General features: G+C 57.1%; 43 protein-coding genes and 1 tRNA gene (1 of these 44 cut by a window edge). 1 reads left to right on the plus strand and 43 read right to left on the minus strand.

The window, feature by feature from the left end; translation table 11 throughout:
• The 34 genes from lysS to HMPREF1986_RS09650 all read right to left on the minus strand — a co-directional run.
• A protein-coding gene (lysS, locus tag HMPREF1986_RS09480) for a lysine--tRNA ligase (protein WP_021774620.1) crosses the window boundary here: on the minus strand, positions 1–772 show its start. Its footprint begins 1,199 nt before the window's first position; the window shows 772 of its 1,971 coding nt (coding positions 1–772); its start codon is at positions 770–772; the stop codon falls past the left edge of the window.
• 15 nt (positions 773–787) lie between these two features.
• A complete protein-coding gene (gene greA, locus HMPREF1986_RS09485) occupies positions 788–1,276 on the minus strand; it encodes a transcription elongation factor GreA (protein WP_009215908.1) in 489 nt (162 codons plus the stop codon).
• Positions 1,277–2,087: 811 nt separating this feature from the next.
• Positions 2,088–2,891, minus strand: coding sequence for a hypothetical protein (locus HMPREF1986_RS09495; RefSeq protein ID WP_021774623.1), 804 nt, complete (start codon positions 2,889–2,891; stop codon positions 2,088–2,090).
• A 29-nt stretch (positions 2,892–2,920) separates the two neighbouring features.
• Positions 2,921–3,739: a metal ABC transporter permease gene (locus HMPREF1986_RS09500; RefSeq protein WP_009215912.1), complete on the minus strand. Its 819-nt coding sequence runs from the start codon at positions 3,737–3,739 to the stop codon at positions 2,921–2,923.
• Positions 3,736–4,443 carry a metal ABC transporter ATP-binding protein gene (locus HMPREF1986_RS09505; protein WP_021774624.1) on the minus strand — a complete coding sequence of 236 codons (708 nt, stop codon included), beginning with the start codon at positions 4,441–4,443 and terminating at the stop codon, positions 3,736–3,738. The genes HMPREF1986_RS09500 and HMPREF1986_RS09505 overlap by 4 nt, the downstream gene beginning before the upstream one ends.
• Position 4,444: 1 nt before the next feature.
• Entirely contained in the window at positions 4,445–5,560 is a 1,116-nt protein-coding gene (locus tag HMPREF1986_RS09510) for a metal ABC transporter substrate-binding protein (protein ID WP_021774625.1), read from the minus strand.
• Positions 5,561–5,625: 65 nt separating this feature from the next.
• Positions 5,626–6,039: a Fur family transcriptional regulator gene (locus tag HMPREF1986_RS09515; protein ID WP_009215915.1), complete on the minus strand. Its 414-nt coding sequence runs from the start codon at positions 6,037–6,039 to the stop codon at positions 5,626–5,628.
• 214 nt (positions 6,040–6,253) lie between these two features.
• Positions 6,254–8,902, minus strand: coding sequence for an alanine--tRNA ligase (gene alaS / locus HMPREF1986_RS09520; RefSeq protein ID WP_021774627.1), 2,649 nt, complete (start codon positions 8,900–8,902; stop codon positions 6,254–6,256).
• Between the two features lie 67 nt (positions 8,903–8,969).
• Positions 8,970–9,515 carry a lysozyme inhibitor LprI family protein gene (locus tag HMPREF1986_RS09525; RefSeq protein WP_009215918.1) on the minus strand — a complete coding sequence of 182 codons (546 nt, stop codon included), beginning with the start codon at positions 9,513–9,515 and terminating at the stop codon, positions 8,970–8,972.
• Positions 9,516–9,655: 140 nt separating this feature from the next.
• The gene (locus tag HMPREF1986_RS09530) at positions 9,656–10,369 is read right to left on the minus strand and encodes an ABC transporter ATP-binding protein (RefSeq protein WP_021774629.1); all 714 of its coding nucleotides are present in this window, start codon (positions 10,367–10,369) and stop codon (positions 9,656–9,658) included.
• Positions 10,370–10,379: 10 nt separating this feature from the next.
• Entirely contained in the window at positions 10,380–11,138 is a 759-nt protein-coding gene (locus tag HMPREF1986_RS09535; RefSeq protein WP_021774630.1) for an ABC transporter ATP-binding protein, read from the minus strand.
• A gap of 1 nt (position 11,139) precedes the next feature.
• Positions 11,140–12,216, minus strand: a complete 1,077-nt coding sequence (locus HMPREF1986_RS09540; RefSeq protein WP_021774631.1) for a branched-chain amino acid ABC transporter permease — start codon at positions 12,214–12,216, stop codon at positions 11,140–11,142.
• Between the two features lie 9 nt (positions 12,217–12,225).
• Positions 12,226–13,107 (minus strand): branched-chain amino acid ABC transporter permease, encoded by an 882-nt coding sequence (locus HMPREF1986_RS09545; RefSeq protein WP_196794843.1) that lies wholly within the window; start codon positions 13,105–13,107, stop codon positions 12,226–12,228.
• 136 nt (positions 13,108–13,243) lie between these two features.
• A complete protein-coding gene (locus HMPREF1986_RS09550) occupies positions 13,244–14,425 on the minus strand; it encodes an ABC transporter substrate-binding protein (RefSeq protein WP_036600183.1) in 1,182 nt (393 codons plus the stop codon).
• 232 nt (positions 14,426–14,657) lie between these two features.
• The gene (locus HMPREF1986_RS09555; protein ID WP_036600185.1) at positions 14,658–15,683 is read right to left on the minus strand and encodes an NAD(P)H-dependent glycerol-3-phosphate dehydrogenase; all 1,026 of its coding nucleotides are present in this window, start codon (positions 15,681–15,683) and stop codon (positions 14,658–14,660) included.
• Between the two features lie 25 nt (positions 15,684–15,708).
• Positions 15,709–16,365, minus strand: coding sequence for a glycerol-3-phosphate 1-O-acyltransferase PlsY (plsY, locus tag HMPREF1986_RS09560; protein WP_021774634.1), 657 nt, complete (start codon positions 16,363–16,365; stop codon positions 15,709–15,711).
• Positions 16,362–17,687, minus strand: coding sequence for a ribosome biogenesis GTPase Der (gene der / locus HMPREF1986_RS09565; protein WP_021774635.1), 1,326 nt, complete (start codon positions 17,685–17,687; stop codon positions 16,362–16,364). The genes plsY and der overlap by 4 nt, the downstream gene beginning before the upstream one ends.
• A 288-nt stretch (positions 17,688–17,975) precedes the next feature.
• Complete coding sequence (gene nifJ, locus HMPREF1986_RS09570) at positions 17,976–21,509, minus strand: pyruvate:ferredoxin (flavodoxin) oxidoreductase (RefSeq protein ID WP_021774637.1); 3,534 nt, start codon at positions 21,507–21,509, stop codon at positions 17,976–17,978.
• A 208-nt stretch (positions 21,510–21,717) separates the two neighbouring features.
• Positions 21,718–23,781 (minus strand): VanW family protein, encoded by a 2,064-nt coding sequence (locus HMPREF1986_RS09575; RefSeq protein ID WP_242837372.1) that lies wholly within the window; start codon positions 23,779–23,781, stop codon positions 21,718–21,720.
• Between the two features lie 141 nt (positions 23,782–23,922).
• Entirely contained in the window at positions 23,923–26,343 is a 2,421-nt protein-coding gene (gene leuS, locus HMPREF1986_RS09580; protein ID WP_021774641.1) for a leucine--tRNA ligase, read from the minus strand.
• 85 nt (positions 26,344–26,428) lie between these two features.
• Positions 26,429–28,327: an excinuclease ABC subunit UvrC gene (gene uvrC, locus HMPREF1986_RS09585; RefSeq protein ID WP_021774642.1), complete on the minus strand. Its 1,899-nt coding sequence runs from the start codon at positions 28,325–28,327 to the stop codon at positions 26,429–26,431.
• A gap of 84 nt (positions 28,328–28,411) precedes the next feature.
• A complete protein-coding gene (locus HMPREF1986_RS09590; protein ID WP_242837373.1) occupies positions 28,412–29,776 on the minus strand; it encodes a putative glycoside hydrolase in 1,365 nt (454 codons plus the stop codon).
• Between the two features lie 250 nt (positions 29,777–30,026).
• On the minus strand, positions 30,027–31,247 hold the full coding sequence (locus tag HMPREF1986_RS09595; RefSeq protein ID WP_036600156.1) for an FprA family A-type flavoprotein: 1,221 nt from the start codon (positions 31,245–31,247) through the stop codon (positions 30,027–30,029).
• A 6-nt stretch (positions 31,248–31,253) separates the two neighbouring features.
• Positions 31,254–31,418: a rubredoxin gene (rd, locus tag HMPREF1986_RS09600; RefSeq protein WP_009215936.1), complete on the minus strand. Its 165-nt coding sequence runs from the start codon at positions 31,416–31,418 to the stop codon at positions 31,254–31,256.
• Between the two features lie 252 nt (positions 31,419–31,670).
• Complete coding sequence (rpmF, locus tag HMPREF1986_RS09605) at positions 31,671–31,853, minus strand: 50S ribosomal protein L32 (protein WP_009215937.1); 183 nt, start codon at positions 31,851–31,853, stop codon at positions 31,671–31,673.
• A gap of 146 nt (positions 31,854–31,999) precedes the next feature.
• The gene (locus HMPREF1986_RS09610) at positions 32,000–33,196 is read right to left on the minus strand and encodes an acetate/propionate family kinase (RefSeq protein ID WP_021774646.1); all 1,197 of its coding nucleotides are present in this window, start codon (positions 33,194–33,196) and stop codon (positions 32,000–32,002) included.
• Between the two features lie 29 nt (positions 33,197–33,225).
• Positions 33,226–34,230, minus strand: coding sequence for a phosphate acetyltransferase (pta, locus tag HMPREF1986_RS09615; RefSeq protein ID WP_036600188.1), 1,005 nt, complete (start codon positions 34,228–34,230; stop codon positions 33,226–33,228).
• A 34-nt stretch (positions 34,231–34,264) separates the two neighbouring features.
• On the minus strand, positions 34,265–34,597 hold the full coding sequence (locus HMPREF1986_RS09620; RefSeq protein WP_009215940.1) for a cyclic-di-AMP receptor: 333 nt from the start codon (positions 34,595–34,597) through the stop codon (positions 34,265–34,267).
• 371 nt (positions 34,598–34,968) lie between these two features.
• Positions 34,969–36,120 (minus strand): tRNA(Met) cytidine acetate ligase, encoded by a 1,152-nt coding sequence (locus HMPREF1986_RS09625; protein WP_021774648.1) that lies wholly within the window; start codon positions 36,118–36,120, stop codon positions 34,969–34,971.
• Between the two features lie 9 nt (positions 36,121–36,129).
• A complete protein-coding gene (locus HMPREF1986_RS09630) occupies positions 36,130–36,927 on the minus strand; it encodes an MBL fold metallo-hydrolase (protein ID WP_021774649.1) in 798 nt (265 codons plus the stop codon).
• Positions 36,869–37,477 (minus strand): dephospho-CoA kinase, encoded by a 609-nt coding sequence (coaE, locus tag HMPREF1986_RS09635; protein ID WP_021774650.1) that lies wholly within the window; start codon positions 37,475–37,477, stop codon positions 36,869–36,871. Before coaE ends, HMPREF1986_RS09630 begins: the two co-directional genes overlap by 59 nt.
• Positions 37,471–37,782 carry a hypothetical protein gene (locus tag HMPREF1986_RS09640; protein WP_021774651.1) on the minus strand — a complete coding sequence of 104 codons (312 nt, stop codon included), beginning with the start codon at positions 37,780–37,782 and terminating at the stop codon, positions 37,471–37,473. Before HMPREF1986_RS09640 ends, coaE begins: the two co-directional genes overlap by 7 nt.
• A gap of 16 nt (positions 37,783–37,798) precedes the next feature.
• Positions 37,799–40,402: a DNA polymerase I gene (polA, locus tag HMPREF1986_RS09645; RefSeq protein WP_021774652.1), complete on the minus strand. Its 2,604-nt coding sequence runs from the start codon at positions 40,400–40,402 to the stop codon at positions 37,799–37,801.
• A gap of 14 nt (positions 40,403–40,416) precedes the next feature.
• Entirely contained in the window at positions 40,417–40,806 is a 390-nt protein-coding gene (locus tag HMPREF1986_RS09650; RefSeq protein ID WP_009215947.1) for an anti-sigma factor family protein, read from the minus strand.
• Between the two features lie 69 nt (positions 40,807–40,875).
• Between HMPREF1986_RS09650 and HMPREF1986_RS09655 the strand changes: the two genes are divergently transcribed.
• Positions 40,876–40,954: transfer RNA gene (locus HMPREF1986_RS09655), tRNA-Leu, on the plus strand.
• A 50-nt stretch (positions 40,955–41,004) separates the two neighbouring features.
• Here HMPREF1986_RS09655 and upp read toward each other — a convergent pair.
• The 9 genes from upp to HMPREF1986_RS09700 all read right to left on the minus strand — a co-directional run bounded on the left by upp (position 41,005) and on the right by HMPREF1986_RS09700 (position 51,413).
• Positions 41,005–41,646 carry a uracil phosphoribosyltransferase gene (upp, locus tag HMPREF1986_RS09660; RefSeq protein ID WP_036600194.1) on the minus strand — a complete coding sequence of 214 codons (642 nt, stop codon included), beginning with the start codon at positions 41,644–41,646 and terminating at the stop codon, positions 41,005–41,007.
• Between the two features lie 76 nt (positions 41,647–41,722).
• Positions 41,723–42,553 (minus strand): hypothetical protein, encoded by an 831-nt coding sequence (locus HMPREF1986_RS09665; protein WP_021774654.1) that lies wholly within the window; start codon positions 42,551–42,553, stop codon positions 41,723–41,725.
• Complete coding sequence (locus HMPREF1986_RS09670) at positions 42,550–43,248, minus strand: hypothetical protein (protein ID WP_021774655.1); 699 nt, start codon at positions 43,246–43,248, stop codon at positions 42,550–42,552. The genes HMPREF1986_RS09665 and HMPREF1986_RS09670 overlap by 4 nt, the downstream gene beginning before the upstream one ends.
• A gap of 24 nt (positions 43,249–43,272) precedes the next feature.
• Positions 43,273–45,207 (minus strand): DNA topoisomerase, encoded by a 1,935-nt coding sequence (locus HMPREF1986_RS09675; protein WP_021774656.1) that lies wholly within the window; start codon positions 45,205–45,207, stop codon positions 43,273–43,275.
• Positions 45,204–46,268 carry an aldose epimerase family protein gene (locus HMPREF1986_RS09680; protein WP_021774657.1) on the minus strand — a complete coding sequence of 355 codons (1,065 nt, stop codon included), beginning with the start codon at positions 46,266–46,268 and terminating at the stop codon, positions 45,204–45,206. The genes HMPREF1986_RS09675 and HMPREF1986_RS09680 overlap by 4 nt, the downstream gene beginning before the upstream one ends.
• Positions 46,265–47,617 (minus strand): HlyD family secretion protein, encoded by a 1,353-nt coding sequence (locus HMPREF1986_RS09685; protein ID WP_021774658.1) that lies wholly within the window; start codon positions 47,615–47,617, stop codon positions 46,265–46,267. The genes HMPREF1986_RS09680 and HMPREF1986_RS09685 overlap by 4 nt, the downstream gene beginning before the upstream one ends.
• A 1-nt stretch (position 47,618) precedes the next feature.
• Entirely contained in the window at positions 47,619–49,970 is a 2,352-nt protein-coding gene (locus tag HMPREF1986_RS09690) for an ABC transporter permease (protein ID WP_021774659.1), read from the minus strand.
• A 3-nt stretch (positions 49,971–49,973) separates the two neighbouring features.
• Positions 49,974–50,708, minus strand: a complete 735-nt coding sequence (locus HMPREF1986_RS09695) for an ABC transporter ATP-binding protein (protein ID WP_155978802.1) — start codon at positions 50,706–50,708, stop codon at positions 49,974–49,976.
• Positions 50,709–50,888: 180 nt separating this feature from the next.
• The gene (locus tag HMPREF1986_RS09700; RefSeq protein WP_021774661.1) at positions 50,889–51,413 is read right to left on the minus strand and encodes an NUDIX hydrolase; all 525 of its coding nucleotides are present in this window, start codon (positions 51,411–51,413) and stop codon (positions 50,889–50,891) included.
• Positions 51,414–51,588 lie beyond the last annotated feature (175 nt).

Genomic DNA, 51,588 nt, shown 5'->3' on the forward strand with positions numbered 1-51,588 from the left:
CTCTGCCGATCTCGAAAACCCGCTCCAGCCCGCCGATAATGAGACGTTTCAGGTAGAGCTCAAGAGAGATCCGAAGCTTCACATCCTCGTCAAGCGCATTGTAATGCGTCTCAAAGGGTCTTGCGGCCGCTCCGCCCGCGTTATCCACAAGCATGGGAGTCTCGACCTCGATGAAATCCCGGTCCGCGAGAAAGCTTCGGATCTCATGGATGATCCGGGAGCGCTTCACGAATACCGCTCGGCTGTCCTCGTTCATGATGAGATCCACATAGCGCTGGCGGTAACGGACATCCGTGTCCTGCAGGCCGTGGAACTTCTCCGGCAGCGGATAGAGGGACTTGGAGAGAAGCGTGAGCTTTTCCGCATGGATGCTGATCTCCCCCATTTTCGTGGTGAAGACAAAGCCCTCCACGCCGATCAGATCACCGATGTCCAGCTTTTTAAAGCCGCGGTATCTGTCCTCTCCGAGGGAGTCCCTCGTGACATAGACCTGTATCTTCCCCTCCCGGTCCTGGAGATGCAAAAAGCTCGCCTTTCCCATGACTCTCTTCGAGAGGATGCGCCCCGCCACGGAGACCGTCTTCCCTTCAAAGGCTTCCGGGTGTTCCCGGATCTCCAGAGAATGCTCCCTCTGGTCGAATTTTGTGATCAAAAAGGGGTCCTCTCCCGCTCCCTGAAGCTCCGAAAGCTTGTCGCGGCGAGCTCTGAGGATATGATTCATGTCCACCGGCTCCGCGCCCTGCCCTTTTAATTCCTTCTGCTTCTCTCCCATCTCCCCCTCCTGTCTTCAGTCCTCCAGATTTGCCTTTTCCACGCTGAGGACAGTGAACTGAAGGACACCATTCTGCGTCTCCACCTCCACGGTATCCCCCTCCCTGTGATGGAGGAGCGCTTTCCCCACCGGGGATTCATTGGAAATCTTCCCCTGCAGCGAATTCGCCTCCGTGGAGCCGACAATGGTATATTCCACCTCCTCGTCGAATTCCTTATCGAGAAGCTTCACATGACAGCCGATATTGATGCTGCCCTCTTCCGTGTCGTCCACGACCTCCGCATTTTTCAAAAGCAGCTCGAGCTGCACGATGCGCTCCTCGATCTCCCGCTGCTCATCCTTTGCCGCATCATACTCTGCATTCTCCGAGAGATCCCCCTGTTCTCTTGCTTCCTTGATCTTTCCCGCGATCTCCTGCCGGCGGTTCACCTTTAAGTCATGGAGCTCCGCCTCATACTTGTTGAGACCGGCCCTCGTCAATAAATTTTTCTTCCCCTCAGCCACGTCGATTAGTCCTTTCGATCCTTTTCCCTGTTGAACTTTTTTCTGTTGATCTTTGATCTGCTTCCGAAATCCCCGGAAAAAGTCCGGTTCCGTTCTGTCCTTGTTCCTCGCTGATATCATAAAACAGACTTCAGCGCTCAAGATTCCCGCCCTGCCATTTTGTCCGTCTGCAGCCCCGGTATTCAGGGGCCCGGCTTCACCCCGGAGGCATCAGCCGACCTCCCTCCGGGAGGCACTTCTCTACAAGAAGACTCAAGTACGCTCCGAGTCTGCCTGATGGCAGACTTCTACGCTTATGTGCCGCCGGCTGCGGCAGCCGGAGCGAGAGCATACTCTGCCGGGCAGATAAAACGGCAGGCAAGGCTGTATCACTTTTGCCTCACAGCGCTTGTCCCGCCAGATGCCGGAACGGACGCTCGTGCAAACACGGCGTCCATTCTGTCGCCCGGCGGGGACTTATACAGTAAAAGCCCGGCTTCCAGGTTTCTGGAAGCCGAACGGAATCAGGAGCTTTTTACAGTAAAAGTATTCTACCCATCTCCGCAGGCTTTGTCAACTGCCGGGCGGGCGAAGAAGCCTGCTTTCAGGCAGATTCCAGCTGTCCGACGAAGAGGCCTGCTTTCAGACAAATTCCAGCTGTCCGGCGAAGAAGTCTGCTTTCAGGCAGATTCAAAGTGTCCATAAGTGCTTTTCCCGGAGAAGTGCCTCTTCCATGAAGCCGGATTTCGAACAGGGAAGTCTGCCTTCTGACAGACTCGGAGCGATCCTTCTGTGCCGGTGACATCAGGATCAGGCTGCGGAGAAGACTTTCTCAGTCTGTCACAGTATCCAGGCCGACCTCCGGGAGCTCTGTGAGCTCAATGGCCTCTATATAGTATATCTTCTGCGTCGCATTCTCCGTGAGATAAAAGGTTCCCTCCCGGAGGATCCCCTTCACCCGGATCCAGGATTTTTCGGAGCGGAGTTTCGAGAGATCCTGATCGGATTTAAATTCAAAATTCACATAGCCCCCGGTGCAGTAGGGACAGCTCGGGCCGCGGCGCCCCACCAGGGTATAGCCGCCAAAGTCCATGTAATAGCCCTCAATCTCCACCGTCTTTCCATCGTAGTCCTTGAAATTCGTATAGAAGTCGTTGATCTGTGTCGCATAGTGGTGATCGCCGATCCGGATATCGATCTTCTCCGGGTCAAAGCTTTTTCTGTCCTTTTCGATGTCATAGGGATACTCGTCCCGCGGATAAACCTCCCCGTTCGCCCCGATCGAGGTCTCGATCGTCGGGACCGGAGGAAGGCTCGCGCCGTCATTTCCCGCTGCCTTGGAGCTCTCGATCGACTCTCCGGATGCCGCCGCGCTCTCCGCCCGGGAGGCATCCAGGCTCGACTGCTCCTTCGCCTCCAGGGAATCCAGCTCTGCGGCCATCGATGCGGCCTCCTTTTCCGAGACAGCGCCCTCTGAGGAAGCCGCAGCCTCCGAGATCGACTTCCGGGAGGGAGCGGCTCCCGGTACCGTTCGGACGTCACTGCTCTTTTTGCAGCCGCTCAGCGCTAAAAGGGCGAAGACGGTCAAAAAAACAAGAAGGCAGCTGCGCCGAAACGGCGCTCCGCTTTTCTTCATTTCCACTTCTCCTTTCCGTCTCCCTCTGTCTACTTCCTCTCCCGCAGCATTTCCACCGCAGAGAAGAAAAAGAAGAGGAGGATGTCAATCACAACTATGGACGCCCCGGTCGGAATCGAGTAGAGGTAGGACAGGATAATTCCCACGAGAAAGCCCGAAAGCGAGAAGAGTGCCGACATCAAAACCGTCCAGCGAAAGGTCCTGCAGATCCTCATCGCCGTGAGAGAAGGAAAGACGATGAGGCTTGAGATCAGGAGAGTTCCCATCATCCGCATTCCGAGTACGATCGTCACCGCCGTGAGCAGCGCGATCACCATGTTGTAGAGCCGGGTATTGGTTCCGCTCGCTTTTGCAAAGCTTTCATCGAAGGTCACGGCGAAGATCCTGGGATAAAAAAGAAGGTAGAGGAGCAGTACGATAATGCTGAGCACCACGGAGAGCTCCACATCGGAGGGGCTCATGGCGAGGATGCTTCCGAACATGTAGTTGCACACATCGGTATTCATCCCCGTCGTGAGAGAGATCGTCATGACGCCGACAGCGAGCGCACCGCTGCAAAGAAGTGCCGTCGCGGCATCCCCCTTGATCTTTGCATTCTCTTCCAGCTGCAAAAGAAAAAAGGCGGCGATCACGCAGACCGGGATGGACAGCGACATCGGTGCGAGATTTAAGGCATAGGCGATGGCGAGAGCCGCAAATCCCACATGGGACAGTCCGTCCCCGATCATGGAATAGCGCTTCAGCACAAGGCTCGTCCCAAGGAGGGACGCGCAGAGCGAGACCAGGCAGCCCACGATGAGCGCCCGCACGAGAAAGGGGTAGGACAGCATCTCCAGCAGTGTTTTCATTGCTCTCCTCCCTTCAGAAATCCCTTCCCGAGCTCTGTCTCGAGATACTCCTCCCTGCCACCGAAGAAGAGCTGCTTATGGGCGAGGTGCAGGACCTTGTTCGCATAGGGAAGTGCCTGCCTTACGTCATGAGAGACCATGATGATCGTGATGTGGAGCTTTCGGTTCAGCTCCCGTACGAGCTCATAGAGCTCCAGCTGAGCCCTCGGGTCAAGTCCGGAAACCGGCTCATCCAGGATCAAAAGCTTGCTGGTCGCACAGAGCGCCCGCGCAAGAAGCGTCCTCTGCTGCTGTCCTCCCGAAAGATTCCGGTAGCAATGTTTCCGAAGTCCTGTGATCTTCAGATACTCCATCGCCTGCTCCGCCCTCTCTCTCTCCCTTCTTCGGTAGAAGGGGAAGAAGGAGAGACGGTTCAGGCAGCCGGAGAGGACGACCTCCCACACGCTCGCAGGAAAGTCCCGCTGGGTCTGCGTCTGCTGCGGGAGGCATCCGATCTCCGAATTCGAAAGTCCGTCCCCGAATAGGATCTGTCCGCCGGAAGGCTTTTTCAGGCCGAGAAGGCCCTTTAAAAGAGTGCTTTTTCCGGCTCCGTTTTCTCCGACGACGCAAAGGTAGTCGCCATCGGAAAGCTCGAAGCTCACACCCGAAAGAACTATTCTTCCCTCATAGGAAAAGCTCACATCTTTCAGGGAGATCAGACTCATCTTAGTTTAATGCCTCCTTCAGCGCTGGCACATTCTTCTCCATAAGATCCACATAGGTCACACCGGCCTTGAAGTCCTCGTCCGTGACATTGTGAATCGCGTTTAAAAGCTCCTTCTTCGCGCCGGTATCCTTGCAGATCGCGTCCGCCATCTGCTCATTGCTGAGCTCAATGTGGAAGACCACGGGGATCTGATCCTCCTTCACCTTGTCCTGGAGGAAGGCGATGGTCTTCGCGGAAGGCTGTGTATCCGTTGAGCAGCCCGGGAAAGCGGCGTAATAGCTGAGCCCGTATTCCTTACAGAAGTAGGTAAAGGGGAAGCGGTCTGCGACGATAATCTCCTTCCGCTTTCCGCTGTTCACAACGTCCCGGAACTCCTGATCCAGCTTCTTGAGCTTTCCGATGTAGTCCTCGGCGTTCTTCGAAAAGCTCTCCTTCTTCTCCGGATCCAGCTTCTCCATCGTCTCCGCGAGCTTCTCTACGATCTTTTCCGCATTCACAGGAGAGGTCCAGACATGCTCATCCATTTCGGGGCCCTCTTCCTCCTCGGATTCCGCCTCTTCGGAAGCGCTCTTCTCCGAAGCGGACTCTCCTTCCGAAGCGGCGCTCTTCTCCGCGGCGGGCTCCTCTTCCTCCTTCTCCGGCTCCATGCCCTCGGAGTGTCCCTCCTCGATCAGGTCCACCGCGTCCATGAGCTTAAAGATCGTCATATTCTTCGTATCCATGGACTTCAGCATGCCGGCGACCCACTCGTCGGAGTCTCCTCCGACATAGAGAAAGAGATCGCTCTTTTGAATCTTTATGATATCCTCCGGCGTCGGCTCATAGCTGTGGCTCTCCGCCCCCGGCTTTAAGAGCATCGTGATATCCGCCTGATCCTTTGCGATCGCCCGGACGAAATCATACTCCGGGAAATTGGTACAGACGATATTCAGGCGTTTTCCGCCCTCCGCCTTCTCCGTTTCCGCTTTTTCCGATTCCTTCGGGGCCTCCGTCTTCTCCGGGGAGCTCTCCTTCTTCGCCTCCGTACTTTGTGTTCCGCCCTGAGTGCAGGCTGAGAGCAGAGCCGCTCCGGAACATGCGATAACAAATGCAGACAGCAATTTCTTCAGCTTCATCTTGACCTCTTTCTTGAAAATATCAGCTGCTCCGATGCTCCCTCTAAAATCCCGGGAAAGGAAGCCTAATCCCGGCAGTCCCCGCAGATCCCGTAGAAGACCGTGCGCATCGGATTCCAGGAAAAGCCATGCCGACTGAGAAGATGCTCTTCGATCAGCTCCATCTCCCCGCAGTGAAGGTGGATCAGCTTCCCGCATTTCTCGCACTTACAGTGAAAGCAGCTGCCGCTCTCCCCCCTCCCGCCTCCGACGTACTCGAAGCAGGCCGGGCTATTCTGATCGATCACATACTTCTTTACAAGACCCGCATCGATCATGCGCTCGAGCTGCCTGTATATGGTGCTCGTCCCGATGGGCCTTCCCTGCTCCCGAAAATGGGCGCAGATATCCGCCGCCGTCATATGCTTTCCCGGGACTGACTCCAAATAGGCGTCGATCTCCGCTCTTTGCTGGGTCTTATATCTTGTCTTTTCGCTCATGGCTCACCTTTGGATTTGAAAACCATTTTCATATTCTAGCACGATTCCGTAAGAAGTCAAGGGAATCCGCAGAGCCGACTCCGGATCAATCCGGCAGCAGCTTTGGATCTGGTGCCGGATGCATAAAGGCACAGCCACGATCTCTCATGGCTGTGCCAAAATCAATATTAGCTTCGCTAAAATCAGTATCTCAGGGCCGGGCAAAAAACGGTCCCTACGCCTTCAGCTGCTCCCTCGCAATTTCCCGGGCCTTCTCCAGAGCCTCCGGGATCCTGCTCGTATCCTTTCCGCCGGCCTGCGCCATATTCGGGCGTCCTCCTCCGCCTCCGCCGAGGATCGGGGCCACAGCCCGGATCAGTGCTCCGGCATCCGCTCCCTTCTTCACAGCCGAGTCCGCGGCAGTCGCCATGAGGCAGGGCTTTCCCCCCTTGTCCGACGCCAGGACGATAAACGCATCCGGATAGCGCTCCTTCAGCTGATCTCCGAGCTCACGGAGAGAATTCCCGTCTGCGCCCTCCAGAGCCTTCGCGAGGAAGCTGACCCCGGAGATCTCTTCGACCGAAAGCTCTCCCATAGACTCCTTCGCAAGCTTCGCTCTGAGACTCTCCGCCTCGGCCCGGCTGTCCTTTAACTCCTTTTCCAGGGCCAGGATTCTCTCCGAAAGATGCTTCGGCTCGGTCTTCAGAAGCTTTGCCGCCTCCCGGAGAAGCTCCTCCTCCTCCGAAAAATATGCCATGAGGTTTTCCGAGGTGAGCGCTTCGATCCTCCGGACACCGGAGGCGATCCCCTGCTCGGAGAGGATCTTTAAGCCCTGGATCTCCGCGGTGTTTGCGACATGCGTCCCGCCGCAGAGCTCCTTTGAAAAGTCGCCGACGGAGACCACGCGCACCCTGTCTCCGTATTTCTCCCCGAAAAGCGCAACCGCACCGGATTTCTTCGCGTCCTCCAGGCTCATCTCCTCCGTCTTCACCGGGGTGAGCTTCGAAATCTCCCGGTTCACGATCTCCTCGACCTTCCGGATCTCCTCCTCTGTCAGAGCTTCAAAATGGGTAAAATCAAAGCGAAGGCGCTTGTCGTCGTAGTAAGCTCCGGCCTGCTCGACATGATTTCCCAGCACCTCCCGAAGCGCCTCATGGAGAAGGTGGGTAGCCGTGTGATTTCTCGCGGTCCTCTCCCGGCGGATCGGATCGACCCGGAGCTCCGCTTCCTCTCCCGCCTTGAGCATTCCGGAGCGCATGGTGCCGATCTCGGCGATCTTCCCCCCCTGGAGATGAATCGTCTCCTCGACGGCGAAGTCCCCCTCTCCTCCCAAAATCGATCCTGTGTCTCCCACCTGTCCGCCCATCGTCGCGTAGAAGGGGGTCCTCTCCGTGAGAACCGCTCCTCTCTCCCCGTCCGTCAGGGCATCTACGATCTCATCCTCTCCCTCCTCCGGGGCGAGGCGCACGAGCGCGGTGATTTTCGATCGCTCCGTGAGGCTGTGATAGCCCGTAAACTCTGTCCGGAGCTTCGGGTCAAGCCTTTGATAGATGTCGTCTCTCCCCATATAATTCGTGGATTTCCGGGCGGCCCTTGCGGTCTCCCGCTGCAGCCGCATCGCCTTCTGGAAGCCCTCCTCGTCGATGCTCTGCCCCTTGTCCGAGAGAATCTCCCTCGTAAGATCCGGCGGAAAGCCGAAGGTATCGTAGAGGCGGAAGGCGTCCTCACCGGACAGAACCTTCTCCCCCCTCTTCTTCATCTCTTCCTGAAGCTCTGAGAGAATCTCCAGCCCCTTGTCGATCGTATTCTGGAATCTCTCCTCCTCCTGCTCGATGACGCGGAGAATCATCTCCCTCTTCTCCTCGAGCTCCGGATAACCGTCCTTTGAGAGCTCGATCACCTTCTGAGAGAGCGCGGCCATGAAGCTGCCCTTGAGTCCGAGGATCTTTCCGTGTCGGGCGGCCCGCCGAAGCAGTCTCCGAAAGACATAGCCCCGTCCCTCATTGGAGGGCAGGATCCCGTCGGAGGCCATGAAGGTACAGCTCTTCACATGGTCCGCGATGATGCGGAAGGAGACATCCTTTTCCGGATCCTCCTCGTAGCGGCAGTGCGCGAGCGCTCCGATCTCCTCCATCATCGCCCGGTTCGTGTCGACATCAAAGAGGGAGAGCACATCCTGACAGACGACCGCAAGCCGCTCCAGTCCCATGCCTGTATCGATGTTTTTATGCTCAAGCTCGGTATAGACGCCGTGTCCGTCATTATTGAACTGAGAAAAGACGATGTTCCAGACCTCCATAAAGCGGTCTCCCTCGCCTCCCATGACATCCTCCGGTCCCGTGCCGTATTTTTCCCCGCGGTCATAGTAGATCTCCGAGCAGGGGCCGCAGGGGCCCGCTCCGTGCTCCCAGAAATTATCCTCTTTTCCGAAGCGGTAGATGCGCTCCGGGGCGATGCCGATCTCCTCCTTCCAGATCCGGAAGGCCTCGTCGTCATCCAGATAGACGGAAGGATAGAGCCGGTCCGCCGGTATCCCCACCCTCTCCGTCAGAAACTCCCAGGCCCAGTGAATCGCTTCCTCCTTAAAGTAATCTCCAAAGGAGAAATTGCCCAGCATCTCAAAGAAGGTGCCATGCCTCGCGGTTTTCCCGATATTCTCGATATCCCCTGTGCGGATGCATTTCTGACAGGTAGTGACCCGCTTCCTGGGCGGGATCTCCTGCCCCGTGAAGTAGGGCTTCAGGGGGGCCATGCCGGAATTGATCAGAAGGAGGCTCTTATCATTGTGGGGGACCAGAGAAAAGCTCTTCATCCTGAGGTGCTGCTTCTCCTCAAAAAATTCAAGAAACATCCGCCTCAGCTCATTGACGCCGTATTTTTGCATTTCCCAATCTTCCTTTCCATAGACATTCCATGGGGATTATACTTTTCCGGGAGATCCTGCGCAAGCCCTAGTCTGAAAGCTTGTCCAAAATCTCATAGCAGCGCTCCCGCGTGAGCTCCGTGTACTTCTTCAGGTAGTCGATATTCTCGGTGCTCCCGCTCTTTTTCTCGCTGAGCTCCTTCTTTGCATCCTGCGCGCGCTCGAGGAGGAAGCGGCTCTGCTCGATCTGGAAGTCCTCCCTCTCCTTGCCGTAGAGCTCTCCGGAGACATCGGAGGCAATCTGCCGCATCTTGGCGTCCCAGATTTCGGAGATCCTCTGCCTCCTCTCCCGGAGGGATGTCCCTCCCTTTTGGGAGAGAAGCTCCTCCGTCTCCCGATCCAGCTCAAAGAGCTCCCGCTGAAAGCGCTTCTTCGGGCTCTCGCGGGGATCGGACTCCCTCGTCTCCTCCCCCGAAAGCATCAGCGGTGCCGTCCCCTCCTCGCCCTGCCTCCCCTGTGCCCCTCTCTCATCGTAGCGGCGGAGCTGCTCTCTGAGATAAAGGCGGAAGAAAAGACTCGACAGCACGCAGAATATCATTAAAAGCACGATTCCGACCGCCGCTTTCCTGTTCAAGCATCCTCCCTTCCGCTCCCCGGGAACAGCATCCGAAAAACCGATCCGGAAAATTCTCTTTGAGGAAGCGCCGATTCCATCGAAAACCGTCCCGTCGGAAGATCCATCGGGCCTTCCCTGAGAGCTTCTCTCCGGGAAAATCACTCCGAGAGATAAGCTGCCTTTACCCTCTCATCCCGGAGAAGCTCCGACGCCTTCCCCTCGATCGTGATCCTACCCGTCTCGAGAACATAGGCGCGGTCTGCGATCGAGAGCGCCTTTGCGGCATTTTGCTCGACGAGAAGCACCGTCACCCCGGAAGCGTGGATCTTCTCTATGATCGAAAAGATCTCATTGACATAGATCGGGGAAAGGCCCATCGAGGGCTCGTCCATAACGAGCATCTCCGGCTTTGACATGAGTGCCCTTCCCATCGCGAGCATCTGCTGCTCCCCGCCGGAGAGCGTCCCCGCCATCTGCTGCTTTCGCTCGAGAAGCCTCGGAAAATGCTGATAGATCATCGAAAGGCTCTCCTCGATCTCGGATTTCTTCTTCCTCGTATAGGCGCCAAGCATCAGATTCTGATAGACGCTTAGGCTCGAAAAGACGCGCCTCCCCTCGGGGACGTGGGCAAGTCCCTGCCGAACGAGCGTATAGCCCGGAGCCCTCGTGATCTCCCTTCCCTTGTAGAGCACCCTTCCTCCCCGGGACGGGATCAGTCCCGTAATGGTCTGAAGCGTGCTCGTCTTTCCCGCGCCGTTTGCGCCAATCAGGCTGACGATCTCGCCCCTGTTCACATGGAAGGAAATCCCCTTCAGAGCCTGAATCACGCCGTAGCAAAGCTCCAGATTCTCCACCACCAAAATCGCGCTCATCTCTCCTCCTTCATTCCCCAAGATATGCCTTCACAACCTCGGGGTCGTGGAGAACCTCCGCGGTCTCTCCCTGCTTCAGAACCTGCCCGAAATTCAGGACGGTCAGACGATCGCAGATGCCGCTCACGAGCTTCATGTCGTGCTCGATCAAAAGGATGGTCATATCGAAGCGGTCCCGCACGAGGCGGATCGTCCCCATAAGCTCCTCCGTCTCATTGGGATTCATGCCCGCGGCGGGCTCATCCAGAAGCAGAAGCTTCGGCCCCGTCGCAAGCGCCCTCGCGATCTCGAGCTTTCTCTGCTTCCCGTAGGGGAGATTTCCCGCACGGCAGTCCGAGACCTCCGAGAGCTCAAAGACGGAGAGAAGCTCCTCCGCTCTTTTGTCCATCTCCTTCTCCTGCCTGAAGTAGCGCGGCGTATGAAGGACCGCGTCTAGGAGGGAATAGGGAAAATGATGGTAAAAGCCCGCCTTGACATTATCGAGCACGCTGAGCTGATGGAAGAGCCGGATATTCTGGAAGGTCCTCGCGATGCCCCTTTGATTGATCTCGACACAGCTCTTTCCGGCGATATTCTCGCCGTCTAGGAGGATTCTGCCGCTCTCCGGACGGTAGACACCGGTCAGAAGGTTGAAAATCGTGGTTTTCCCCGCGCCGTTCGGCCCGATCAGGCCATAGAGCTCCTTTTTCTCGATCTCGATATGAAAATCATCCACGGCCTTCAGTCCCCCGAAGGAGATGCTGAGCGCCTCTGCCTTTAAAACCGCCATATCAGGAGACCTCCCTTCCGTCCTTCCCCCTCCCGCGAAGCCGGAGAAGAAGCTCCCTCCGGAAGGAAAGAAAGCTTGGAGAAGAGGTGAAAAGCATCATGAGAATCAGGACAACCGCATAGATCAGCATGCGGTAGTCGTTCAGGGAGCGGAGGAGCTCCGGAAGCAGGGTCAGAAGTACGGCGGCAATGACAGAGCCCCGCATGTTCCCGATCCCGCCGAGGACCACAAAGACGAGAATCATGATGGACTGATTGTAGCCGAAGTTCTTCGGAAGGGCCTGCAGGGAGCTCAGATTGTGGGCATAGAGCACCCCCGCCGCGCCGGCAATGGCCGCGGAGATCGTAAAGGCAAGAAGCTTAAGGCGCGCAGCATCGAGGCCGATGGATTCCGCGGCGATCCGGTTGTCCCGGACCGCCGCAATGGCCCGGCCGGTCCTGGAATTCATGAGACGTAGCACAAGAAAAAGCGAGAGGAGGAGCAGGATGATCCCGACCGTAAAATTCGAAAGCTTCGGGGTTCCGGTGATCCCCTGCGCCCCTTTAATGATGATCCTCCCGCCGCCTGCAAGCTTAAGCGCAGCTCCATCCTTCAGGGAAAAGTGTGCACCCCTCTCGTCCACGCCGAAGTAGAGGGCATTGATCAGGTTTTTGATGATCTCCCCGAAGGCGAGCGTCACGATCGCAAGGTAGTCTCCCTTCAGGCGGAGCACCGGAATTCCGATCAGAAAGCCGAATACCGCCGCAGAAAGCGCGCCGATCACGATCGCAAGGAAAAGGCAGAGCCCGTTCGGAAGCCCCTGTCCCTTCATCAGCATCGAAAAGCTCGCCGAGCTGAAGGCCCCGATGCACATGAAACCCGCGTGCCCGAGGGAGAGCTCCCCGGAGATCCCGACCACAAGATTCAGGCTCAGCGCCATGATGGAATAGATGCAAAGGGGCACCAAAAGTCCCTTAAAGAGGGAGCCCGCCGCGCCGCTTCTCAAAAAAAGCTCCGCCGCGAGATAGGCAGCGAGAATCATGGCATAGCTCGCCATATCGCTCTGAAAGATCTTTTTTCTTCGACTGTTTCCGTTCATCGCTGCACCCTACACCTTCTCCGTGATCTTCTTCCCCAGGATTCCGCTGGGCTTCACAAGAAGCACCAGGATGAGGACGGAAAACACAATCGCATCGGAAAGCTTGGAGGAAATATAGGCCTTCGAGAGATTCTCCAAAATCCCCAGAATCACTCCGCCGAGAAAGGCCCCGGGTATGGAACCGATCCCTCCCAGCACCGCGGCGACAAAGGCCTTGATTCCGGGCATCGCCCCTGTCGTCGGTGTCAGGCTGGGATAGGCGGAGCAAAGGAGGATGCCCGCCACTGCGGCGAGGGCCGAACCGATCGCAAAGGTCATCGCGATCGTCGCATTGACATTGACGCCCATGAGCGTGGCTGCCCCCTTGTCCTCGGAGACCGCGAGCATCGCCTGCCCCGCCTTCGTGCGGTGGACAAAGAGGAGCAGTCCCGCCGCGACGATAAGTCCCGTCAGTATCGTCGCTATGGTCTCTCCCGGAATCGTGAGCGCGCCTCCGGCAAGATGCAGGGGCTTAATCGGGATAAAGGACTGGAAGCTCTTCGGATTCGCGCCAAAGATAAGGAGGGCGAGATTTTGCAGGAGGTAGGAGACGCCGATCGCCGTGATCAAAACGGCGAGGGAATTCGCCCCGCGAAGCGGCTTATAGGCGATCCGCTCCGTCAGAATACCCGTGAGCGTACAGACGATGACGGCGAGAAGCGCCGAGGCCGGAATCGGAAGGCCGAGGCTGTTGAACGCGATAAATGCGGTATAGGCTCCCAGCATAAGGATGTCGCCGTGCGCAAAATTCAGCATCTTCGCGATGCCGTACACCATCGTATAGCCGAGTGCGATGATGGCATAGACCGCTCCCAGGCTGATGCCGTTCAGCAAATAAGAAAAAAAACTCATCATGGATACTTCCCCCTCCGATGCACTCTGCCGCGCCCCCGGAGCGGGGCAGAGTCTGAAAAAAAGGGCAGCCACTTAGCAGCCCTTTTTTCCTTTTCATAAATCCGCAAAAACTATGCCTTTTCTTATGCCTTTTTTATTCCGCAGAGACATAGCTTCCGTTTTCGACCCGCACAGCCTTCGGCTCCTTATCCACATCCCCTTCCGCGCTCCAGCGCATTCCGGATCCCGTGAGCCCGTCGAGCTGGATCTCCGTCATCCCCTTCTCCAGCCCGTCGCCGATCTCGGAGACAGACAGGGAGGGCTTTAAATCCTCCTTCTCCGCCGCCGCCTTGATGGCATAGACCGCGTCATAGGCGTCTGCCGCAAACTGAATCGGCGTATCTCCGTACTGCTCCTCGTAGCTTTTCACGAAATTCTTTGTCCGCTCGTCCCCCGCGTCCGCCGAATACGGAGTGAGGAGCATCAGTCCCTCCGCGAGGGAGCTGTCAAAATTCTCGACATCCAAAAGTCCGTCCATCCCGTCGCAGCCGAAGAAAATCGGCTTGTAGCCCATGGTATTCGCCTGCTTCAGCACGAGAGCCGCCTCGGTATAGTAGAAGGGCAGGAAGACGAGATCCGCACCGGCATCCCTCAATTTCTGGAGCTGCGTGGAAAAATCCTTGTTGGAGTCCGCCGTGAACTGCTGATCCTCCGTGAGCTCTATCCCCTGCTTTTTGGCCTCCTCCACAAAGGCATCGCGGATGCCGGAGGAGTAGACATCAGAGGAATCATAGAGGACGCCGACCTTCTTCCCCAGCTTATGCTCTCCGATATACTGCGCGGACTTCGTGCCCTGCGCCGGATCCGAAAAGCAGACCCGGAAGACATTCTTCGGCGCCGTGCATTCCACCGCGGAACCGGTCGGAGTCAGAATAAAAAGATTATCGGCCTCCGCCTCACTGCCGACCGCGATCGTGGGGGCAGAGGTCGTCGGTCCCACCAGGACCTGCATCCCCCAGTCCTTTAAGCTGTTGAAAGCATTGACCGCCTTCTCCTGATCATGCTCATCATCGGCCTTCTTGAATTCAATCTGATAGCCGTTGATCCCGCCCTTTTCATTGATCTCCTTCACCGCGAGCTCCGCACCGTTTGCGACGGCATTGCCGTAGACGGCCGCCCCGCCGCTGAGAGGTCCCTCTGCACCGATCTTCCACTTCGCGCTGCCGTCCGCCGCCTTCTCCGAAGCTGTGCTCTCGGACTTTGCGCCGGAAGAAGCGCAGGCCGTGAGCGACAGAAGCATCGCCGCCGCAAGAAGCATACTGATCTGCTTTTTCATACTCTCTATCCCTCCGCTTATCTCCCGCATCCCTCCCCGGGATGCCGCTTCTCCGCCGGGGCATAAAGAGCCGCCCCGCTTAAGTCTTAAGGTATTATAACAAAGCGGCGGGCCCTGTCAATTCTTTTTATAACTAAATATGAATTTATATTGGATATATATAACCCACGGGAATATCAGCTATTTTCCGAAGCCTTGTATATCATCGGAAAAAGGCGAAGACCGAGCTTTCCTATATACTGTCCTCCAGGCGGATCGAATAGGAGACACCATGGCTCTCTGCCCGGCGGTCCCGGAGCATGAGCTCGCGGACAGCGAGCTTTGGGGCCTTTCCCTGGAATAAAACCGCGTTGACCTCCCCGACGATGGGAAGCCTGACTTCATATTTCTTCCCCAGCTCCTCCCCCGCCCTCGCGGCGTAAACTCCCTCCACGACCTGTCCCACCTCGCGCATGGCCTCCTCAGCGGAGGCCCCCTTTCCGATCAGGATGCCGGCTCTTCGGTTCCTGGAATGCATGGAAGCGCAGGTGACGATGAGATCCCCGATGCCGGAGAGCCCCGCAAAGGTCTCCAGCTTACAGCCCATCCTGACGCCGAGACGGGCGATCTCCGCAATCCCCCTCGTGATGAGGGCGGCCTTCGTGTTGTCGCCGTAGCCAAGTCCGTCCGCAATGCCCGCGGCGAGAGCTATGACATTCTTCAGCGCGGCCCCGATCTCGATGCCCAGCATGTCGGAGTTCAGATAGACGCGGAAGCTTTCGTTCATAAAGACATCCTGGATCCTCTTCGCGCTCTCCTCGGAATGAGCGCCGACGACGATGGTGGTCGGAAGAAAACGGGAGACCTCCTCCGCGTGAGAGGGCCCGGAGAGCACCGCCGCATCCGCCGCGGGAATCTCGCTCTCTACGACCTCCGTCATGGTGAGAAGCGTCCCCTCCTCGATCCCCTTCGAGGCGACGACGATGAGCTGCCCCTCCCTCACGAAGGGGGCCATGGCCTTTGAGAGAGAACGCACGGCGATGGAGGGGACTGCGAGAAGCAGAAGCTCATTTTCCGTAACCGCCTCCCTGAGATCCGTTCCCGGGCGGATCTCCTCCGGGAGTATGACCCCCGGCAGATTCCTGTGGCGCCGAAGACTCCGAAGGGATTCCGCCTCTGAAATAGAGCGTGTCCAGAGCGTGATTTCATGATGATTCCGGGACAGATTGACGGCGAGGGCGGTCCCCCAGGTTCCGGCTCCGATTACCGCGATCTTCATGCTCTCCTCCTTCAAAATATCCTCTTTATCCGTCCTGTTTTTTCTTCTCCCCGATCTTGTTTTCCGTGCCGTTTAAAAGCCTTCCTATATTGGAGCGATGCTGGAAGACGCAGAGGCCCGATATCAGAAAGCTGAGGATGCAGCATTCCCTATAGATCGCGGAGCTCATGGGGAGAAAGCCTGTCTTCCCAAAGAAAAGCACAGAAAGGAAGAAGCAGGAAGCCGCGATCATGGAGCCAAGGCTCACATAATGCGTGAGCATCACGATCAGGATAAAAAGGGCGAGCAAAAGGAGCGCGAGCCTCCAATCAAAGGCGAGAAGCAGCGCCCCCGTGCAGGCGACTCCCTTCCCCCCCTTGATCCCGGGGAGCAGCGGATAATTGTGCCCCAGCACCGCTCCCAGCCCCGCAAAGAGGGTGATGAGGCTCTGCATATCCTCTGTCTCCGGCTTCCAGTAGAGACTCAGGAAAAAGATCGGAAGGACCGTCTTCGCGATATCCATGAGCAGTACCGTCGCCCCGGCCCTCTTCCCGAGTGTGCGGAGGACATTGGTGCTGCCGGGATTTCCGGAGCCCGCATGGTAGATGTCGACACCGTGGAGCTTCGCGTAGAGATAGCCGCTCGGAAGATTTCCGAAGAGATATCCGACGAGGAGACAGATCAGCATTCTCACAGGGCTCATTCCTTTTCCCCCCTCTCCCGGATGATAAAGCGAAGCGGTGTTCCGCGAAAGCCGAAGGCTTCCCGGATCCGGTTTTCGAGATACCTTGTATAGGAAAAATGCATGAGCTCCCGGTCATTGACGAAGATCACAAAGCTTGGCGGCCTGACGGAAACCTGCGTGATATAGAAAAGACGGAGGCGCTTTCCCTTGTCGGAGGGCGGCTGCTTCATCGCCGCTGCCTTCATCATGATCTCATTTAAGAGTCCCGTCTTCACGCGGAGCATCTGGTTTTGGTGCACCATGTCGATGAGCGGGAAGAGCTTTGTGAGTCTCTGCCCGGTTTTCGCGGAGAGGAAGAGGTACTCCGCATAGTCCATATAGGACAGCTTTTCCCTCAGCTTCTTCGTAAAATCCTGCATCGTCCTATCGTCCTTCTCCACTGCATCCCACTTGTTCACAGCGATGATGACGCCCTTCCCGGACTCATGCGCGATGCCCGCGATATGGACATCCTGCTCGGTGATGCCCTCTATGGCATCGATCAGTACGACGCAGATATCGGCCCGGTCCACGGCGGAGACCGTGCGGATCACCGAGTATCTCTCGATCTCATCCGTCACCCTTCCCTTCCGCCGAAGCCCCGCGGTGTCGATGAAGACGTAGCGCTCTCCATCGTGGACGATCTCCGTGTCGATCGCATCCCTTGTGGTCCCCGCGATCTCGGAGACAATGACGCGGTTTTCCCCGAGGAGCTTATTGATCATAGAGCTCTTCCCCACATTCGGCTTTCCGATGAGGGCGACCCGGATCCGATCATCTTCCGCTTCCTCCTCCAGACCCTTCGGGAAATGCTTCAAGAGCTCATCCAGCAGATCTCCGAGCCCCAGCTGATTCACGGAGGACACACCGAAGGGATCCCCGAGCCCCAGCTGATAGAACTCATAGATCTCATTCCCCAGCTTCTGGAAGGAATCCACCTTGTTCACGCAGAGTACAATCGGCTTATGGGATTTCCGGAGCAGCTCCGCGACCGCATAGTCCGCGTCCGTCACACCGCTTCGCACATCGACGACAAAGAGGATGACATCGGCCGTCTCGATCGCAAGCTCTGCCTGTGATCTCATCTGGCTGAGAAGAACGTCCCGGGAGTCCGGTTCGATCCCTCCCGTGTCCACCAGGGTAAAGGGATGGTTCAGCCACTCACAGTCCGCATAGATCCGATCCCTCGTCACCCCCGGTGTGTCCTTTACGATAGAAATCTGTTTCCCCGCAATTACGTTAAAGAGAGTCGATTTTCCGACATTCGGTCTCCCTACAACCGCCACAATTACCTTTCTCATTCCTTACTCCCCATCAAGTCCCGCCCTATGGCGTAGTGCTCCCCTTCCCTTCTCTCCCTCTGCGAAGCATTTCGCACAGCTTTCAGGCAGTCTGTCTCTTGATCGACACAGGCTTTTCTCAAGAGGGAGGCGGCGTTTTCTCAGCTTCTCCCCTCTTTAGGGAATGCGAAAAGCCGAAAAAAGGGAGGCGATGACAGCCTCATCGCCTCCCTAGTGTAGCATCTTTTTCCGCTTCTGAAAAGCCGCGCTCCGCCGCCCCGAGCTTCGGGGCGGCGTTACTGCCTTAGCTTAATTGTTGTAGAGCTCGGCGAGCTTTCTCAGGTGCTCGTAGCGCTCCCTCGCCTCCTTCTCGTTCTTCTCGTCCAGAGCGGCCGCTCTCTCCGGATTCTTCAGAGAAAGGGAAAGATAACGGACCTCGCCCTTCAGGAAGTCCTGATAGCCCTCGTACTTCGGCTCCTTGGAGTCGAGGCTGAACTTCTTCTCCGCGAGCGGATTAAAGCGGAAGTTGTTCCAGTAGCCGGCCTCCACAGCGAGCTTCTCCTCGGTCTGCGCCTTTGCCATCCCCTTCTTGATGCCATGGTTGATACAGGGCGAGTAGGCGATGATGAGGGAGGGGCCCGGATAGGCCTCCGCCTCCGAGAGCGCCTTCACGGTCTGCGCCATATCGGCGCCCATCGCGATATGCGCGACATAGACATAGCCGTAGGACATCGCAATCCCCGCGAGATCCTTCTTCTTCGTATCCTTGCCTCCCGCGGCAAACTGTGCCACCGCGCCGGTAGGCGTCGCCTTGGAGGACTGTCCGCCCGTATTGGAGTAGACCTCCGTGTCAAAGACCATGACATTGATATCCTTCCCGCTTGCGAGCACGTGATCCAGTCCGCCGAAGCCGATATCATAGGCCCAGCCGTCTCCGCCGAAGATCCACTGGCTCTTCTTCGCGAGGAAATCCCGGTTCTTCAGAAGATCCGACGCGATCTCATCCGTCCTCCCGGCCAGGGCACTGAGGAGACGGTCCGTCGCATTGCCATTCGTCGCACCGACGGAGAAGGTATCGAGGTAGTCCTTCGCGGCGGCCTTTACGGCCTCATCTCCGTCCTTCTCCAGGAGTCTCTCGACCTGCTTTTTCAGGCGGTCACGAATCGCATTCTGCGCAAGCAGCATGCCATAGCCAAACTCCGCGTTATCCTCGAAGAGAGAGTTGTCCCAGGCCGGTCCCTGCCCTCTCGCATTCACCGTGTACGGCGTCGAGGGAGAGGAATTGCCCCAGATGGAGGAGCAGCCCGTCGCATTGGAGATGTACATCCTTTCTCCGAAGAGCTGGGTGATGAGCTTTGCATACGGCGTCTCGCCGCAGCCGGGGCAGGCGCCGGAGAACTCGAAGAGCGGCTTCTTGAACTGAGAGCCCTTGACCGTATTCTCCTTGAACTTCGCGATGACATCCGCCTTCTCGGGCAGCTTGACCGCATAGTCGAAATATCCCTGCTTTCCGAGATTTTCCGCGATCGGCGTCATGGTGAGCGCCTTCTGTCCCTTCATGCCCGGGCATACATTCGCGCAGGAGCCGCAGCCGACGCAGTCCATGACGGAGACCTTGATGCCGAATTTATAGGCGGGCATGCCGGTCATCGGCTTTGTCACATCACCCTCCGGCGCCCCGGAAGCCTCTTCCTCAGTATAGGCAAAGGGACGAATCGCCGCATGCGGGCAGACGTAGGAGCAGAAGTTGCACTGGATACAGTTATCCGGGTTCCAGCTCGGGATATTGACCGCAATCCCCCGCTTCTCGTAGGCCGCGGTTCCGGAGGGCGTCGAGCCGTCCGCATAGGGCAGGAAGGCGGAGACAGGCAGGCTGTTCCCCTCCTGCGCGGAGACTGCGTTCTGGATATTGTTTACAAAGTCCAGCACATCCTTCGCGCCCTCGGTCTTATTCTTGAACTCAAGGCCCTCGTCCCCGCAGTTCTTCCAGTCCTCCGGCACGGGGATCTCCTCAAAGGCATTGGCCCCGGCGTCGATCGCAGCCCAGTTTTTCTTTACGACGTCCTCTCCCTTTCTGCCGTAGGTCTTCTGCGCGGCGTCCTTCATGAGCTGGTTCGCATGCTCCTTCGGGATAATTCCGGTCAGGGTGAAGAAGGCGGACTGGAGGATCGTGTTGATCCTCGTCGGCCCCATGCCGGTCTCGATTCCGATCTTCACGCCGTCGATGATGTAGAAGCGGATGTGATGCTCCGCCATATACTTCTTCACCTGCCCGGGAAGATGCTCTGCGACCTCATCCTTGCTCCAGCTGCAGTTTAGAAGGAAGGTTCCCCCGTCCACAAGCTCCTGCACCATGTTGAACTTCGTCATATAAGCCGGATTGTGGCAGGCGACGAAATTCGCCCTGTGGATGAGATAGGTGGACTTGATCGGAGACTTTCCGAAGCGGAGATGGGACATCGTGACTCCGCCGGACTTCTTCGAGTCATAGTCGAAGTAGGCCTGCGCATACATATCCGTATTGTCTCCGATGATCTTGATGGAGTTCTTGTTCGCTCCGACCGTGCCGTCTGCGCCCAGTCCCCAGAACTTACAGTTGACCGTGCCCTCCGGAGTGGTGACGAGGGAGGGGCCTGTCGGAAGGGAGAGATGGGTCACATCATCGTTGATGCCGATCGTGAATCTCTTCTTCTCCGTATTCTGGAAGACAGCGACGATCTGGTTCGGCGTCGTATCCTTGGAGCCGAGGCCGTAGCGCCCGGACAGAACCTTCACAGAGGAGAAGGCGCTTCCGGCCAGAGCAGCCACCACATCGAGATAGAGCGGCTCTCCGATGGAACCCGGCTCCTTCGTGCGGTCGAGGACGCTGATGGTCTTCACGCTCTTTGGAAGAGCGGAGAGGAAGGCCTCTGTCGAGAAGGGACGGTAGAGTCTCACCTTCACGACGCCGAGCTTCGCGTTCTCCGTCTTCTTCAGATAATCAATGGTCTCCTCAATGGTGTCATTGACGGAACCCATCGCGACGATGACATGCTCCGCGTCCGGCGCGCCGTAGTAATTGAAGAGCTTATAGTCCGTGCCGATCTTCGCGTTGACCTTGTCCATATACTCCTGGACGATCGCGGGCATGGCATCATAATAGGGATTGGAGGCCTCCCTCGCCTGGAAGAAGATATCCGGATTCTGCGCGGAGCCTCTCTCCACCGGATGATTCGGGTTGAGAGCATTCTTTCGGAAGGCATCAATGGCGTCCCAGTCCACCATGTCCTTCAGGTCCTCGTAGTCCCACTGCTCGATCTTCTGAATCTCGTGGGAGGTCCGGAAGCCGTCGAAGAAATTGATAAAGGGAAGGCGTCCCTTCAGCGCCGCAAGATGCGCGACCGGAGTCAGATCCATAACCTCCTGAACGGAGGACTCGCAGAGCATCGCAGCACCGGTCTGACGACATGCCATGACATCGGAGTGATCCCCGAAAATGGAGAGCGCGTGACTTGCGACGGCACGGGCAGAGACATCGAAGACACCGGGCAGCTGCTCTCCCGCGATCTTGTAGATGTCCGGAATCATCAGAAGAAGACCCTGAGACGCGGTGAAGGTGGTGGTCAGAGCTCCGGCCGCCAGAGCCCCATGCACGGCGCCGGCCGCACCGGCCTCGGACTGCATCTCCGTCACCGAAACCGTCTCCCCGAGGATGTTCTCTCTGCCCTCGGTCGCCCACTCATCGACATGCTCCGGCATGACGGATGAGGGCGTAATCGGAAAGATTGCCGCCACTTCAGAGAATGCATAAGAAGCATGCGCAGCAGCCTGGTTTCCATCCATAGTTTTCATTTTTCTTGCCATAAAAATCCCTCCTGGAAAATGAACGGTATTTTGGATGCGTTACCCCTATGAAAACCCCTTTTTTCCGGGGATATCATACCGAAATTCAGTATAGCATTCTCCCTATGAATTGCAAAGAAATTCAAAGGCGTATCCGATTTTATACAAAAATCCACCCTCCGCCAAAGGGCGGGGAGTGGATCTTCTTTTACGGGAAAGAGGTGGCTTCTCAGGCCGGCGGGCCGTCACTTATGATGCTGTCCGAGCTGGACGATCCCACTGTGGGGCCGTCGTTCGAAATGATATCCGAGCCGGGACCGACCGTCCCCTTGTTGTCGGATTTCGTCTCCGCCTTGCTCTCGGACTTTGTCTCCTTTCCCTCCTTGCTCTCTTTGCTCTCCTTTTCGCCCTGCTGGGTCTGCTTCTTGCTCTCCTTATCATCCTGCTGGCTTGTCTTCTCGGAAGCGGAGCTCTCGGAGCTGCTCGGACTCTCCGATGCGCCCTGGCTCCCGGAGGAGGCCTTCGCGGCACTGCCCGCGTACTGCTTGGGCGGATGCCCCTTATAGGTGACGGAGTGATCCTTCACCTTCTCCGTCTTTCCATTCTTTGTGATGATTTTATAGGCCTGCCATTCGGAGCCGGCGGTTCCCTTGCTCTCCGAGCCCTGATCCGGCGTGATGATCTGGGGGTTCGGGACCGGGAGATCCTTCAGCTTCTCCGAGGTGAGCTCCCAGCTGACGCCGTCCGGGAGGACGGGAATACCGTAGACCTGCACCGTAACCTTCTGATCGGAATACGAGGCACGGATCCCTATCGCGTGCCTTGAGCCATTCACAAAGCGGTAGTCCGGTCCCGGCCAGGAAACCGTCGCATCCATCCCGGGGGTGACATAGTTCGGGGCGAAGGTGTGTGATCTCCTATAGGTGGTAGTGAGTCCGGAGCGAAAGACCGCATTATAGAGCGTCGTGGAGACCTGACAGATGCCTCCTCCGACCTCCTCCACGACCTCTCCCGCATTGTAGGCGGGAGCGCCGCCGTAGCCCTTTTCCTCGGTCCTCTGCCCGACCGTTCCGTTGAAGGAAAACTCCTGCCCGGGCTTTACGATCGTTCCGTTCACCGTCTGCGCCGCAAGCTTGATATTCTTATTCCGAACCGCGTTTGCGGTGGTCTTTGTGGTATAGCTTCCGATGATCTTATACTTATCCTTGATGGAGGAGAGCGATGCCGGAACCGTCTCCCCGTCCGCATCGACCGCCTCGGAAAAAGCCTTCCGTTCGATGGCATCCATAAGCTTCGCTGCGGTGCTCTGTGCATTCACGGAATAGCCGTCCACCGTGCCGCCAAAGACAAATTCTCCGCTGTTTGCATCATAGGAGACGATATCTCCGTTCTCCGGCGCCATATTCCATACGAGCGCGAGCTGATTCATATAGTCCGTGATCCGAGCGCTGAAATCCGGAAGCTGGAGAACGTAGTCCGCACTCGGAGCGCTGCTCGACTCTGAGCTCTCCTCCGTGCTTCCCTTCTTCTTTTTCTTCGCCTTCTTTGTCTCCTCCGTGCTGCTCTCCGAAGAGCTCTCCTCGTTTTTCTTCGTATAATCTTCGAAAATCTGAGCGACAAAGCTCGAGATATTCTCCTCGATGAGATCCGGAACCAGGAACTGTGTCTTGTCCGGCTGGATCGTGATGCCGGAGAGAGAGTCCTTGACCTTCACGACCTCCTCCGTACCCTCATTATCCGCGCCGGTCTCTCCGGCGGAGGCCGCTGTCGTGGTCTCCGACGGCAGAGCGGGCATGGTGAAGGATTTCAGATTCGGATTGGAATTCTTTACGACGAGTCCCCAGCTGTAGGATTTCTTCAGGGTATCCTCCACCTGCTCCTTCGTCATCCCCTTCATATTGAGAAGCTCCGCATTGGGAGAGAAGGCGCTGTAGTCCAAGTAGAGGTCCTCGTGGATGATATTCGGGTCAAAGGCCGTCGTCTCCGCCGCCGTGCTCTCCCTCTTTCCCGCGTGAGAGAAAAGTCCCCGGAAGAGAACGCCCGCGACGCAGAAGACAAGGATCGCGGCGAGGGCTCCCAGAATCATCGGGCCCTTTCCTCCCCCCTCGGATCCCCTCCTTGCGGACAGCTTCCTCCTCTGCGCGGAATCGTAGGTCTTGGTATGCCTTCTCGTCCCTCCGCTGCCATCCGAGTATGATGATGCCGGGGAATATCCGGATCCCGTTCTCCCTCTCGAGCTTCCCCTCGCCCTGGAGCTTCCCCTTCCGCTTCTGTCTCTGTCCAAACCGCTCATTCTGGCATCCCCTGTCCTGCTCTGTAAGCTCTATAAAATAGAAAGCACTGTATCCCGCAGTGCCTTCTATCTTAACATATCTTATGAAATTTGCTATCGTTATTTTAATTAAATCTTTATAACCCAAGGTAAGAAAAGATTTCAGTTTTGCACAACTAAATTGAGGATCTTGCCCGGAACATATATTTCCTTTCGAACGGTGCCGCGGAGCCTGTCGCCGAGCGCCTCCTTTCCGAGGGAGATGATCGACTCCCGGGTCTCATCGGCCGGGACGTGGATCACGAGCTTCGTCTTCCCGTTGATCTGGACCGGAATCTCCAGCTCCTCCGATTTCATGGCCTCCTCATCAAAGGCGGGCCAGCCCGCGGAAAAGACCGTGCCCTCTCCTCCGAGATCATGCCAGCACTCCTCCGCGATATGCGGAGCAAAAGGGGCAAGGAGAACGGAAAAAATGCGGAGCGTCTCCCGGTCGATGCCGCCCTCCCTCTTCGCAAGCTCGATGAGCGAGTTGTTGTGCTCCATAAAGCCGGAGACCACGGTATTCAGAGAAAAATTCTCAAATCTTTGCTCAATATCATGGACCAGCTGGTGGCGGATGCGAAGCATCTCCCTCGTGGGAGAGAGCTCGCCCTCCCTGGACTCCTGGACCAGATTATAAAAGCGGTTCAGGAAGCGGTAGACACCGTCGATCCCCCTCTCGTCCCACTCCGCATCCAGCTCCGGCGGACCCACAAAGAGCTCATAGAGTCGAAGCGCGTCGCAGCCGTAATCCCTGACCAGAGCATCGGGGGAGACGACATTTCCCTTCGACTTCGACATCTTGATTCCGTTCTTTCCGGTGATCATCCCCTGATTGAAGAGCTTCCGGAAGGGTTCCTCGAAGCCGATCACGCCGATATCATAGAGGAACTTCGTCCAAAAGCGCGAATAGAGAAGATGCAGAACAGCGTGCTCCACACCGCCGATATACATGTCCACCGGGAGGTAGCGGTCCGCCTTTTCCCGGCTCACAAGCTCCTTGTCATTGTGGACATCCACGTAGCGGAGGAAATACCAGGAGGAGCCTGCCCACTGCGGCATCGTGTTCGTCTCTCTCTTCGCCGGGCCTCCGCAGACGGGACAGCGGCAGTTCACCCAGTCCTCGATCGCGGCGAGCGGGGACTCCCCTGTGCCGGTCGGCTCATAATTTTCCACCTTCGGGAGCTCGAGCGGAAGCTCGGACAGCGGTACGGCGACATTGCCGCATTTTTCGCAGTGCACGATCGGAATCGGCTCTCCCCAGTACCTCTGCCGGGAGAAAACCCAGTCGCGGAGCTTGTAGCTCACGGTCTTTTTTCCAAAGCCAAGCTTCTCGATGATATCCGCTGCCTCCTCCTTGAGCCGGGAGGATTCCATGCCGTTCCATTCTCCGGAATGGATCATCGTGCCGGACGCCTCGGTATAGGCCTCCTCCATATCCGGCGTCTCCTTCCCGTCCTTTGCGATGACCTGGACGATCGGGAGACCGAATTTCTTCGCAAAGGCGAAGTCTCTCGCGTCGTGGGCGGGGACACACATGATCGCACCGGTCCCATGGTCTGCGAGCACATAGTCGGAGATCCAGATCGGAGTCCTTTCTCCGTTCATGGGATTTAACGCATAGGATCCGGTGAACTCTCCCGTCTTGTCCTTGTCGTTGACAGACATCCTCTCGACATTGGACTTGTTCGCCGCGCACTCGATATAGCGCTCCACGGCCTCTCTTCTGTCCTCCCTCGTGAGCGTCTTTACCAGCGGATGCTCCGGAGCGAGAACCAGGAAGGTCGCGCCGTAGAGGGTGTCCGGGCGGGTGGTGAAGACCTTGATCTTCTCCGATCTCCCCTCTGCCGGGAAGTCCACCTCGGCGCCATAGGATCTCCCGATCCACTCGGCCTGCATCTTCTTCACCTTCTCCGGCCAGTCCAGCTTGTCGAGATCCTCCAAGAGGCGGTCCGCATACTTTGTGATGCGAAGCATCCACTGCCGGAGATTCTTCTTCGTCACCGGCGTCCCGCATCTCTCGCATTTTCCGTCCACGACCTCTTCATTCGCAAGACCGGTCTTGCAGCTTGGGCACCAGTTGATCGGAAACTCCTTTTCATAGGCGAGGCCGTGCTCAAACATCTTCACGAAGATCCACTGCGTCCACTTATAGAATTTCGGATCCGTGGTGCTGAGCTCCATGTCCCAGTCATAGAGCGCATTGATCTGCTTCAGCTGACGCTTGATATTCTCGATATTTTTTTTCGTCGTGATCGCGGGATGGATACCCATTTTGATCGCATAGTTTTCAGCGGGGAGTCCGAAGGCGTCCCAGCCCATCGGATGGATGACATACTTCCCCCGGATCAGCTGATACCTCGCCCAGGCATCGGAAATCACATAGCCCCTCCAGTGGCCCACGTGGAGCCCGGAGCCGGAGGGATAGGGGAACATATCCAGGCAGTAATACTTCTCCTTCCCGCTGTCCTTCGGATTGATAGGATGCTCCTCCCAGAACTTTTGCCACTTTTTTTCAATCGCTTCATGCTGATATTTGACCATTCTACACCTCGGCTTTTCTGTATGGCGGATGGAGCCGCCGCGCGGCATCTCATGTCCGTTTAGTATAATTCTTTTCTGCGCTTCGTCAAGCGGTGCTTTCCCCCCGAAAGAAGCGGTAGACGCGTTCTGCCGCGTGGATATCCATGGAGGGGCAGGCCGCAAGGCTTTTTATGTCCGCGGTCCTGATGTGGTCGATGTCCTTAAATTCTTTCATCAGTGCCTTTTTCCGCACTGCTCCGATTCCGGGGATTTCATCCAGGAGGGAGCGGATCTGTGTTTTTTCCCGGAGGGAACGGTGATATTCGATCGCGAAGCGGTGCACCTCGTCCTGGATCCTTGTGAGAAGGCGAAACACGTCCCCGCTCTCCGGAAGCGGAAGCTCTCTGCCCTGGTAGAGGAGCGCTCTCGTCCTGTGGTGCTCATCCTTCACCATTCCGCAGACTGTGATGCTGCTGATTCCAAGCTCCGAGAGCACCTCCTCGCAGACCGATACCTGCCCCTTTCCGCCGTCCATCAGAATCAGCTCGGGGAAGACGGAGAAGGAGCCGAGCGCATTATTTCTGCCTCGCTCGGCATTTTGCTCCATTTCGCGAAGTCCGTGGGAGAAACGGCGCGTGAGCATCTCCCGCATGGAGGCATAGTCATCCGGCCCCTGCACGGAGCGGATCCGGAACTTCCGGTAGTCATTCGGCTTTGCCTTCCCGTCGATATAGACCACCATGGAGCCCACATTGAGGGCGCCGGAGGTATTCGAGATATCGTAGGATTCGATCCTCCGGGGCGGCTTCTCCATCTTGAGGAGCTTCTGGAGCGTGAGCACGGCCCTCCCCAGCTTCTTCTCCTCCTCCCGATACTTCTCCCGGTAGCGGTTCATGAGGATGCCCGCGTTCATCACGGCGAGCTCCACAAGCTTCTCCTTCCCGCCGATCAGGGGCGTCCTGATATTGACCTTCCTCCCCTTCATCCCGGAGAGGCAGGCGGAGAGCAGCTCCGCCTCCGGAAGCTCTGTCTGCACGAAAATCTCTCTGGGGATAAAGGGGGTCCCGTTATAATACTGCTTCAGAAAGCCGGACAAGAGCTCCTCGTCGCTCTCCTCCGGATCGATGTCAATAAACTGGTGATCCCTTCCTATGATTTTTCCGTCCCGGACAAAGAAGATCTGGATCACGCAGTCGGAGCCTTCCCTCCGCATGCCGATGATGTCTCTGTCCTCCCCGTCGTATGCGGTGATCTTCTGGCGGCTCTGAACGGCCTCAATGGAGCGGATCAGATCCCGAAGCTCCATCGCGGTCTCGAAATCGAGATTGTCCGAGGCCCGGCTCATCCTGCGGGAGAGCTCCTTTACGATATCCTCGTACTTCCCGTTCATGAAGTCCAGTGCCCGCGAGACCTGCGAGAGATAGTCCTCCCTACTCTGCCTTCCGATGCAGGGGCCGTCGCACTGATGCAGGTCATAATAGAGGCAGGGCCTCGGGAGACGCTTTTCCTCCGTGAAGACCTTATTGCAGTTTCGGATGCGAAAGCTCTTCCGGAGAAGCTCAATCACCTCATTGACCTGCTCCATGGAGGCATAGGGGCCGAAGTAGCGGCTCCGGTCGTTCTTCCTCCTCCGCACCGCCCGCACTCTCGGAAAGAGCTCTCCCAGGCTGAAGGCGATATAGGGATAGTTTTTGTCATCCTTCAAAAGCGTATTGTAGCGCGGCTTGTACTCCTTGATGAGGTTGGATTCCAGGATCAAGGCCTCAAGCTCCGAGTCTACGACGATGTACTCAAAGCGCTCCACAAGACTCACCATCTGCTGAATCTTCACGGATTTCCGATAGGACTTCTGAAAGTATTGTTTGACGCGGTTTTTCAGGACCTTCGCCTTCCCGACATAGATGATCTCGTCCTTCGGCCCATGCATCAAATAAACTCCCGGCAGAGCCGGGAGTTTTTTCAGTTCCTCCGGGATATTAAAATCAGTTTTCTTTTCCGCCGGCATCCCTTCCCTCCCACTGTCTGAAAGCCCGCCTGCATTCTCAGCTCCTCTTCCAAAGGAAAGGGAAGGAAAAGATCCGACGTCTCCCTATGGGGACGAGGAGGATTCCTTTCCGGAGCTCCCCGAGGGCAGGAGAGCGGCATCCCTGCTCTCCTCCTCCGCCTTCTGAGAGGCCGCGACGCTCTCCTCCTCTCTCTTCCCCTCCTCCTTGGATCGAAAGGCATTCCAGTCATAATTGTTCGCCGCGTTCCAGATCAGCCACTCCTCATAGCCGCTGTCATAGACCGCCTGAATCTGCTGGCGGATCTGCTGCGGGCCGTAGTTGATGTAATGCTGCAAATAGGAGGCGGTGAAGCCCTGGAGCCAGGGGCGGATCGAGGCCTGATACTGGCCCTGGCTGTAGTCGAGCTGCAGGTCCTTCCGCGACGCCGCGAGCGCCCCCCGGATCGTTTTATAGGGCTCCATATCCGGGTAGGCTATCCCGAAATTGCCGTTTCCGTAGTGAGAGGGATAGATCATCGGACACATGTAGTCGACACAGGTGGCCATCAGGGAATAATCCTGTCCCACCGAAATCGTGTCTACATAGGAGCCGATAATCGTCCCGAAGACATCCGCAGACATGAAGACATTCTTTTTCGCCATGCGATCCGAGATGAACTGGACAAATTCCGTTATGATCTTTGTCTTGTCGAGGCCCTGCGTATCCTCTTCGGAGTAGACGACCTCGTTCATGCCCTTCTCCGTGCAGAAGCGGACGTAATCGAACTGAATCTCGTCGAAGCCGCTGTCTGCGCAGGCATCCGCGATCTGGGCAATATACTCCCAGTACTCCCTCTTATAGGGATTGACCCAGCTCATCCCGGAATTATCCCGGAAGACAGATCCGTCCGCCTTTTGGTTCATCCACTCCGGCTTCACCCCTCCGAGATAGGGGTCCCGGAAGGTCACAAGTCTCGCAATCGCATAGATTCCGTGCTCGTGGAGCTTGGAAAGAAGCCCGGGCAGGTCGGAAATCGTATTGACCGTCGCCCCCAGCTCCTTCGCAAGTGGAGCATCCAGCTGAGAGGCGATCCGCCCGTGATCATTTTTAATATCGATGACCACCGCGTTCAGCTCGGTCTGATCCATGTGGGAAATGATCTCGTCCATCCGTCCGGAGCCAGCCGTATTGTCTGTCAGGTAAATCCCCTTGACCAGGACCTTCTTCTTGCTGACCTTCTTCTTTTTCCAGATCAGCGCCTCCTGTGCGGCAGCTTCCGATTCCGCCCTCCTGGATTCCTCGATGGACTGCTGGCTCACGGACTCCGCATAGAGGGATTCCGCGGCAAGCTCGGACTCATACTCCTTCAGCTCGGCTGATTTATTGACATTATAGACGAGCGGTCCCTGCCCCCGGCAGGCGAAAAGTACAAGACAGGAAATCAGAAGGAGCATAAGAAGTCGTTTCATCTTTGCTCTCCAGAGGAAAAGCGGCGCGCTCCACACTGCGCTGCCCCGCTGCCCCATAAAAATGGAAACTCAAGCCAGAATTCCGATAATCGACAGCTGTATTATACCACTTTCCGTCTGATAAGCAATCTTTTATGGGACAAGCCCCCATTTCCATCGAAAAAAGGGACCCATGCGGAAATCCCCTGCTCTGCAATCAGGATGGCATAACCGTATCGGTCCCCTCGCCGCCTCACTTTGTCCGCGGCTCTCAGTCCTTTTTCTCTTCCTTCACGGAGGAAGCGATGGCATCTGCGAGCTTCTCCATCGCCTCCTCGGAAAAGGCGGCGGAACGAATCGTGAGAAGATCTCCCACATATTCGATCCCCTTCATGCTGTCAAAATATTCCTTCATGAGCCTTCCGCTCTGCGGAGCCCAGGAGCCGTTCTCGATGAGAGAGACCTTTTTATTCTGGACAGAAAGAGCCTTCATATCCAGAAGGAGATCCTCCATCTTCGGGAAAAGGCCATTGTTGTAGGTCGTCCCGGCAAATACCAGATTTGTAACACGGAAGCACTCCGAAATGCAGAAGGACTGCTCCGTCTTTGAGACATCAAAGGCGCGGATATTCCGGATCCCCCGTTCTCCGAGCCGCATGCACAGGCTGTTGACCGCGGAATCCGTATTTCCATAGACCGAGTTATAGAAGAATGTGACGCCTCTCTCCTCTGCCTCATAGCGGGACCAGCTGTCATAGAGACCCAGAATGAAGCTAAGATCCTCCTCCTTCCTCCAGACCGGCCCGTGCAGAGGACAGAGCATACGGATCGAAAGCTTCGCGGCCTTCTTCATCGCGTTCTGTGTCTGCGCGCCGTACTTTCCGACGATATTCGTATAATATCTTCTCGCGTCATCCACAAAGTCCTTTGCGCGGCAGTCGAGTTCATCTGCGAAGAGGTTTCCGTTGTTGCAGCCGAAGACGCCGAAGGCATCCGCAGTGAAGAGGATCTTCTCCGTCTCGTCGTAGGTGAACATGACCTCCGGCCAGTGTACCATCGGAGCGAAATAGAAGCCAAGCTTATGTTTTCCGAGGGAGAGCTCGTCCCCCTCCTTCACCAAAAGCCTTCTCTCCTCCGGAAGAGCATAGAAAAACTGCTCTATCATCTGGAAGGTCTTTGCATTGGATACGACGAGTGCGGAGGGATACCTCCGGAGCACCTCATCAATCAGGGCGCAGTGGTCCGGCTCCATATGGTTGACGATGAGATAGTCGAGCTTCCTCCCGGAGAGGGCATATTCCACATTTTCAAAGTACTGACGCCCGACGGTCTGATCACAGCTGTCGAGAAGCGCAGTCTTCTCATCCAGGATGAGATAGGAATTGTAGCTTATGCCGCGGTCCAGAGGAAAGAGGTTCTCGAAGAGATGAAGCCTCCTGTCCTCCACGCCGACATAGACGATGTCATCTGTTACATTTCTGGTCGAATGCATTTTGAATCACCCCTCAGACGGTTCAAACTGATCCTTACCCACGCCGCAGAGCGGACAGACGAAGTCCTCGGGGACGTCCTCCCATGATGTTCCCGCGGCGACGCCGGAATCCGGCTCTCCCTTTTCAGGATCATAGATATAACCGCAGACTGTACATACATACTTTGTCATGACATACTCCTTTCTATTGATAGACTCATCGGCCTCTCAGCCGAAACCGGAATCATGATACCATCATACGCAGTACGCGTCCAGTGCGTTTCCCCCCGCTTCCTTGTTTTTATCCAAAAACAGCAGATCGCCGAAAGGCTCGCGCAAAATCTCCTGCGGCCTTTGTGTAAATGAAGTCTGCCGGCAATATATTGAAACGGCGATGAAAAAGAGCCCCGGATCTCCGGGGCTCTGAGAAATTCCAGGGGAGGATCAGTCCTCCACCTTTATGATCTCACGCTTATTGTAAGAACCGCAGGCCTTGCAGACTCTGTGAGGCATATGCAGAGCGCCGCACTTTGAGCACTTCACAAGATTCACCGCGCCCATCTTCCAGTTCGCTCTCCTGGAATCCCTGCGAGCCTTGGACGATTTATTCTTGGGACAAATCGACATTGATTCACACCTCCTTCGTCTTAGTCTTTGGACGGTTCGAGCTGTCCGATGCAAAGATCCCGCAGGATCCGCGCATACGTTACACTCTACACTATGGAGGGGAAAAATGCAAGCGAAAAATCATCCATGCCTCCGCTCCTCTTTCCTTATCCCAGGACAAGGCGCTTGGTATCCCTCGCGATCGCAAGCTCCTCGTTGGTCGGGATCAGGAAGATCTTCACCCTGGAATCGTCGGAGGAAATCAGCCTTTCCTCTCCTCTGACATTATTTCTCTCATCGTCGATCTTCGCTCCCAGATAACCCAGGTACTCCTCGACGATGCGCTTTCTCGCGTTCTTGTCGTTCTCCCCGACACCGGCCGTAAAGGAGATCGCATCCACGCCGTTCATCGCCGCCGCGTACGCGCCGATATACTTCGCTACACGGTAGCGGAAGGCCTCGAGCGCGACCTTCGCCATATGATTTCCCTCTGCCGCCGCCTTCTCGACATCCCGGAAGTCCGAGGAGATCCCGCTCATCCCGAGGATGCCGGACTTTTTGTTCAGGATGTTCAGCACCTCGTCCGCGGTCTTATGCTCGTGGTTTGCGATAAACTGAATGACAGCGCCGTCGACATCTCCGGATCGGGTCCCCATAATGAGACCCTCAAGCGGGGTAAGGCCCATAGAGGTGTCGACCGCCTTCCCGCCGATGGAGGCGGAGATGCTGGCCCCATTTCCGAGGTGGCATACGATCACCCTGGCCTTCTCCGGGTCCAGCTTTCCGAAGCGGATGGTCTCTCCGGAGACATAGGCGTGGCTCGTACCGTGAAAGCCGTAGCGGCGGATGCCGTACTTCTCGTAGTATTCCGTCGGAATCGCGTAGTAATACGCCTTCTCCGGGAGGCTCATGCCGAAGGTCGTGTCAAAGACGGCGATGTTCTTCTTCCCCGGAACGACCTTTTCACAGGCCTCGATTCCCATGAGATTCGCCGGATTGTGAAGCGGTCCCAGGTCGAAGCATTCGCGGATCACCTTCTTCACCTCGGGTGTCACGACGCAGGACTGCGTGAACTTATTCGCCCCGTGCAGAACCCTGTGTCCGATCGCGTCGATCTCGTCGACGGAGCCGACGACACCATGATCCCCGGTCAGCTCATTAAATACCAGCTTCACGGCGACGGAATGATCCGGCATCGGGGTTTCGATCACGACATCCTCCCGATCCGGGACCTTGTGCGTAAGCTTCGAGCCCTCGATGCCGATTCGCTCACAGAGTCCCTTTGCCATCACAGTCTCCCGTTCCATATCGATAAGCTGATACTTGAGGGAAGAAGAGCCACAGTTAATTACCAGAATTTTCATTACGTTTCTCCTAAAAAGATATCGTTTCCTTAATCAAAGAGCTGACACTGCACCGAGGTGATTGCGACGACACCGACGATGTCATCCGCGCTGCAGCCGCGGGAGAGATCGTTCACCGGTCTTGCGATCCCCTGCGTCATGGGGCCGTAGGCCTCCGCCTTTCCGAGCCTCTGGACGAGCTTATAGCCGATATTTCCGGCGTCAAGATTCGGGAAGATGAGGGTGTTTGCGTGCCCTGCGACCTCGGAGGACGGGGCCTTCAGGGCGGCGACAGCGGGGACCAGCGCAGCATCCAGCTGCAGCTCCCCGTCCAGGGCGAGCTCCGGCCTCTCCTCCTTTGCGATCCGGACCGCTTCCTGAACCTTCGTGACATCATCGTGCTTCGCGGAGCCCTTGGTCGAGTAGGAGAGCATCGCGACCTTCGGCTCCTTTCCGATCAGGAAGCGGAAGGAATCCGCGGAGGCCTCCGCGATCGCCGCGAGCTCCTCCGATGTCGGATTCTGGTTGAGCCCGCAGTCGGAAAAGACGAAGCTGCCGTTCTCCCCGTAGGGACAGTCCGGAACATTCATGACGAAGAAGGCGGACACCAGCTTTGTCCCGGGTTTTGTCTTCAGAATCTGAAGCGCGGGACGGAGGGTGTCGGCCGTGGAGTGGCAGGCCCCGGAGACCAGGCCGTCCGCATCTCCCATCTTCACCATCATCATGCCGAAGTAGGTATTCGATTCTGTGAGAAGCTTCCTCGCCTCCTCCTCACTCATCCCCTTCTTCTTCCGAAGCTCCGTCAGCGTTTCGACATAGCTCTCCAGCTTTTCGCTCTTTTTGGGGTCCACGATCCGCGCCCCCTCGAGCTTGTCCCCCAGGGCCGCCGCGTCCGCACGGATCTTCTCCTCATTTCCGAGAAGAATGAGCTTTGCGAAGCCCTCCCTAAGGATCCTGTCCGCCGCATCCAGAGTCCTCCGGTCCTCGGACTCCGGGAGGACAATCGTCTTCAAGCTTCCCCTCGCCTTTTCCTTTACATCATCAATAAAAGCCATCCCCATTCTCCTTTCCTAAAAGCAGAACACCCTCTTAATACTTCTCAAAGCGGTCCAGCGGAAGGACCATGATCGTCGCGCCGCCGATCTCCACGTTCATCGGCATCGTCGTGTAGCTGACCATGGAGCTCCCCGAAATATAGGGCATATTGACGGTGATATTCTGTCTCTTCCCGCACTGCTTTTTGATGATCTCTATGCAGGAATCCACCCGCTCATCCTCGAGGGCGATCATGAGCGTCGTATTTCCCTTTCGGAGAAAGCCTCCCGTCGTGGAAAGTCTGGTCACGGAGAAATGCTCCTTCATGAGCGCACCGGTCACATCATCCTCATTGTCATTTCGGACAATCGCATAGATCAGTTTCATTTCGATAGTCCCCCTTTCCGCAGTCCGGCCTCCCCGGCACGGCAAAGTCCCGGTTTTTCGCCGGGCGCGGTTTTAAAAAATAAAAAATAAGTTTGCGGGGCCCCTCCCCCGCTTCCTGCTCATGCCGGGGCGCGCCTCAAGCTCTGCGCACTATGATTCCCGGATTGCTCCGCGCTCTGCGCTCCCGCAATCCGCCCCTTCATTCGCACTCCGCAGGGCCCCTCCCCCGCTTCCTGCTCATGCCGGGGCGCGCCTCAAGCTCTGCCGCCCTGCTTTCTGCAAGCAGCCCGCAGGGCGGAGAGCTTGGGCGCTATAATCATATTGTACACTAGTTTCTGTGGAATTTCTACATTGCGGAGGGGTATTTGGGCTTATCTTCGGACGAGAAGCAGTTTTTGCCGCAGTTCTTCCGGGGCATCCGGATAAATCTGCCGGTAAAGGGAAGCGCCGAGGAGGTCTGTCCGCATCGAAAAGCTCTCTCCGAGGGAGGTGTCCCGCCGAAGGGCTCTCCCGGGTGAGACTAAAGGAGGTCTTTTGAGGGCGCCGAGCATTTCTCTCCCCTCCTCGCTCACAGAGAGGACGCGGAGGAAGGGCGCATATCCTCTCTCCCTTTCTCTTTGGTACTCCTCCGATCGGATGTCGAGAAGGATGTGGAGAAGAGCCCGGGAGATCCTGCTCCAGGTGAGATTCTTCCCCTTTGCCCTTTCGATCCGCTCCCGAAAACGAAGTTTCTCTCCGGCTCTCTCCAGAATGCGGGCGGAGAGCTCCCTGGAGACATCCTGAAATTCTGTGAGCGGGATCTTGGAATGGTGGAGCAGAAGGAGGCGGTAGGAGAGCATCTCCGAGAGCATGTCAAGCTCCGCGTAGCAGCGGTGCCCGCAGTCCCTTCCGCAGCTTTCCATGATATCCTCCCGGATCGAATGCGCGCTCCGAAGGCGCATATTTCTGGGAATCAGACGAAAGGGGAAGGGATTTCCGAGGCTTTTCAGAGCCTTCAGATATTCCAGCCCGAGGAGGTCATTCGGAGAGAGGGAGAGGGAAGGCCCCGGAAGGAATTCAGACAGGGCCTTCTCCCTCGCTCGGGGAAAGCTCTGCCCCTTTCGGAGTCCATCCCTCAGCCGGGCGGAAAATGCTGTCCCCTCCCGATCCTCCCGGAGCAAAAAGGATGCGATCTCCTCCAGTCTCTCTCTCCTTCCGCTCTCCGAGCCGAAGACAAGCTCATCGACGATGCCGCAGTCCGACAGCATTGAGATCCCGCTCCGCGCGAAATCCTCCGCGGAGGATACGGAAAAGCAGAGCGGCATCTGGAGGAGGAGGTCGACACCGCCGAGGACCGCCTTTTCCGCCCGCTCGTACTTCGAAAAAAAGGCGGGCTCCCCCCGCTGTACGAAGTCCCCCGACATCACGGCGATCACATAGTCTGCGCCGCATTCCTCCTTCGCTGTTCTGAGAAGATAGCGGTGTCCCTCGTGAAAGGGATTAAACTCCGCCACAACTCCGATCACTTTCTTCCCTCGGAACATCCTCTCTCCCTAAAACTCTATGATTTCAGAGACCGCATGTCTCTTTGCGACGCTGATGGAAAGCCCCTCGGAGCGATTCCCGCTCTCCGATCGGTCGATCACCTCCCGCACCGTCCGAAGGGCAAGCTCCGGAAGATTATTCTCCTCCGAGAGATGCCCGAGAAAGATATGCTTTAGTCCGGGATGCAGGATGGTATCGATGAGCTTCCCGGAGATCTCATTGGAGAGATGTCCCCGGTCCGAAAGAATCCTCCGCTTAAGGGGAAGAGGATAGGGTCCGTCCGCGAGCATCCTCGGATCATGATTTGCTTCGATCAGGACAGCGTCCAGATCTCTGAGATGCCCGCAGATGTAATCATCGAAATGTCCCAGATCCGTCGTCACCGCCGCGCATTTCTCCCCCGATCGGACGCGGTAGGCGACGGGGTCCGCCGCGTCGTGGTCGATGGAGAAGGGGAGAATCTCCAGGGAAGCGATCCGGATGCTCTGGTCCGGCAGGATCGGATGGAGAAGGCCGCGGTCGAAGTCGCCGAGACTCTTCGAGAGCAGTGTCTCCCGAAGCGTTGCCAGGGTCCCGTAGATCGGAATCCCGTACTTTCTGGAAATCGTCCCGACCGCTCGGATATGGTCGATATGCTCATGCGTCAGGAAGATCCCGTCAATATCCGAAAGAGAAAGGGAGAGCGCGGAGAGCCCCTCCGTAATCGCCTTCTGCGTGACGCCGACATCGATCAGGATATGCGTCTCCTCATCTCCGATATAGCTTGCATTCCCGCTCGAGCCGCTTGCAATGCTCGTAAATCTCATCCCTTGTTTCCTCTTCCGATCCCGAATTATCCAGCGTCCAATCCGAAAGACTCCGGTATTCCTCGTCACTTCTCTGGCTGTCGATGATCCGCTCCGCGTAGGCTCTGCTGTAGCCCCTTCCCTCCCGGAGGCGGGAGATCCGGACCTCCCGCTCTGCATAGACAAACCAAACCTCTGTACAGGCGCGGAGAAAGTGCTCCTCCGGAAGCGCCGTCTCCACCGCGAGGCTCTCTCCTCTCTCCCGGGAAAGGAGCATCCTCCGCTCGACCTCCTGCCAGACGGCGGGATGTACGATCCCCTCGACCTCTTTTCGAAGCGCCGCATCCCCGTAGATCCGCTCCGCAAGCTTCCTTTTATCGATTCCCTCTCCGGATGCCGTCCCGATATCCGGAAGGAGACGGAGCAGAGCATGAAAAACCGGATTTCCCCTCCGATAAAGGTCTCCCGCGACCTCATCCGTGCGGAGGCCGCATACGGAGAAGTCCCGCTCCAGGATCGTGAGCACCGTGGATTTTCCGCTCCCGACGCCCCCGATCACGGCGATCAGCATCCCCCCTCCTCTCCCGGCCCCGCGCTGTCAAAATATCCGGCCTTCTGCTCGTTCAGCCACTGCCGCGCTCTCTCAAGGCCCTCCTCCGAGAACGAAAAACGCTCCCTTTTCTTCCGGCTCTCCTCCGTGTGCTCAAAGGCATAGGGCTCCGGCCAGACGGTTGCGAGAAGCTCGGTCTTCTCCCCCCCGTCCTCTCCCGAGCTGCTCTTTTCCAGGCGATAGCGCATCCCCTCCGAGGAACCCGTGAAGCAGCTCTTTTTCAGAAAGCCGATGTGCATGATATCCTCTGCCGTAATTTCTTTCAAAAGGACCTCCCCGCTCTCAATGCGCTTCCTCCCAGTTCCTTCCGCGCTTTGCGTCCGCAATCAGCGGAACCAGGAGCTTTGCGGCGTTTTGCATCGAAAGGATGAGGAGCTTCTCCACCTGATCCGCCTCCTTCTCGGGCGTCTCCAATAAAAGCTCATCGTGGACCTGCAGCACAATGCGGGCCCGGAAGGCTCCCGCCTTTAAGGCGCGGGAAACCTCGTTCATCGCCTTCTTCATGATATCCGCCGCGCTCCCCTGGATCGGCGAATTCATCGCAACCCTCTCTCCGAAGCTCCTCCTCGCAAAATTCGAGGAAGTGATATCCGGCACGGGGCGTTTCCTGCCGAAGATCGTCCGGACATAGCCCTGCTTCCTCGCAAGCTCCACCTCCCCGTCCAGGAATTTCTTCACGCCGGGATAGGTCTCAAAATATCTCTCGATATACTCCTTCGCCTCTTGCCTGGAGATGCTCAGACCCTCGGAGAGCCCGAAGGCGGAGATCCCGTAGACGATCCCGAAATTCACGGCCTTCGCGTTTCGCCGAAGCTGCGGCGTGACCTCGGAGAGCGGAACATGGAAGACCTCGGAGGCCGTCACCGCGTGGATATCATCCGCATTCTGATAGGCGCGGATCAGCTTTTCATCCCCGCTCAGTGCCGCGAGGATGCGAAGCTCCACCTGGGAATAGTCGGCATCGATGAAGATCGAGCCCTCCTTCGGGATGAAGACTCTCCGGAAGCGCCGCCCCATCTCCGTCCGGATCGGGATATTTTGAAGATTCGGATCCGTCGAGGAGATCCGGCCGGTCGCAGTCACCATCTGATTGAAGTGCCCGTGGATGCGCCCGTCCTCCCGGATCCAGGAGAGAAGCCCCTCCGCATAGGTGGAATTCAGCTTGCTGTAGGTGCGGTACTCCAGGATATCCGCCGCAAGTTGGTTCTCCTCGGAGAGCTTCTCCAGGACATCCGCCGCTGTGGAATATCCCGTCTTCGTCTTCCTCCCACCGGGGAGCCCCAGCTTTTCAAAGAGGATCTGCCCGAGCTGCTGCGGGGAATTCAGATTAAACTCCTCCCCTGCCTCCCGGTAGATTCTCTCCCGGATCTCCCCGATCTTCTCCCGGAGCTCCGCCCCATAGGAGAGGAGGGCCTCCCGGTCGACGAGAATCCCGCTCTCCTCCATCTCGTGCAGGGTGAAGACCAGGGGGAGCTCGATCTCACGGTAGAGCTCCCTCTCCTTCTTATCGAGCCGGGAGAGAAGCTTCTTCCCGCTGAGAAGGGAGAGGAAGGCGCGGTACTTTCCCGGCCTCTCCGAATCCCCGAGCTCCTTCTCAGAGGGGAGGAGGAGCCCGAGATAATCCCTCGATAGGTCATCATAGTCATAGCTGTCCTTTAAGGGATTCAGGAGATAGGCCGCAAGGGACAGATCCTGCCAGTTCCCCTTCTCGGATATTTCGGTCCGGGAGAGCTGCTCCTTTAAGGACAGGGTATAGAGCAGGGTCTTTTCGGAAAGCGCATTCAGCTTCTCCCCGAAGGGAAAGCCGTGAAAGCGGTAGAGCCGGTCCTTCGAGAGGGCAAAGTAGAGGACCTCCTCATCCTCCTCCCTCGCGAGGAAAAAGCCGGCGGAAGCGGCATTTTCCGCATCCGAAAAAACGATCCCGAAGAGGTAAGGATCCGTCACATCCCGGCATTCCGGAAGGGAGAGCGTCCCCTCTCCCTCCCCCTTTGAGAGCAGTCCCTCGTCAAAGCGCTTCACGAGGGATTTAAACTCCAGTCTTCTGACCATCGCAAGGGATTCTTCGTTAAAAAGATTCTCCACCCGGGCATCCCGGAAGTCAAAGTCGATCGGAACCTCCAAGAAGATCGTCGCAAGGGTCTTTGAGAGCCTGGCAAGGTCCCAGTGCTCGAGGAGCTCCTGCCCCGCCCGGGGCTTCCTCGGAACCTTGAAATCCTCCTCCAGCGCGTGCTCCTTCGCATTCTCTATCGTATGATAATGCTGTATGATCCACTCCGCCGTCTTCGGCCCCATGCCCGGCACACCGGGGATATTGTCCGAGCTGTCTCCCATCAGCGCCTTCAGATCGATGAACTCCTCCGGGCTCACCTTCCACTCCGCCCTGACATCCTCCGGGAAATAGCTCAGGATCTCCGTCTGTCCGCGGCTCGTCTTCGGCAGGCTGATCTTGATGCGGGTATCCGCGAGCTGGAGGAGATCCCTGTCGCCGGACACGATGACGACCTCTTTCCCCTCCTTCTGCATGCGCTTTGCGATCGTACCGAGGATATCATCCGCCTCATATCCCTCCTTTTTCAGAATCGGGATATGCATGCTCGAGAGCAGCTCCTGCATCAGCGGCACCTGCTCCCTGAGCTCCTCCGGCATCGCCTTCCTCGTGCCCTTATATTCCGGAAAGAGCTTATGGCGAAAGGTCGGCGCGGGCAGATCGAAGGCCACCGCGAGGTGATCCGCCTCCTCCAGCTCCAGCTCCTTCAAAAGGATATTCAAAAAGCCGTATACGGCATTCGTATGCTTCCCCTCGGAGTTTGTGAGCTCCGGGATGCCGTAGAACGCGCGGGACAGGATACTGTGCCCATCGATCAATAAAAGTCTGTTCTCTGACATGGAACCTCCAGGCTCTAAACGAAAAAAAAGAGGCAGGATAATACGGGATATCGGAGCTCGATGCCGTGTTTTTGCAAAAGGATCCTCCCCAGGAGAAGCAGTGCCAGAACAAGGCTCCAAAAGACCGCGGTATCCGCCGCGTAGCGCCCTGTCGTGAGCATGGACAGGCGGATCAGATGGAAGCGGGACTGCTCCAGACTCTTCCGAAAGGCCCGGTCCAGATTCAGATCATCATCCTCATTCTCCAGCTTTTCCACGCCGGTGTACACCATATGCGTGATCTTAAGCTCCTCCATACACTCCGGGCAGTCCTCAAGATGGGAGAGAAAGTCCCTCAGCGTGCGCTCATCCAGATCCCTGTTCAGATAATCATACATGCACTTTCTCGCCTCGAGACAGTTCATCCCATCGCCTCCCGGAGTACTTGCAAAATATCCCAAAGTATGCTAATTTAATTCCGCTGTTTTCAGCAAGCCGCCATGGCGGAATGGCAGACGCACTTGACTCAAAATCAAGCGGGAAACCGTGCCGGTTCAAGTCCGGCTGGCGGCATAGAGAGCGATCGGAGCAAAGACCGCTCTCTTTTTTTCTTTCCATTTTGCCTACTTTGTGCCGAAGATCCGGTCCCCCGCGTCCCCGAGTCCCGGGCAGATATAGGCATTTTCATTGAGACAGCGGTCCAGATTTCCCACATAGATCTGGACATCGGGGTGAGCCAGGGAGAGCGCCTTGATCCCCTCCGGCGCCGCGATGATGCACACGAACTTGATCTTCCGGCCGCCGTGCCTCTTGATCTGTGTGATCGCGTCGATCCCGGAGCCTCCGGTCGCAAGCATCGGATCGCAGACCACGATGGTCCTCTCCTCTATGGGATTCGGGAGCTTGCAGAAATACTCCACGGGCTTATGCGTCTTCTCATCCCGGTAGAGGCCGATATGCCCGATTTTCGCCGAGGGCACCAGGGCCGTGAGCCCGGACACCATGCCGAGCCCCGCCCTGAGGATCGGGACCACCGCGAGCTTCCTCCCGGCGATCACCCTCGTCTCCGTCTTCTCGATCGGCGTCTCCACCTCCACGCTCTTCATCGGAAGATCGGAGAGCGCGACGAAGCCCATCAGCATCGCGATCTCCTCCACCAGCTGGCGGAATTCATTGGTACCCGTCCTTTTATCCCGCAGAATCGAAATCTTATGCGTGATCAGAGGATGATCCAGCACATATACATTTTCAGAAAAGCCATCCATTTTGAAAAACGCCTCCTCTTCCAAGCTCCTTCTCCTCTTCTGCTCCTCGGATTTTTCTCATCCGCAGAAATCCCCTCTACTTCGTCTCCGGCTCAAAGCGAATCAGTACATATCCGCCGAGCTTCTCCGGCAGCGGGACGGAGAAAATGATGTTCCCCTTCATCGTATAGAAGAAGCTCTCCGTCTTCGGATCCCCTGAAAAGGCCTGCTTCGAAAAAAGCGAAATGTAGTAAGAGCGGTCCTTGGAATGCAGGTAGTTCAGGATCTCTCCGCTCTCCGACGCATTCTTCTCCTCAAAAAGAAGATCCTTTCCCAGCACATATTCCGCAGCGGTCTCCGGCTGGAGGAAGTCCTTTAGGTAAACGGACTCTCCCGTCTTTAAATCTACGGTATCCGCAAAAAAGATTTTCGTCTTTCCGTTTAAGAGCCCGCTGTAGATCACGCCGAGACGGCTCCGGTCCAGTGTGTTCTGCCGGCAGGAAAGCTCCAGCTTGTCCTTTGCCGCATCGATCGGATAGGCCTTCACAAAGCTGTCCACATGACTTTTTAAAAGTGCGTTGACCTTATCCTGCTGCGCGCTGTCCTCCATGCCGGAGAGGACGGGATACTGCAGCTTCACCCCGTCGGAAAGGCTCTCCGTCTGCATCGAAAGCTCATAGCCTCCCTGCTCTGCCCTGCTCTTTTCCGCGGCGATTCCCTCTGCCCTCTCCGGCGCGCTGCTGCTCTCCGCCCTCTCTTCCCTGTCTGATTCGTCTCCCGGCTGCACGGTCTGCACCGCGGCCGGACTGCTGTGGATGCTCTTCATCGCGTCCGTATCCGTCTTTCTCGTCATCCTCATAAAAATCAGTGCGCCGCCGAGCACCACTGCCGCTGCTGCCGCCGCTCCCGCAACTACCCGATTGTTCATATCTCCCTATGTCCTTTCTCTCCCGTTCTTTTTCGCGCGATCTCTCCCTCCCGCTTATAGATGGAGTCGGCATCCACTGTCCCCCGCACGGAGCTCAGAGGATAGATGTTCGTATTTCTGCCGATACAGCAGCCCGGGTTCAGGACAGAGCCGCAGCCCACCTCCACACAGTCCGAGAGTATGGCCCCGAGCTTCTTGAGTCCTGTCTCAATCTCTCCGTCCTCCGCATGCACAAAGACCGGTCTTCTGTCCGATTTTACATTGGAGGTCAGAGAGGCCGCTCCCATATGGGAGCGATAGCCCAGGATCGAGTCGCCGATATAATTGTAATGCGGAACCTGCACAGAGTCAAAAAGGATCGAATTTTTCAGCTCACAGCTGTTCCCGATCACACAGCCTCTCCCGGCGAGGACACTTCCCCTGAGGAAGGCACAGTGCCGAACCTCGGTCTCCGGGCCGATCAGGATGTGGTCCGAAAGAAAGGCGGAATCATAGACTCTTGCGCTCCGGTGAATCCAGACGGTCGGGCTTCGCTCCTCATACTCCGAGGGAGGGAGCTCCCTGCCTATCCTCTCGATAAAGGCGGAGAGCTCCGGAAGCACCTCCCAGGGATAGCGCTTCCCCTCAAAAAGCTCCGCCGCCTGAGTATAGCGGAGCTCGAACATTTTTTCAATCCGAAGGTCATCCTTCTTCACTTTGCTTTCCTCCCTCTTCCCGCTTTAAAGGCGCATTGCCTTTACCGCATTTGTCTTCGACCGGACGAAGCGGTCGAGCTTCGCCATATACTCTTCCTCCGTGATCTTCCCCTCCGCCACATAGGAGAGTCCCTTCTCCCAGGATGCCGTGAGCTCGGGATTCAGAAGCTGCCGGATCGAGGCCCGAAGCGCCGCTGTGACAAGCTCCCCGAGCTCTGTCGGAAAGAGAAGCTGCGTCTTTTTCTGAAGCTTAAGATACCCGATCCTCTCGAGCTTTGTGAGGATCGCCGCCCGGGTGGCCGAGGTCCCGATGCCGGATCCCCGGATCTGCGCCCGGAGCTCCTCATCCTCAATCAGATTCCCCGCGTTCTCCATCGCAAGGATCATGCTCCCGGAGCTGTAGCGCTTCGGGGGCGAGGTCTCGCCCTCCTTCAGCGTAAGGCTCCGAAGGACGAGCTTCTGCCCCTTTCGAAGCCTCTCTCCAAAAGCCTTCCCCTCTCCGCTCTCCTTCCCCTCTCTCTCCTTCTCCTCCCCGTCCCCGAGGATCCTGAGATAGCCGGGCTCCCGGAGCGAGCGGGAATTTGCGAGGAAGCTCTCCCCGGCACATTCGATCCGAAGGGAAAGCCTGTCGTAAATTGCGGGCGGATAGAAGATCGAGAGAAATCTCCTCACGATGAGATCATAAATCCTCCGGCTGATGGGGGAAAGGGCCGAAAGCTCCCTGAGGCCCTGTCCGGTGGGGATGAGGGCATAATGATCACTGATCTTTTTATCATCCGTATAGCGGCTCTTTTCGATCCTTTGATACTGATTCCCCGCGAGGATCTCCTCCGCATACTTTTTGCAGGGCGGATAGGAGAGAAGCCCCCTCAGATTCTTTTCTATCTCCCGCGCGACCGCGGAGGAGAGCACTCTCGCATCGGTCCTGGGATAGGTCGTGAGCCTCTTCTCGTAGAGCTCCTGCACCGCGGAGAGCGTCCCGTCGGGATCGATCTTCAGGATGCGCGCGCAGTCATTCTGAAGCTCCGCGAGATTATAGAGGAAGGGGGGATTCTTCGTCTCCTTCTTTTTTTCGACAGAGCGAAGGACCGCCTCCCTCGGAAGAGGGGAAAAGGAGGCCGCGAACTCCTCCGCGCGTTCCTTTCGGAGAAAGCCGCTCCCCTTATAGAGCTCCGTCGGCCGATAGCGCTCCGAGTCCTCCCGGCCCCGAAACTCTGCCTTCAGAATCTCCCCTCCCTCTGCCTCTGTCCCAAAGTCCCCGAGAAGCTTATAAAAGATGGTCTTTTGAAAGCTCCGGATCTCCTCCTCCCTCCTCACGAGCATGCCCAGCACGCAGCTCATGACCCTCCCGGCGGATACCACCGTATTCTTCTTCCGCCCGAGTCTCCTGGAGATTTCCTTTCCGTAGCGGAGGGTTAAGACGCGGGAGAAGTTGATCCCCATCAGATAATCCTCCTTCGCCCGGGAAAAGGCGGCGGCAGAGAGACAGTCATAGTCCGATTCCGGGCGGGCCTCCCGGATCCCTCTCAGGATCTCCGCCTTCGTCTGGGAGTCGATCCAGACCCTTCTCCTCTCCTTGTCCTTAACGCCGGCCTCCCTCTCCACCAGGCGGTAGATATACTCCCCCTCTCTCCCGGAGTCCGTACAGACATAAATCCGTTTGACATCCTCCCTCTTTAGGAGGGAGGAGACGATCTCAAACTGCTTCCGCACGCTCCCGATCACCTCATACTTGAATTCCTTTGGAATAAAGGGAAGACTGTCAAAGCGCCACTGCCGGAGCTTCTCATCATATTTTTCGGGATAGGACATCGTGACCAGATGCCCCACGCACCAGGTCAGGATATAGTTTTCCGTCTCCAGATAGCCGTCCCGCCCGGAGCCCCTTGGCTTAAGCTCCAGAGCCTCCGCGAACTGCCTCGCGACGGAGGGCTTTTCTGTGATAAAAAGCTCCTTCATTTTCTCCTCTCCAGCGTAAAGCGGTAGCTGCTGACACTCTCCCAGCGCTCTCCTCCCCGCAGAATGGGACTTAGGAAATTCCTTTGGTTCACGCTGTCCGGATAATACTGCGTCTCAAAGCAAAAGCCCGATCTTCTGCCGTAGTCCTTCCCGCCCTTTCCGATTCCCCTCGCATCCATGGAGTTTGCGCTGTAGAACTGAAGGCCCGGAAGGTCAGTGCGAAGCTCCAAGCCGATCCCGGATTCCTCCGAACGGGCCCGGGCGGCGAGTCTCTCCTCCCTCCCGCTTCCCCTTAAGCAAAAGTTCTGATCATAGCCCCCGGATATGCGAAGAGGCGGGAAATCCGCCTCAATCCGCTCTGATATCCGTCTTTCCTCCCGAAAGTCCAGCGCTGTCCCGTCCAATGGCGCGATCTCCCCGGTGGGGATGGAGGAAGAGTCGGTCGGCGTATAGCAGTCCGCAAAGATCTGCACATACTGCCCTCCGATACTGCCGCTCCCCTCTCCATTCAGATTAAAATAGGCATGGTTTGTCGGATTGAGCACCGTATCCCGGTCTGAGATCCCGAGATAACGGATGGACAGAAGATCGTCCTCAGAGAGCGTATAAGAGACGGAGAGCTCCAGGGACGCGGGATAGCCCTGGTCGCCGTCCGGGGAATGGAGGGAAAAGCAGACGGAATTTTCCTCCCGGGGAAGCTCCGCCCTCCAGAACCTCCGCCCGTAATAATCCGGGCCGGAGTGAAGGTTGAAGTCTCCCCCGGCGTTCCGCCCGAGGGAATACTGAATCCCGTTCAGGGAAAAGCCCGCTCCTCCGACCCGGTTTGCATTCCGGCCGATAATCTCCCCCATATGCCCCGGGTTTTCGGGAAGATGCTCCGCTCCTCCGACTCCGAGGAGGATGTCGCGAAATTCTCCCTCCCGGTCCCGAACTCTCATGCCGTGCCAGATCGCGCCATAGTCCAGAAAGGACGCCTCTGTGCCCCTCCCGTTTCGAAGAAGATAGCGAAAGACCTCCCTTCCATCCGGAAGTCTCCCAAAGGAATCCCTTTTTACCGTCATTTCTCTGTTCCTTTCTCTTTCTCTTTTTCTCCCTGGCTCTTCTGCTTTCCCCGAAGCCTCACACCGTCCCGGATGCCCTTTGCTCCGGCATCCCGGATCAGCTCCTCGCCCTCCTCGATGCCGCTCTCAATGACGGCATTTCCTCCCGCCTCATAGGAGAGGCTCAGCTCCCTTTTCTGCGCTCTTCCGGACTGAAGGACATAGGCAAAGTGCTTCTCATTTTCCTCGAATACCGCCTCCGCGGGGATCGTTAAGACATTCTTTCCCTCGTAGCTTCGAAGGCGAAGCGTGAGGCCGTAGCCGTCCCTCCCGGAGAGCGCGGAGCTGTCCTTTAGAGAAACCCTCAGCTCCACACGGTACTCATCGCTTCCGAGAGCGGACACGCCCTTCTCCGCATAGCCCCGGATCTCCGCGATTTCTCCCTCGAAGTGCTCCTCGCTCCCCCTGAGCTTCAGCTTCACATCGACCGGATCTCCGATGTGAAGGAGGGGGGCGACAGAGGAGAGGACCTTCGCACTGACATACGCTTCCCCGCTTCCCTTGATCCGCACCGCCTCCTGTCCCGCGGAGATCACCGAGAGATCCCGGATGGGAAGGGCGGTGATGATCCCCGCGCGGTTCGCCCGGACACTGGCCTTCCCGATCTTCTCATCGAGCTGAGAAAGGGCTGCGTTCAAGGCGTCAATCTTGGACTGAAGGGCCGCCCGGTCCGCACCGTAGAACTGCTCATTCAGCTTCTTCCCGCTGATCCCCTGCTTTTCGAGCTCCCGGAGGGACTGACTGCTTCTCTCATAACGCGCCCTCGCCGTCTCCGCATCGCTCTTTGCCTTCTCATAGGCGGCCCTGGCCTTCTCCCGGTCCGCCTCGGAGATATCACCGCTCTGAAAGAGGCTTTCCGCCGCCCGATAGTCCTTCTCCAAAGCCGAGAGCGCCGCGTCCGCGGATTCAAGCTGGGATTTCAGATTCCCGATGTACTCCTCCGGGGAGGCTGTCATGAGAGGATCCAGCTCCGCCTTTTGAAGCTGTGCCTCGAGGGACGAAAGCTCCGCTCTCTGCTGGTCTCTTTGGTAGATATAGTCCGTTTCGTCCAGCTGAAAAAGCTCCGTTCCGGGAGAGACCTCCTGTCCCTCGGAGACAAGCACTGCCTTGACCGGGGCGGAGAGCTCCGAGATCACGGAATAACTGTCTCCGAAGGAGAGCGTCCCGTCCTCCGTGATGTAATCCTCCACATCCCTTCTCTCCGCCCGCACCGTTTCGACCTCCTTCGGCAGTGTGCGGAAGAAGATGACAAGGACAAGGATCAGGAGAAGCGGCAGAAGAAAAAGCCATTTTCTGTTTTTTTTCAGCATATCATTCCCTCTCTTTCAGAGCTTCTGTGAGCGCGGTTTTCAGGATCAGACGGACAGAGCTTCGCCAGGAACAGAGACTGATCAGGAGGCAGAAGAAGGCGGAGCTCAGACTCGGCATGAGATAAAAGTGAAAGCTGATAGAGTAGGAATCCGACTTCATGCTGAGCTCGAGAAGCCTCCGAAGCATATAATTTCCGGGAAGCCCCAGGAGAAGGCCGAGGAGAAGGAGGAGGAGCTGCTCGATGAGGAGCATCCTCCCAAGCTCCCCTCTGCTGGATCCCATGAGCCGAAGCGTCACAAGCTCAAGCCTCCTCTCCCGGATATTGATCATGCTGATCTGATAGATGAGGATTCCCGCCGCGAGAAAGGACATGAAGGCAAAGGCGCTCATCATGATGGAATTGCTCCCAAGCATTTTCTCATAGCTTTCCCGGATCTCCTGCATATCCGCGGCCCAGCGGAGTCTCTTCGCCCCTCTGACGCTCTCTCTCAGCCTTTCCCTCTGCCCGGGGGCCGCCTTCAGAAGGAGCTTGTTCGCAGCTCGGTCTATCCCGAGCACATCCGGAAAGGCCGAGAGCGCAAGATAGGCTCCGCTTCCGAATTCCTCCGATACGACCTCTGTCACGAGGACCTTCCTCCTTCCGCCGCGGACACCGGAAAGCTCCAGCTCCACCCGCTCTCCGGCGGATGCATGCAGCTTTTTCGCCAGACTTTCACTCAATATTACGCCGTTTTCCGGGGGAGAGAGATGTCTCCCCGAGCGGTCGAGGATGCGGCGAAGGGAAGAGCCCGGATTTAAACCCGTGACGATGCCGTACTCCTTCCGGGAGCCCTTGTAGAAGACGGCCGAAAGCTGAGATATGGCCTCTGAGACCCTGGCACCGGGAAGCTCCTCTCCCGCTCCCGCCACTCTCTCCGGACTCTGATAATCCCATAAATCCATCAGGATATCATAGCTCTCCGTCCCCACAAACTCCGTGTCCAGCATGTGCCTTATCACCTCCGGGAAGGAAAAAAGCACGGAAGAGAGCGAAAAGGAGAAGACGACCGCCAGCACGATGAGGGAAGAGCGGAAGGGATTTCGCAGCATAGAGCGGGCAGCCAGGCGGTCGAAAAGTGTCGGAAGCATGCGTTCCAGACCTGCCATGCGGAATACTTTCTGCTTCCCCCCGCTCTGCTGGCGCATCGCCGCAGCGGGACTGATGCGGAGGATCTCCTTTACGCCGAAAAAGACCGCGAGCACCGCCGCCCCGGAGGCAAGAAGCAGGGAAAAGATTCTGGAGGAGAGGATGTCCCGGTATTTTGGCTCCGGGAGATTGAAATACTGGCAGTAGATCGAAAAGATGTAACGGCCGAAAAAGCCCGCAAAGAAGCTCCCCAGCAGGGCGCCGAAAAAGCCGATCCCGAGTCCCAGGAAAAGATAGGACGAGATCAGCTCCCGATCGCTTAATCCCAGGGCCTTCATCCCTCCGATCAGCATGCGCTCCCGCTCCAGCATCTTTCGAAGGACAATATAGAGCATAAAAACAGAGATCATAAGGAAGATAAGGGGGATCAGCGTGCCCGTGCCCTCGAGCTCCTCTAACTCCTCCTGTACCCTGTTGTTGCTGCTTTGATCCTTCCTCTCGAGGATGCTCTGAAGCCCGTAGGGAGCGAGTCTCTCCTCGAGCTCATGGCGGATATCCTGAAAATCTATCCCCGGCTCCAGGCGGAAGGAAAGCTCCGTCAGATTCTCTGTCCCCAGGAGCTTCTGCATATCCGACTTTTCGATCATCGCGATATCATAGCTGGAGCCGTCCGGGACCATGGAGCCGCTGGGCGGAACCGAATAAATGTAGTCCGGCTGCCGGAAGCTCCCGCGGTAGCTGTAGCTGTGACTTTTCCCCTCGACAAGGAGGCGGAGCTCCGTCCCCCGGGAATAATGATAGCTGTCCTCCATCCTCTCTCCGAGGAGGATCTCCCCCTCCTCCGGGGCTCCCGCCGAGAACTCCGGGAGATTCTCCCTGTCCTCCCTGTCATAAGAGAGGAGGTGAACAGAGACGATCTTTCCCTCCTTCTCCGAGAGATCGGAAATCAGACGGAAATCCCCCGCGATCCTGCCGGAGGCCTCCGCTATGCCGGGGATGTCCTCCAGGCCCATAAGCTCCGCCTCTCCGATCCCGGTGACAGTGGCAAAGACCTCGCCGAAGCAGCTGTCCCGATAGTAATCCGAGATCTGATCCTCCAGATTCTGAAAGACATCGAAAAAGGAGACCAGCACGAAAATCCCGAGCGCAATGATGAGGAGCGCGCCGAGCAGGGAGGAGCGGTTTTTCAGAGCGAGCCGGAATACATTTTTTCGAAAACTTCTCATCGCCTACCACTCAATCTCTTCCGGCGGGAGCGGAGAGGCATTCCCCTCCTCCCGCTCGATCAATCCGTCCTTAAAGTAAATGACCCGATCCGCCATCTTCGCGATATTCGCATTGTGCGTGATCAGTACAACCGGCTTTTGATAGCTTCTCGAAAAGTCATAGATCAGTCGGAGAACCTGGATGCCGGTCTTGGAATCCAGCGCCCCTGTCGGCTCATCGCAGAGCAGAATATCCGGATTCTTGCAAAGCGCCCTCGCGATCGCGATCCGCTGCTGCTCTCCGCCGGAGAGACGATTCGGAAAATGGGAGGCCCGGTCCGAGAGCCCGACCTCTTTGAGGAGCTCCTCCGCCCCGATCGGATGCTCGGAGAGTTCCCCGGCAAGCTGAATATTCTCAAGCGCGGTAAGCCCCGGAAGAAGATTATAAAACTGAAAGACAAAGCCGACATGCTTCCTCCGGTAAAGGGTCAGAGCATCCTGGTCCGACCAGTCGAGCGCCTTCTCCCGGTAGTAAACCTCACCGGAGCTCGCGGTCTCCGTCCCCCCGAGAATATTCATCATCGTGCTCTTTCCGGAGCCGGAGGGCCCCAAAATAACGATGAGCTCCCTGCCGTAGACTGAGAGGGAAACGCCCCGAAGTGCCGTGAGCGTAAGTTCTCCCAGACGATATTCCTTCTTGATCTCTCTCGCGCGGAGCACGGGGATTCCGTGCTCCGCCCTCTCTCTGATTTCCGTCATGCCCCTCCTGTTTTCCGAAATGAATCTCCTGTTTTCCGAAATGAATCTCCGGGCCGGAAGTTCCGGCGCCATTTTTATACCGAAAAAGCCGAGCCTTCTCCCACCGCACCCGACGGCGCATAGGAAATTTTCAAAAATATCCGTATAAGCAAAGGCCGGAAGCAGCAGCGCATCCTCATATCAGCGCAAACCTTCCGAATCGCCGAGCGGGATTCGCTTTCCGTCCAGCGCCGCCTCCTTCAGCCCTCCTCTCCCATCGTAGCGAAGCTTCAGGGAGAAAAAGGGATGCTCCTCAGAGAGAAGCCGCAGAAAGATCCTGTCTCCCTCCCAGAGCGGAAGCTCTGAAAGCTTTTCGATCGGCACCCATTCCAGCACGCCTTCCTCACAGTCTGTCAGCTTTCCGTGAAAAAGGGAAGCCGTGTATAAAAACATATATTCCGTGACGCCGTCCCCGGAGAGAAAGGTCACAATGCCGCGGAGCCGGTACTGATCCAGACAGTATCCGGTCTCCTCCCGGACCTCCCGGAGCAGGCATTCCTCCGGACTCTCGTCCTTCTCGAAGTGCCCGCCCACGCCGATCCATTTTCCCGCGTTGACATCCTCCTTCTTCCGCACCCGATGGAGCATCAGATAGCTTCCGTCCCGCTCGATATAGCAAAGCGTGCTGAGCACGCCGTCCGCAAATCTTCTCTCCTCTTTTCTCATAACGCTCCCTTTCAAAGCGAGGGGAAGGCCGAGTCCTCCTCCGGAAGAAAGTACCCTACCGCTTCCGCCCTGCCCGTGCTATACTCTCCTCATGCGGTGCCCGACAGACATCTGCATTTCATTCCACCTGGCCGCTTTGTTCTGTGTCGGGCGGACAAACGGCAGAAAGGGCGGC

The organism is Oribacterium sp. oral taxon 078 str. F0263, assembly GCF_000469565.1.
GTDB lineage: Bacteria > Bacillota > Clostridia > Lachnospirales > Lachnospiraceae > Oribacterium.

Excerpts from the sequence above, each read along its gene's own strand:
- HMPREF1986_RS09495 (WP_021774623.1), bottom strand. The coding sequence starts at position 2,891 with ATGAAGAAAAGCGGAGCGCCGTTTCGGCGCAGCTGCCTTCTTGTTTTT.
- HMPREF1986_RS09500 (WP_009215912.1), bottom strand. The coding sequence starts at position 3,739 with ATGAAAACACTGCTGGAGATGCTGTCCTACCCCTTTCTCGTGCGGGCG.
- HMPREF1986_RS09505 (WP_021774624.1), bottom strand. The coding sequence starts at position 4,443 with ATGAGTCTGATCTCCCTGAAAGATGTGAGCTTTTCCTATGAGGGAAGA.
- HMPREF1986_RS09510 (WP_021774625.1), bottom strand. The coding sequence starts at position 5,560 with ATGAAGCTGAAGAAATTGCTGTCTGCATTTGTTATCGCATGTTCCGGA.
- HMPREF1986_RS09515 (WP_009215915.1), bottom strand. The coding sequence starts at position 6,039 with ATGAGCGAAAAGACAAGATATAAGACCCAGCAAAGAGCGGAGATCGAC.
- alaS (WP_021774627.1), bottom strand. The coding sequence starts at position 8,902 with ATGCAAAAATACGGCGTCAATGAGCTGAGGCGGATGTTTCTTGAATTT.
- HMPREF1986_RS09530 (WP_021774629.1), bottom strand. The coding sequence starts at position 10,369 with ATGAGCGCGATTTTGGTGGTGGAGAATCTGGAGCTTTGCTACGGCGTG.
- HMPREF1986_RS09535 (WP_021774630.1), bottom strand. The coding sequence starts at position 11,138 with ATGGCGGTTTTAAAGGCAGAGGCGCTCAGCATCTCCTTCGGGGGACTG.
- HMPREF1986_RS09540 (WP_021774631.1), bottom strand. The coding sequence starts at position 12,216 with ATGAACGGAAACAGTCGAAGAAAAAAGATCTTTCAGAGCGATATGGCG.
- HMPREF1986_RS09545 (WP_196794843.1), bottom strand. The coding sequence starts at position 13,107 with ATGAGTTTTTTTTCTTATTTGCTGAACGGCATCAGCCTGGGAGCGGTC.
- HMPREF1986_RS09550 (WP_036600183.1), bottom strand. The coding sequence starts at position 14,425 with ATGAAAAAGCAGATCAGTATGCTTCTTGCGGCGGCGATGCTTCTGTCG.
- HMPREF1986_RS09555 (WP_036600185.1), bottom strand. The coding sequence starts at position 15,683 with ATGAAGATCGCGGTAATCGGAGCCGGAACCTGGGGGACCGCCCTCGCC.
- plsY (WP_021774634.1), bottom strand. The coding sequence starts at position 16,365 with ATGAGCCCTGTGAGAATGCTGATCTGTCTCCTCGTCGGATATCTCTTC.
- der (WP_021774635.1), bottom strand. The coding sequence starts at position 17,687 with ATGAGAAAGGTAATTGTGGCGGTTGTAGGGAGACCGAATGTCGGAAAA.
- nifJ (WP_021774637.1), bottom strand. The coding sequence starts at position 21,509 with ATGGCAAGAAAAATGAAAACTATGGATGGAAACCAGGCTGCTGCGCAT.
- HMPREF1986_RS09575 (WP_242837372.1), bottom strand. The coding sequence starts at position 23,781 with ATGAGCGGTTTGGACAGAGACAGAAGCGGAAGGGGAAGCTCCAGGGCG.
- leuS (WP_021774641.1), bottom strand. The coding sequence starts at position 26,343 with ATGGTCAAATATCAGCATGAAGCGATTGAAAAAAAGTGGCAAAAGTTC.
- uvrC (WP_021774642.1), bottom strand. The coding sequence starts at position 28,327 with ATGCCGGCGGAAAAGAAAACTGATTTTAATATCCCGGAGGAACTGAAA.
- HMPREF1986_RS09590 (WP_242837373.1), bottom strand. The coding sequence starts at position 29,776 with ATGAAACGACTTCTTATGCTCCTTCTGATTTCCTGTCTTGTACTTTTC.
- HMPREF1986_RS09595 (WP_036600156.1), bottom strand. The coding sequence starts at position 31,247 with ATGCATTCGACCAGAAATGTAACAGATGACATCGTCTATGTCGGCGTG.
- rd (WP_009215936.1), bottom strand. The coding sequence starts at position 31,418 with ATGACAAAGTATGTATGTACAGTCTGCGGTTATATCTATGATCCTGAA.
- rpmF (WP_009215937.1), bottom strand. The coding sequence starts at position 31,853 with ATGTCGATTTGTCCCAAGAATAAATCGTCCAAGGCTCGCAGGGATTCC.
- HMPREF1986_RS09610 (WP_021774646.1), bottom strand. The coding sequence starts at position 33,196 with ATGAAAATTCTGGTAATTAACTGTGGCTCTTCTTCCCTCAAGTATCAG.
- pta (WP_036600188.1), bottom strand. The coding sequence starts at position 34,230 with ATGGCTTTTATTGATGATGTAAAGGAAAAGGCGAGGGGAAGCTTGAAG.
- HMPREF1986_RS09620 (WP_009215940.1), bottom strand. The coding sequence starts at position 34,597 with ATGAAACTGATCTATGCGATTGTCCGAAATGACAATGAGGATGATGTG.
- HMPREF1986_RS09625 (WP_021774648.1), bottom strand. The coding sequence starts at position 36,120 with ATGTTCCGAGGGAAGAAAGTGATCGGAGTTGTGGCGGAGTTTAATCCC.
- HMPREF1986_RS09630 (WP_021774649.1), bottom strand. The coding sequence starts at position 36,927 with ATGAGATTTACGAGCATTGCAAGCGGCTCGAGCGGGAATGCAAGCTAT.
- coaE (WP_021774650.1), bottom strand. The coding sequence starts at position 37,477 with ATGCTGATCGCCGTGATCGGGGGCGTCGGGAGCGGAAAATCCACGGTG.
- polA (WP_021774652.1), bottom strand. The coding sequence starts at position 40,402 with ATGTCAGAGAACAGACTTTTATTGATCGATGGGCACAGTATCCTGTCC.
- HMPREF1986_RS09650 (WP_009215947.1), bottom strand. The coding sequence starts at position 40,806 with ATGAACTGTCTCGAGGCGAGAAAGTGCATGTATGATTATCTGAACAGG.
- upp (WP_036600194.1), bottom strand. The coding sequence starts at position 41,646 with ATGGATGGCTTTTCTGAAAATGTATATGTGCTGGATCATCCTCTGATC.
- HMPREF1986_RS09665 (WP_021774654.1), bottom strand. The coding sequence starts at position 42,553 with ATGAACAATCGGGTAGTTGCGGGAGCGGCGGCAGCAGCGGCAGTGGTG.
- HMPREF1986_RS09675 (WP_021774656.1), bottom strand. The coding sequence starts at position 45,207 with ATGAAGGAGCTTTTTATCACAGAAAAGCCCTCCGTCGCGAGGCAGTTC.
- HMPREF1986_RS09680 (WP_021774657.1), bottom strand. The coding sequence starts at position 46,268 with ATGACGGTAAAAAGGGATTCCTTTGGGAGACTTCCGGATGGAAGGGAG.
- HMPREF1986_RS09685 (WP_021774658.1), bottom strand. The coding sequence starts at position 47,617 with ATGCTGAAAAAAAACAGAAAATGGCTTTTTCTTCTGCCGCTTCTCCTG.
- HMPREF1986_RS09690 (WP_021774659.1), bottom strand. The coding sequence starts at position 49,970 with ATGAGAAGTTTTCGAAAAAATGTATTCCGGCTCGCTCTGAAAAACCGC.
- HMPREF1986_RS09695 (WP_155978802.1), bottom strand. The coding sequence starts at position 50,708 with ATGACGGAAATCAGAGAGAGGGCGGAGCACGGAATCCCCGTGCTCCGC.
- HMPREF1986_RS09700 (WP_021774661.1), bottom strand. The coding sequence starts at position 51,413 with ATGAGAAAAGAGGAGAGAAGATTTGCGGACGGCGTGCTCAGCACGCTT.